This is a genomic window from Achromobacter pulmonis, from assembly GCF_002885955.2.
GTDB lineage: Bacteria > Pseudomonadota > Gammaproteobacteria > Burkholderiales > Burkholderiaceae_B > Achromobacter > Achromobacter pulmonis_A.
In genome coordinates this window covers 333,644-389,281 of the sequence record NZ_POQS01000006.1, presented here as the reverse complement: position 1 = coordinate 389,281, position 55,638 = coordinate 333,644, and the positions used below count along the sequence as shown (strand labels likewise).

Annotated in this window: 55 protein-coding genes (1 of these 55 running past the window's edge); 35 read left to right on the top strand and 20 right to left on the bottom strand. The window is 66.7% G+C overall.

What is annotated here, in order from left to right; genetic code table 11:
• Nucleotides 1-3,262 carry the final stretch of a two-partner secretion domain-containing protein gene (locus C1I89_RS23565; protein WP_102774866.1) on the top strand. 4,868 nt of this gene lie to the left of the window's left edge, so only the last 3,262 of its 8,130 coding nucleotides appear in the window; the start codon falls outside the window, past its left edge; it ends in the stop codon at nt 3,260-3,262.
• 191 nt (nt 3,263-3,453) lie between these two features.
• Here C1I89_RS23565 and C1I89_RS23560 read toward each other — a convergent pair whose 3' ends face one another.
• Nucleotides 3,454-4,419 (bottom strand): IS5 family transposase, encoded by a 966-nt coding sequence (locus tag C1I89_RS23560; RefSeq protein WP_102770808.1) that lies wholly within the window; start codon nt 4,417-4,419, stop codon nt 3,454-3,456.
• 201 nt (nt 4,420-4,620) lie between these two features.
• On the opposite strand from C1I89_RS23560, the gene C1I89_RS23555 reads away from it, so the two are divergent.
• The 13 genes from C1I89_RS23555 to C1I89_RS34615 all read left to right on the top strand — a co-directional run bounded on the left by C1I89_RS23555 (nt 4,621) and on the right by C1I89_RS34615 (nt 16,489).
• Nucleotides 4,621-5,238, top strand: a complete 618-nt coding sequence (locus C1I89_RS23555) for a hypothetical protein (RefSeq protein ID WP_219929602.1) — start codon at nt 4,621-4,623, stop codon at nt 5,236-5,238.
• Between the two features lie 226 nt (nt 5,239-5,464).
• The gene (locus C1I89_RS35960; protein WP_440130662.1) at nt 5,465-5,644 is read left to right on the top strand and encodes a DUF6990 domain-containing protein; all 180 of its coding nucleotides are present in this window, start codon (nt 5,465-5,467) and stop codon (nt 5,642-5,644) included.
• 595 nt (nt 5,645-6,239) lie between these two features.
• On the top strand, nt 6,240-6,566 hold the full coding sequence (locus tag C1I89_RS23545; protein ID WP_440130661.1) for a DUF6990 domain-containing protein: 327 nt from the start codon (nt 6,240-6,242) through the stop codon (nt 6,564-6,566).
• A 283-nt stretch (nt 6,567-6,849) separates the two neighbouring features.
• Complete coding sequence (locus tag C1I89_RS23540) at nt 6,850-7,356, top strand: contact-dependent growth inhibition system immunity protein (RefSeq protein ID WP_102774864.1); 507 nt, start codon at nt 6,850-6,852, stop codon at nt 7,354-7,356.
• A 148-nt stretch (nt 7,357-7,504) separates the two neighbouring features.
• Nucleotides 7,505-8,533 carry a sulfate ABC transporter substrate-binding protein gene (locus C1I89_RS23535; protein ID WP_102774863.1) on the top strand — a complete coding sequence of 343 codons (1,029 nt, stop codon included), beginning with the start codon at nt 7,505-7,507 and terminating at the stop codon, nt 8,531-8,533.
• 22 nt (nt 8,534-8,555) lie between these two features.
• Nucleotides 8,556-9,446, top strand: coding sequence for a sulfate ABC transporter permease subunit CysT (cysT, locus tag C1I89_RS23530; RefSeq protein ID WP_102774956.1), 891 nt, complete (start codon nt 8,556-8,558; stop codon nt 9,444-9,446).
• Nucleotides 9,443-10,342, top strand: coding sequence for a sulfate ABC transporter permease subunit CysW (cysW, locus tag C1I89_RS23525; protein ID WP_102774862.1), 900 nt, complete (start codon nt 9,443-9,445; stop codon nt 10,340-10,342). The genes cysT and cysW overlap by 4 nt, the downstream gene beginning before the upstream one ends.
• 26 nt (nt 10,343-10,368) lie before the next feature.
• Complete coding sequence (locus tag C1I89_RS23520) at nt 10,369-11,433, top strand: sulfate/molybdate ABC transporter ATP-binding protein (protein WP_102774861.1); 1,065 nt, start codon at nt 10,369-10,371, stop codon at nt 11,431-11,433.
• Nucleotides 11,430-12,170 carry a phosphoadenylyl-sulfate reductase gene (locus tag C1I89_RS23515; protein ID WP_102774860.1) on the top strand — a complete coding sequence of 247 codons (741 nt, stop codon included), beginning with the start codon at nt 11,430-11,432 and terminating at the stop codon, nt 12,168-12,170. The genes C1I89_RS23520 and C1I89_RS23515 overlap by 4 nt, the downstream gene beginning before the upstream one ends.
• Nucleotides 12,171-12,210: 40 nt before the next feature.
• Nucleotides 12,211-13,119, top strand: coding sequence for a sulfate adenylyltransferase subunit CysD (gene cysD / locus C1I89_RS23510; protein WP_102774859.1), 909 nt, complete (start codon nt 12,211-12,213; stop codon nt 13,117-13,119).
• Nucleotides 13,120-13,134: 15 nt separating this feature from the next.
• Nucleotides 13,135-14,433 carry a sulfate adenylyltransferase subunit 1 gene (locus tag C1I89_RS23505; RefSeq protein WP_102774858.1) on the top strand — a complete coding sequence of 433 codons (1,299 nt, stop codon included), beginning with the start codon at nt 13,135-13,137 and terminating at the stop codon, nt 14,431-14,433.
• Between the two features lie 214 nt (nt 14,434-14,647).
• Nucleotides 14,648-15,979 carry a PA0069 family radical SAM protein gene (locus C1I89_RS23500; protein WP_258231512.1) on the top strand — a complete coding sequence of 444 codons (1,332 nt, stop codon included), beginning with the start codon at nt 14,648-14,650 and terminating at the stop codon, nt 15,977-15,979.
• 72 nt (nt 15,980-16,051) lie between these two features.
• A complete protein-coding gene (locus C1I89_RS34615; RefSeq protein ID WP_168202336.1) occupies nt 16,052-16,489 on the top strand; it encodes a hypothetical protein in 438 nt (145 codons plus the stop codon).
• Between the two features lie 13 nt (nt 16,490-16,502).
• Here the strand turns inward: C1I89_RS34615 and C1I89_RS23490 are convergent, their stop codons facing one another.
• Nucleotides 16,503-17,375, bottom strand: coding sequence for a DMT family transporter (locus C1I89_RS23490; protein WP_102774855.1), 873 nt, complete (start codon nt 17,373-17,375; stop codon nt 16,503-16,505).
• A gap of 287 nt (nt 17,376-17,662) precedes the next feature.
• Between C1I89_RS23490 and rplS the strand changes: the two genes are divergently transcribed.
• Both rplS and C1I89_RS23480 read left to right on the top strand, forming a co-directional pair.
• On the top strand, nt 17,663-18,043 hold the full coding sequence (gene rplS, locus C1I89_RS23485; RefSeq protein ID WP_043543023.1) for a 50S ribosomal protein L19: 381 nt from the start codon (nt 17,663-17,665) through the stop codon (nt 18,041-18,043).
• A 123-nt stretch (nt 18,044-18,166) separates the two neighbouring features.
• Nucleotides 18,167-18,898, top strand: a complete 732-nt coding sequence (locus C1I89_RS23480) for a CoA pyrophosphatase (RefSeq protein ID WP_102774854.1) — start codon at nt 18,167-18,169, stop codon at nt 18,896-18,898.
• Between the two features lie 24 nt (nt 18,899-18,922).
• Here C1I89_RS23480 and rsgA read toward each other — a convergent pair whose 3' ends face one another.
• A complete protein-coding gene (gene rsgA, locus C1I89_RS23475; protein ID WP_102774853.1) occupies nt 18,923-19,870 on the bottom strand; it encodes a ribosome small subunit-dependent GTPase A in 948 nt (315 codons plus the stop codon).
• The gene (locus tag C1I89_RS23470) at nt 19,867-21,117 is read right to left on the bottom strand and encodes a M48 family metallopeptidase (RefSeq protein WP_102774852.1); all 1,251 of its coding nucleotides are present in this window, start codon (nt 21,115-21,117) and stop codon (nt 19,867-19,869) included. The genes rsgA and C1I89_RS23470 overlap by 4 nt, the downstream gene beginning before the upstream one ends.
• Nucleotides 21,118-21,247: 130 nt before the next feature.
• Between C1I89_RS23470 and orn the strand changes: the two genes are divergently transcribed.
• Nucleotides 21,248-21,793: an oligoribonuclease gene (gene orn / locus C1I89_RS23465; protein WP_049072382.1), complete on the top strand. Its 546-nt coding sequence runs from the start codon at nt 21,248-21,250 to the stop codon at nt 21,791-21,793.
• A gap of 13 nt (nt 21,794-21,806) precedes the next feature.
• The gene (locus C1I89_RS23460) at nt 21,807-22,781 is read left to right on the top strand and encodes a sigma-54 interaction domain-containing protein (protein ID WP_102774851.1); all 975 of its coding nucleotides are present in this window, start codon (nt 21,807-21,809) and stop codon (nt 22,779-22,781) included.
• Between the two features lie 18 nt (nt 22,782-22,799).
• On the opposite strand, the gene C1I89_RS23455 is transcribed toward C1I89_RS23460, so the two are convergent.
• From C1I89_RS23455 to C1I89_RS23445, 3 genes are all read right to left on the bottom strand, one after another.
• The gene (locus tag C1I89_RS23455; protein WP_102774850.1) at nt 22,800-23,750 is read right to left on the bottom strand and encodes a tripartite tricarboxylate transporter substrate-binding protein; all 951 of its coding nucleotides are present in this window, start codon (nt 23,748-23,750) and stop codon (nt 22,800-22,802) included.
• A gap of 71 nt (nt 23,751-23,821) precedes the next feature.
• Complete coding sequence (locus tag C1I89_RS23450; protein ID WP_102774849.1) at nt 23,822-24,148, bottom strand: DUF4387 domain-containing protein; 327 nt, start codon at nt 24,146-24,148, stop codon at nt 23,822-23,824.
• Nucleotides 24,149-24,160: 12 nt separating this feature from the next.
• Nucleotides 24,161-25,522, bottom strand: coding sequence for an acyclic terpene utilization AtuA family protein (locus C1I89_RS23445; RefSeq protein WP_102774848.1), 1,362 nt, complete (start codon nt 25,520-25,522; stop codon nt 24,161-24,163).
• Nucleotides 25,523-25,709: 187 nt separating this feature from the next.
• Here C1I89_RS23445 and C1I89_RS23440 point away from each other — a divergent pair, with 187 nt between their 5' ends.
• Nucleotides 25,710-26,339 (top strand): NAD(P)H-hydrate epimerase, encoded by a 630-nt coding sequence (locus tag C1I89_RS23440; protein ID WP_102774847.1) that lies wholly within the window; start codon nt 25,710-25,712, stop codon nt 26,337-26,339.
• Between the two features lie 10 nt (nt 26,340-26,349).
• Here the strand turns inward: C1I89_RS23440 and paaX are convergent, their stop codons facing one another.
• Nucleotides 26,350-27,279 (bottom strand): phenylacetic acid degradation operon negative regulatory protein PaaX, encoded by a 930-nt coding sequence (paaX, locus tag C1I89_RS23435; RefSeq protein WP_102774846.1) that lies wholly within the window; start codon nt 27,277-27,279, stop codon nt 26,350-26,352.
• Between the two features lie 173 nt (nt 27,280-27,452).
• Between paaX and paaA the strand changes: the two genes are divergently transcribed.
• The 9 genes from paaA (at nt 27,453) to paaK (ending at nt 35,660) form a co-directional block, all read left to right on the top strand.
• On the top strand, nt 27,453-28,442 hold the full coding sequence (gene paaA, locus C1I89_RS23430; protein WP_102774845.1) for a 1,2-phenylacetyl-CoA epoxidase subunit PaaA: 990 nt from the start codon (nt 27,453-27,455) through the stop codon (nt 28,440-28,442).
• Nucleotides 28,443-28,523: 81 nt separating this feature from the next.
• Nucleotides 28,524-28,808, top strand: a complete 285-nt coding sequence (paaB, locus tag C1I89_RS23425) for a 1,2-phenylacetyl-CoA epoxidase subunit PaaB (protein ID WP_006388300.1) — start codon at nt 28,524-28,526, stop codon at nt 28,806-28,808.
• A gap of 15 nt (nt 28,809-28,823) precedes the next feature.
• A complete protein-coding gene (gene paaC / locus C1I89_RS23420) occupies nt 28,824-29,588 on the top strand; it encodes a 1,2-phenylacetyl-CoA epoxidase subunit PaaC (RefSeq protein ID WP_102774844.1) in 765 nt (254 codons plus the stop codon).
• A complete protein-coding gene (paaD, locus tag C1I89_RS23415; RefSeq protein ID WP_102774955.1) occupies nt 29,585-30,091 on the top strand; it encodes a 1,2-phenylacetyl-CoA epoxidase subunit PaaD in 507 nt (168 codons plus the stop codon). Before paaC ends, paaD begins: the two co-directional genes overlap by 4 nt.
• A 13-nt stretch (nt 30,092-30,104) precedes the next feature.
• Nucleotides 30,105-31,193: a 1,2-phenylacetyl-CoA epoxidase subunit PaaE gene (gene paaE, locus C1I89_RS23410; RefSeq protein WP_102774843.1), complete on the top strand. Its 1,089-nt coding sequence runs from the start codon at nt 30,105-30,107 to the stop codon at nt 31,191-31,193.
• 46 nt (nt 31,194-31,239) lie between these two features.
• Nucleotides 31,240-32,904, top strand: coding sequence for a phenylacetic acid degradation protein PaaN (gene paaN / locus C1I89_RS23405; RefSeq protein WP_102774842.1), 1,665 nt, complete (start codon nt 31,240-31,242; stop codon nt 32,902-32,904).
• A gap of 73 nt (nt 32,905-32,977) precedes the next feature.
• The gene (gene paaG / locus C1I89_RS23400; RefSeq protein ID WP_102774954.1) at nt 32,978-33,766 is read left to right on the top strand and encodes a 2-(1,2-epoxy-1,2-dihydrophenyl)acetyl-CoA isomerase PaaG; all 789 of its coding nucleotides are present in this window, start codon (nt 32,978-32,980) and stop codon (nt 33,764-33,766) included.
• Nucleotides 33,766-34,236, top strand: coding sequence for a hydroxyphenylacetyl-CoA thioesterase PaaI (gene paaI / locus C1I89_RS23395; RefSeq protein ID WP_102774841.1), 471 nt, complete (start codon nt 33,766-33,768; stop codon nt 34,234-34,236). Before paaG ends, paaI begins: the two co-directional genes overlap by 1 nt.
• Nucleotides 34,237-34,346: 110 nt before the next feature.
• Complete coding sequence (gene paaK / locus C1I89_RS23390) at nt 34,347-35,660, top strand: phenylacetate--CoA ligase PaaK (RefSeq protein WP_102774840.1); 1,314 nt, start codon at nt 34,347-34,349, stop codon at nt 35,658-35,660.
• 179 nt (nt 35,661-35,839) lie between these two features.
• On the opposite strand, the gene C1I89_RS23385 is transcribed toward paaK, so the two are convergent.
• The 6 genes from C1I89_RS23385 to radC form a co-directional block, all read right to left on the bottom strand.
• Nucleotides 35,840-37,240, bottom strand: coding sequence for an MATE family efflux transporter (locus C1I89_RS23385; protein ID WP_102774839.1), 1,401 nt, complete (start codon nt 37,238-37,240; stop codon nt 35,840-35,842).
• Complete coding sequence (locus tag C1I89_RS23380; protein ID WP_102774838.1) at nt 37,237-38,967, bottom strand: ArnT family glycosyltransferase; 1,731 nt, start codon at nt 38,965-38,967, stop codon at nt 37,237-37,239. Before C1I89_RS23380 ends, C1I89_RS23385 begins: the two co-directional genes overlap by 4 nt.
• Nucleotides 38,968-39,092: 125 nt before the next feature.
• A complete protein-coding gene (locus C1I89_RS23375) occupies nt 39,093-39,359 on the bottom strand; it encodes a type B 50S ribosomal protein L31 (RefSeq protein WP_006388310.1) in 267 nt (88 codons plus the stop codon).
• Nucleotides 39,360-39,535: 176 nt separating this feature from the next.
• Nucleotides 39,536-40,384, bottom strand: coding sequence for a tryptophan 2,3-dioxygenase (gene kynA, locus C1I89_RS23370; protein ID WP_102774837.1), 849 nt, complete (start codon nt 40,382-40,384; stop codon nt 39,536-39,538).
• A gap of 80 nt (nt 40,385-40,464) precedes the next feature.
• Nucleotides 40,465-41,091: an arylformamidase gene (kynB, locus tag C1I89_RS23365; RefSeq protein ID WP_102774836.1), complete on the bottom strand. Its 627-nt coding sequence runs from the start codon at nt 41,089-41,091 to the stop codon at nt 40,465-40,467.
• Between the two features lie 83 nt (nt 41,092-41,174).
• On the bottom strand, nt 41,175-41,852 hold the full coding sequence (gene radC / locus C1I89_RS23360; protein ID WP_102774835.1) for a RadC family protein: 678 nt from the start codon (nt 41,850-41,852) through the stop codon (nt 41,175-41,177).
• A 50-nt stretch (nt 41,853-41,902) separates the two neighbouring features.
• Between radC and C1I89_RS23355 the strand changes: the two genes are divergently transcribed.
• From C1I89_RS23355 to maiA, 3 genes are read left to right on the top strand one after another with little or no spacing between them, the layout of a single operon-like run.
• Nucleotides 41,903-42,379 carry an FKBP-type peptidyl-prolyl cis-trans isomerase gene (locus C1I89_RS23355; protein WP_102774834.1) on the top strand — a complete coding sequence of 159 codons (477 nt, stop codon included), beginning with the start codon at nt 41,903-41,905 and terminating at the stop codon, nt 42,377-42,379.
• The gene (gene ispH, locus C1I89_RS23350) at nt 42,379-43,356 is read left to right on the top strand and encodes a 4-hydroxy-3-methylbut-2-enyl diphosphate reductase (protein WP_102774833.1); all 978 of its coding nucleotides are present in this window, start codon (nt 42,379-42,381) and stop codon (nt 43,354-43,356) included. Before C1I89_RS23355 ends, ispH begins: the two co-directional genes overlap by 1 nt.
• A gap of 28 nt (nt 43,357-43,384) precedes the next feature.
• Complete coding sequence (gene maiA, locus C1I89_RS23345; protein ID WP_102774832.1) at nt 43,385-44,029, top strand: maleylacetoacetate isomerase; 645 nt, start codon at nt 43,385-43,387, stop codon at nt 44,027-44,029.
• Nucleotides 44,030-44,051: 22 nt separating this feature from the next.
• On the opposite strand, the gene C1I89_RS23340 is transcribed toward maiA, so the two are convergent.
• The 3 genes from C1I89_RS23340 to C1I89_RS23330 form a co-directional block, all read right to left on the bottom strand.
• A complete protein-coding gene (locus tag C1I89_RS23340; protein ID WP_102774953.1) occupies nt 44,052-45,494 on the bottom strand; it encodes a DegQ family serine endoprotease in 1,443 nt (480 codons plus the stop codon).
• Nucleotides 45,495-45,582: 88 nt separating this feature from the next.
• Nucleotides 45,583-46,911, bottom strand: a complete 1,329-nt coding sequence (locus C1I89_RS23335) for an ATP-binding protein (protein WP_102774831.1) — start codon at nt 46,909-46,911, stop codon at nt 45,583-45,585.
• Complete coding sequence (locus tag C1I89_RS23330; protein WP_102774830.1) at nt 46,908-47,567, bottom strand: response regulator; 660 nt, start codon at nt 47,565-47,567, stop codon at nt 46,908-46,910. Before C1I89_RS23330 ends, C1I89_RS23335 begins: the two co-directional genes overlap by 4 nt.
• 280 nt (nt 47,568-47,847) lie before the next feature.
• On the opposite strand from C1I89_RS23330, the gene C1I89_RS23325 reads away from it, so the two are divergent.
• Together C1I89_RS23325 and C1I89_RS23320 are read left to right on the top strand one after the other, a co-directional pair.
• Complete coding sequence (locus C1I89_RS23325) at nt 47,848-48,819, top strand: Bug family tripartite tricarboxylate transporter substrate binding protein (protein WP_102774829.1); 972 nt, start codon at nt 47,848-47,850, stop codon at nt 48,817-48,819.
• Nucleotides 48,816-50,015 (top strand): MFS transporter, encoded by a 1,200-nt coding sequence (locus C1I89_RS23320; RefSeq protein ID WP_102774828.1) that lies wholly within the window; start codon nt 48,816-48,818, stop codon nt 50,013-50,015. Before C1I89_RS23325 ends, C1I89_RS23320 begins: the two co-directional genes overlap by 4 nt.
• Here the strand turns inward: C1I89_RS23320 and C1I89_RS23315 are convergent.
• The 3 genes from C1I89_RS23315 to C1I89_RS23305 form a co-directional block, all read right to left on the bottom strand.
• Nucleotides 50,012-50,797, bottom strand: a complete 786-nt coding sequence (locus C1I89_RS23315; protein ID WP_102774952.1) for a GntR family transcriptional regulator — start codon at nt 50,795-50,797, stop codon at nt 50,012-50,014. The genes C1I89_RS23320 and C1I89_RS23315 overlap by 4 nt on opposite strands.
• 65 nt (nt 50,798-50,862) lie before the next feature.
• The gene (locus C1I89_RS23310; protein ID WP_102774827.1) at nt 50,863-51,858 is read right to left on the bottom strand and encodes an HpcH/HpaI aldolase/citrate lyase family protein; all 996 of its coding nucleotides are present in this window, start codon (nt 51,856-51,858) and stop codon (nt 50,863-50,865) included.
• A 39-nt stretch (nt 51,859-51,897) separates the two neighbouring features.
• Nucleotides 51,898-52,965: a MaoC family dehydratase gene (locus tag C1I89_RS23305; protein WP_102774826.1), complete on the bottom strand. Its 1,068-nt coding sequence runs from the start codon at nt 52,963-52,965 to the stop codon at nt 51,898-51,900.
• A gap of 181 nt (nt 52,966-53,146) precedes the next feature.
• Here C1I89_RS23305 and C1I89_RS23300 point away from each other — a divergent pair, with 181 nt between their 5' ends.
• Both C1I89_RS23300 and C1I89_RS23295 read left to right on the top strand, forming a co-directional pair.
• Entirely contained in the window at nt 53,147-54,313 is a 1,167-nt protein-coding gene (locus tag C1I89_RS23300; protein ID WP_102774825.1) for an acyl-CoA dehydrogenase family protein, read from the top strand.
• Nucleotides 54,310-55,569: a CaiB/BaiF CoA transferase family protein gene (locus C1I89_RS23295; protein ID WP_258231511.1), complete on the top strand. Its 1,260-nt coding sequence runs from the start codon at nt 54,310-54,312 to the stop codon at nt 55,567-55,569. Before C1I89_RS23300 ends, C1I89_RS23295 begins: the two co-directional genes overlap by 4 nt.
• Nucleotides 55,570-55,638 lie beyond the last annotated feature (69 nt).

Below are 55,638 nucleotides of genomic sequence, written 5' to 3'. Positions count from 1 at the left end.
GGGCGAACAGGCGGGCTCCGCGCGCGACGAAAGCTACTACAAGACCAGCGGCTTCTTCTCGTCCAAGACCACGCACACCATCCAGTCGACCGACTGGACCCGCGCCCAGGGCACGACCTTCACGGGCGAAACCGCCTCGCTGCTGGCCGGCCGCGACCTGAAGCTCGCCGGCGCCAACGCCGGCGCGCAGCAGGACCTGCTCCTGTTCGGCGGGCGCGACGTCGACATCGCCGCGGCCCGCAACACCCAGGACGACTACGACTACAGGATGGTCAAGAAGTCCGGCTTCGGCGCGCTGGGCGGCCTGAGCATCGGCACGCGCAGGCAGACCGACGCCATCGACAGCAAGACGGCCTTGTCGGCCGCCAGCACCGTGGGCAGCGTCGAAGGCGACACCCGGATCGCCGCCGGCGACCGGCTCGACATCGTCGCCAGCAAGGTGCTGGCGCCCCAGGGCAGCGTCAGCCTGAGCGGCAAACAGGTAAATATCGGCGCCGCGCTGGACACGTCCCGCGAACGCGAGGTCCATGAGATCAAGCAGTCGGGCCTGTCCATCACGGCCAGCAACCCCGTGATCGGCGCGGTGCAGACCGGCCGGCGCATGACGGAGGCCGCCGGCAAGGTCGACAACCCGGTGATGCAGGGCCTGGCCGGCGCCACCACGGGCCTGGCCGCCGTCAATGCCTACGACGCCCTGCAACAGGCGCGCGGCGCGCCCGACGCCAGCGCGCTGCAGCAGGCCGGCGGCGTGAGCATCCAGCTGAGCCTGGGCACGAGCCAAAGCCGCAGCACCACCGACCGCACCACGACCCGCGCGGCCGGCTCGCGCATCGAGGCCGACCGGGACGTGCGCGTCATCGCGCAAGGCGCGGGCCGTGACGCCGACATCACGGTCACCGGCTCGACCCTGTCGGCCGGCGGCAACGCCATGCTCCAGGCCGAAGGCGACGTCCTGCTGCAGGCCGCGAGCAACACCGTCGAACAGAAGACCGACAGCCGCAGCAGCAGCGCCAGCATCGGTCTGGGGCTGGGCCTGGGCGCCGTCAACAGCGGCGTCACGCTGGAGCTGGGCGCTTCCGCGAGCCGGGGCCGCGCCGATGGACGCGGCCAGCGCGCCACCCCCAGCCGCGTCACCGCCGGCGACACGCTGGCGCTGCAATCCGGCGGCGACACCACGCTGCACGGCGCATCCGGCGCCGCGCAACGCATCGTCGTCTCGGCCGGCGACGAGCTGCTGCTGCAAAGCCCGCAGGACAGCAGCCAGTACCAGGCGCAGAACCGGAGCGCGGGCATCGGCGCCTCGATCTGCCTGACCGGAACCTGCGTCAGCAGCATCAGCGCCAACGCCGGCGCGGGCCGGATGCAAAGCGACTTCCAGGCCGTCTCCGAGCAGACGGGGCTGCGGGCCGGCGACGGCGGCTTCCAGATCGTGGTCAAGCGCGGCGCCACGCTGATCGGCAGCGTCATCGCCAGCGGCGACCAGGCCGTGGCCGACGCGCTGAACCAGCTGAACACCGGCACGCTGGTCGCGCAGGACCTGGAGAACCGCGCCGACTACAACGCCAGCCAGGTCGCGCTAGGAGGAGGCGTCGCCCTGGGCGACGGCAAGGCCGGCATCAATGCGCCGGTGGCGCTGGGTGCCCAAGGCAGCGCCAGCTCGACCACGCAAAGCGCGATCGGCGCCGGCCGCATCGTCATCCGCGACGCGGCCGCGCAGCAGGACCTGACCGGCATGACGCCGTCGCAGACGATCGCGTCGCTGAACCGCGACACGGCCGGCGCGCACAACGCGCTGCAGCCGATCTTCGACAAGGAAAAGATCGAGGCGGGCTTCGAGATCGCCTCGGAAGCCAGCCGGCAGGTGGGGCAGTTGCTGGCGAATCGGGCGGCCGAGATAGACGCGCTGGAGCGGCGTTCGCAAGATACGTCGCTATCACCGGCCGAACGCATCCAGGCGGCCAAAGCCTATGCCGACTTGGAGACGCAGTGGGGCGTCAACGGTACGTATCGTCAGCTGAGCACCGCGATTCTGGGCGCCGCCAGCGGCAACGTAACAGGCGGCGCAAGCGAGTTCGTTCGGGCAGCGGCCGTCAATTACCTGCAAAGCCTGAGCGCGGCCAAGATCAAGGAACTCAGTCGCCACCTTGGCGGCGAGGGATCGGCCGGCCATGCCGCCTTGCATGCCGTACTGGGCTGCGCGGGTGCGGCCGCGCAACAGGGCTCATGCGCGGGAGGCGGTGCGGGCGCGCTCTCCGGTGTGGTGCTGAACCAGCTGCTCGAAGGCACCACCGACGCCGAAACCAAGAAGCTGAGCGCGGGGGAAAAGGATGCGCGCCTCAATCTGGCGAACAGCATCATTGCCGGCATCGCCGCACAGATCGATCCTCGGGCGGCAAGCTCGGCTTCCGTGGCTTCGCGCATAGAAAGCGAAAACAACGCGCTTTACCAAAATCGCGACAAGGTCGCGCGCATGAAGGCGCAGTTGTATCAGCAGTTGGAGCAGCGCTGCGGCAGCGACAACGCCTGCTACGAGTCAGGCTTTCAGCGAGCCGACCGAATGGCGGCGGCATATGACGTCACGCTGACGTTGCGCCATTACCCGCCGATGACCCGAGAGATGGCCGACATGCTGGCGCAAGGCGTGTTGGACCTTGCTCCAGGGGTTTCCAACATCAGTGCGCTGTATGAACTGGTGACGGGCGAGACCGCCACGGGTGACGAAGCCAATCGGTACTTCGCGGCAATGGGAATCGTGCCGGTCGTCGGCGGTGTGCTGAAAAAGGGCGCGAAAGCGCCGCAGCTCTTCGCAGCGGCGGATCAGGCAATCGATGTTGGTAAGGTTGGCAAAGCGGGCAGTTCCAGCGCAAAGGCAGCGCGTGATTTACCGCAAGTCACTCTCAATCGTCTGAATGGTCTTGCTTTTGAGCGTCAAGTTGTCGAGGCGTTGGCTCATGTCGGTGCGACGAAGAATACCCAGGCGATAACGGTTCCGCTTGCGAATGGTGCAATCGTGACAACCATTCCCGATTTGTGGGGGAAAGCGGTTGGAGGGGTATTGGAGGTTAAGAATGTCGTAGATCTTTCAATTTCCAATCAACTGCGGGCTCAGATTAAGTTGGCCCTTGATAACGGTCAGCCTTTAAATCTTGTTGTGAGTCCCAGGACGAATAGTGTCTCGCGAAATCTGATTGAAAAAATAAGAGAGACGGGTGGCGATGTTTTTAGGTACGATCCCGCTTTAGGGGAAATAACGAAATTCTAAAAGCTATGAAACCTTACATAAAAATTTCTATTAGGGAAGGTCTGAAGAACTCGATTTCAAACATCCAAAAATCGACCTCATGACCAAAGTATTCAAAAATGGTTAAAAACTGCTCAAATCATCGCCACTTTCGGGTTGTTTGCACCCCGATCAGGCCCGTTTTCGGGCCTGTTGGCGCTTTTTGGGCGCACTTACCCTGCCACCGCCGTCAACGGGCGGCGTGCCATCCAGATATTGGACAGCGTAAACAACATTTTCAAATGCGCAGTGTTCTTGGCCAGTCCACGGAATCTGACTTTACGAAACCCGAATTGGCATTTGATGACACGAAACGGATGCTCAACCTTGGCTCGAAGACTGGATTTGGCCCGCTCAATGTTTTGCGTCAAACGATCAATTGCGCTGTTACCCAAGGCGCGCCGTTTGCCGGGGCGCATGGCAATGTGCCAGGTTACGTCACGCCCTTGGTGCTCGGGTCGTTTGTCTACGCCTTGATAACCGGCATCGCCAAAAGCCAACGTTTCTTCACCATGCAGCAACGCAGCCGCCTGAGTAACATCATGCTCATTGGCAGCGGTGCCCACCACCGTGTGGACCAGCCCGCTGTGAAGATCAACCCCAATGTGGGCCTTCATCCCAAAGTGCCACTGGTTTCCCTTTTTGGTCTGATGCATCTCGGGGTCCCGCGTGCCGCTGGCGTTCTTGGTCGAGCTGGGTGCATCGATAATTGTGGCGTCCACAATGGTGCCTTTGCGCACCTGAATGCCTTGATCCTGCAACAGCAGGTTGACCGCCTCAAGCGCTTGGTCGGCAATGTTGTGCTGCTCGAGCAGATGACGGAAGTTCAAAATGGTGGTCTCGTCCGGCACACGACCTCCAGGCAGTTTGGCAAACTGGCGCATCGAAAAGCTGTCGTACAGCGTCTCTTCCATGGCCGGGTCCGACAGCGAAAACCACAGTTGCATGAAGTAGATGCGCAGCATCGTTTCCAGCGGATACGGTGGACGACCGATGCCCGGTTTGGGGTAATGCGGATCGACCAGATCGGCAAAGAGCTTCCACGGCACCGCACGCTCCATCTTGGCCAGAAACTTCTCACGGCGCGTTTTCTTGCGTTTGCCAACGTACTCGGCTTCGGAAAAACTCAACTGGCTCATCGGGTTCACTCGGATCGGACTGTTTTCAATAACTTATATTCTGACAGGTTCGTTGGACTTGTTCAGAGGTTCCTTAGAACGAAAATAGAAACAATCGACTGGGCTGTCGGCGAAAAGTTCATTGATTCATTGGGTTTGGAGGACGGTCTGCTGATTCCGGAATTGATTTCGCATAACGTAGACAGGTTTAGAGATCCGTTCGTGGGGAAAGCGCTTTGCAAAGAAGTTTGGGCTTCGAAAATTCTACTGCGCACTGATGATGGATTTTCGTCAGACTTTTTCCAGGATTTTGCATGGAAAAGAAGGCGATCAATTGTGTCAAAAGGCGATGTGAGCCATACGTTCAAAAACATCCGAGATCAAGTGGTACCAGGGTCCATTTCTTTCTATGCTGCGTTTAGTGACAAAGTGAATTGGCATAGAATTTTCAAAACCTGGTGCGAAATTTTTCCGCCTCAACTGGGAATGCTTCATGCTTTCGCAGGACCTGAGCTGGCTCCGTCGGCAAAATACGATAGTTTCCAGATTGGCTCGTTTAACGCGCTCTTGAAACCTGAGGTGCCGAATATCGGCTGGGCAATGGTTTATGGTGATGAATTCGCTCAGGAGGTGAATGTCCGACGCATTGTTGAGGCGGGATTTGCTATTGAAAATGTCGGCAACGGATACCTAGTCAGAGTTACGGATAGTATTAATGACGTAGTTGCCGATTTTTGGCAATTTTCAAGGCGACGTGCCGAACTTAAGAAGTTGTTCCGAGCCGGATTTTTCCTGACCGAAGATGAACCGCTACGAGAAAAGATTGTTTCTGATGCATGAGCGATACTGATAATGAATTGGGGATGAGCCGGCAGGAGGCCCTAGCTGCAAGTCGAATGATCGGTCCGGCGACCGCGCCAGCGTTCCTTAATGTCAAAGGCCGTGCCGAGGAAAAATATAATGAGTACGCAACCTAAAAAAGTAAGTCGGAGCTCATTGAGAGAATGAAATCTGCTTTATGGATGTCGTGGGTGGCGTTATGGTCATATAACCCAGCCATCGTGGCATAAGGGATTCGTGGATCAGCAAAGGGATAACAAAAGTAGGGACGATCGCCGCTGACGTCGAACGCCTGAACAGCTACAAGAACAGTTTTGAAAAGGGCGGCAGACTCGGATTCGTGCCCTACATCACTGTAGACATCATCGATCGAGCGATCCTGATCGCTCAAAAATACGCAAAGTAGTCGAAAAACTACTTCATCCCGCCTTGAGTTTCGAGCTGCGAGTTGTGAAATGATACTTCCAATTCCAAAAGATGAATGCCGTCAGCTTGTGGATTTTATAGAATTGCTGGGTCCAACTGAATGGCGAAAATCGACGGCGAGTGAGTATGTTATTCGGTCAGCCGTGGGGTGGGAGATTGGAAGTCAAATTGAATGCCCTCCGGAAATATTGTTTCGGTTCGAACAGGATAAGCCAGAAGTCATATCCCTGCTCCGGCGGGCTATTTTAAGTTATAGAGGGATAGTGAGTTGGGTTCTGCAGGACTTCGATCGTGGGTCCGGGAGGCGTTCGAACTGGGTAATAATGCCCCGTCGCCTTTTGGAGGTTGAGCAGAAGGCGCAGGATCTAGAGATTTCTCCAAGAAAGTACATGACGAGGTATGAACCAGAGTTTGGAGCTATTGCATATCGGGATATGGCTGGATTGACTGAACATGTGCTCAATTTTTTCGAGCACCTAGACTCCAAGAAACCAGAAAGTTGAACAGGCCGGAGAAGAAAACTTTATGGTCAATGAGAAATTTCGAGCATAGCCGCCGATAAATCAAATTAACGGGTGGTTGTTGCCGAAGGTTTTTGGCTTACGAGAATTTCTGCAGAGGACGTGCAGCGACTTTCCGACGGAGCCATATCCTGGGCTCAATCCCAGGGCCTAGGTGCTGGATTGTCGGCCTATAGAAATTTGCCGACTGACGCTAAAGGTGAGATGCCCCTTCGTCATCTCGCGGCCTTGGCGATCGCCGGTGATGTCGAACGCCTGAACAGCTACAAGAACAGTTTTGAAAAGGGCGACAGACTCGGATCCGTGCCCTACATCACTGTAGACATGATCGATCGAGCGATCCTGATCGTTCAAAAAAAACGTGAAGTCATCGAAAAATAGCCAGAATTCAATCTAACTCCTGCGTGAGACTGTGGCAGTCAAGCGGATAAGCCAAAAAGGCGGTGCGAGACGGATGGCTTAGCGGATGCAAAGGCGGGTTGCCAACGCTCATGATCGGTCCGCACATCACTCAGAAATTCCCGCAAGCAAACGACGGTAATTCGATCCCAAGCAGAGATCTCGTTCAGAAATTCGGTCTTATTCCCGACGATTCGCCAAGAGGGTAGGGCTATTCTGAAGGCATTCATATCGATGCCTAACCCTTCTTGAATCAATTCTTGAAATGAACGGGACCATTCAAAAGCTGTGGGCGGAGGTCAAGGCGAATAGGGATTTCATTTTCGTGCAGACCCTATCGGGACATGTCATTGCGCTTCCCGATCCCAAGGGAAGGAGTTTCTTTCTGTCGCGCGTATCCCCCGATAATGAATTGGGAGCGAGCCTGCTGCAGGCCCTGGCTGCAAGCCGAATGATCGACCCGGAGGACGAGCCAGGGTTTTTCGATGTCAAAGGCCGTGCCACGGAAAAATACAACGAGTGGGTGGCCGCGACGATGGCAAGGTTTTCCTATAAAAGAAAGTCGGATCTCTTTGATCGGATGAAATTCTGCTTCGTGGACGTCGTGGAGGGCGTCCTGACCATATATCCCAGCCACCGCGACAAAAGGGGAGCGTGGACCAGCAAGGGGATAACGAAGGAACACCACGTCACGCTTGCCTATAACAGTTATCCCGATGCGGTCGGCGCAGCGCTTCGTCTGGCCCTGGAACGTTGCAAGGGAAAGGTGTAGCCGGCGTGGCGGGTGCGTCGCCGGCCAGTCCGTCTCGCCGGCCCATCCTATATGCCTCAAAGCGATGAGCAACCAAATAATGATTCGTTCCGTTCAGATCGGCTAGCCCGCAAACTTGCTTCCACGTTGCTAGACACAGGGAGCAGGGATGTCTTTCAGGAAAGCCGGTTGGCTGGCCGCCGTGGCCGCCGTTACGTTGTCGTTCGCCGCCATCGCGCCCGTCCAGGCGCAGCAGAAGCAGACGCTGCTCAATGTCTCGTATGACCCGACCCGCGAGCTGTATCGCGCCATCGATACCGCGTTCGCCGATCGGTACAAGGAACAGGCCGGCGTCGAGCTGACCATACGCCAGTCGCACGGCGGCTCGGGCCGCCAGGCGCGCTCGGTCATCGACGGGCTGGAGGCCGACGTGGTGACGCTGGCCCTGGCCTATGACATCGACGCCATCGCGGACCGCGGGCTGCTGCCCGCCGACTGGCAGGCGCGCCTGCCGCAGAACAGTTCCCCCTATACCTCGACCATCGTGTTCCTGGTGCGCAAGGGCAATCCCAAGCAGATCAAGGACTGGGACGACCTGGTCAAGGACGGGGTGCAGGTGATTACGCCCAATCCCAAGACCTCGGGCGGGGCGCGCTGGAATTATCTGGCGGCCTGGGCCTATGCGCTGGAAAAGAACGGCGGCAGCGAGGAGCGCGCCCGGGCTTTCGTCGGCGATCTGCTGCGGCACGTGCCGGTGCTCGATACCGGCGCGCGCGGCGCCACCACCACCTTCGTGGAGCGCGGCGTGGGCGACGTGCTGCTGGCGTGGGAGAACGAGGCTTTTCTGGCGCTCGAGGAGCTGGGGCCGGACAAGTTCGACATCGTGGTGCCGTCCCTGTCGATCCTGGCCGAGCCGCCGGTCGCCGTGGTCGACAAGGTGGTGGACAGGAAGGGCACGCGCAAGGCGGCCCAGGCCTATCTGGAGTTCCTCTATACGCCGGCGGCCCAGGAAATCATCGCGAAGAATTACTACCGGCCCATCGATCCGGCCGTGGCGGCGAAATACGCGGACAAGTTTCCCAAGGTCAAGCTCGTGAACATCGACGACAAGATCTTCGGCGGCTGGCGCAAGGCGCAGAAGGACCACTTCAGCGACGGCGGCACGTTCGACCAGATTTACCTGCCGCAGAAGAAATAGGCGCATCGACCGGACCATGGCCATGACTTCTGCCGCCACTCATACGGCCAGCGCTGCGCCGGCCTTGTTCGCCGCGCGCCGGCGCAGCCCGGGCGTGCTGCCCGGCTTCGGCATCTCGATGGGCTATGCCGTGCTGTACCTCAGCGTGCTGGTGCTCATCCCGCTGGCGGCGCTGCCCATCCGCAGCGCGGCGCTGGGCTGGCAGGGGTTCTGGGACACGGTGGCCGCGCCGCGGGTGGTGGCCTCGTACCAGCTGACGTTCGGGGCTTCGCTGGTCGCGGCGCTGGTGAACCTGGTGTTCGGCACCATCGTGGCCTGGGTGCTGGTGCGCTACCGTTTTCCGGGCAAGAAGATCCTGGACGCGCTGGTGGACCTGCCGTTCGCGCTGCCCACGGCGGTGGCCGGCATCGCGCTGACCGCGCTGTATTCCGAGAAGGGCTGGCTGGGCGCGCCGCTGGCCGAATGGTTCGGCTGGAAAGTGGCGTTCACGCCGCTGGGCATCGTGGTGGCGCTGATTTTCATCGGCGTGCCGTTCGTGGTGCGCACGGTGCAGCCGGTGCTGGAGGACGTGGAGCGCGAGATCGAGGAAGCCGCCGCCAGCCTGGGCGCGAGCCGCTGGCAGACCATCCGCCGGGTGTTGTTTCCGATCCTGCTGCCCGCCCTGATGACGGGTTTCGCGCTGGCCTTCGCGCGCGCCATCGGGGAGTACGGATCGGTGGTGTTCATCGCCGGCAACATGCCCATGGTGTCGGAGATCACGCCGCTGCTCATCATCGCCAAGCTGGAGGAGTTCGACTACGCAGGCGCGGCCGCCATCGCGACCGTGATGCTGCTGCTGTCGTTCGCGCTGCTGCTGGTGATCAACCTGCTGCAAGGCTGGCAGTCGCGCCGCAATCTGGGGAGGCTGGCATGAGCGCATCGGACCGTCCCGCCCACCTGACCGAGCCGCGCTGGGCGCGCGGCCTGCTGCTGACCGTCGCGCTGGCGTTCCTGGCGCTGTTCCTGATCGTGCCCTTGGCGGCGGTGTTCGCCGAGGCCTTCAAGAAGGGCTGGGAGCTGTACCTGGCCGCCATCGTCGAGCCGGACGCGCTGGCCGCGATCCGCCTGACGCTGCTGGTGGCGGCGATCGCGCTGCCGCTGAACCTGGTGTTCGGGGTCGCGGCGGCGTGGGCGGTCACCAAGTTCCAGTTCCGGGGCAAGCAGTTCCTGATCACCCTGATCGATCTGCCGTTTTCGGTGTCGCCGGTGGTGGCCGGCCTGGTGTTCGTGCTGCTGTTCGGCTCGCAGGGCTGGTTCGGCGGCTGGCTGCAGGCGCATGACATCAAGATCGTCTACGCCGTGCCCGGCATCGTCCTGGCCTCGCTGTTCGTGACCTTTCCGTTCGTCGCGCGCGAGCTGATACCGCTGATGCAGGCGCAGGGCAGCGAGGAGGAACAGGCCGCGCTGACGCTGGGCGCCAGCGGCTGGCAGATCTTCTGGCGCGTGACGCTGCCGAACATCAAATGGGGCCTGCTGTATGGCGCCATCCTGTGCAACGCGCGCGCCATGGGCGAGTTCGGCGCGGTCTCGGTGGTGTCCGGGCAGATCCGGGGGCTGACCAACACCATGACCCTGCACGTCGAGATTCTGTACAACGAATACCAGTACGCGGCGGCGTTCGCGGTGGCCTCGCTGCTGGCCTTGCTGGCGCTGGTGACGCTGGTGGCCAAGAACCTGGTCGAGTGGCGCAATGCGCGCCTGCTGCAGCCCGCCGGCCAGCCGGCCGAGCATCCCGGCCAGACGGCCCCCATCCAGCCGGCCGCCGCCTGAGACTGGCGGCCCACACGGAGACCAGAATGAGTATCGAAGTCCGCAACCTGTCCAAGCGCTTCGGCGAATTCCGCGCCTTGAACGACGTATCGCTGCACATCGAGACGGGCGAGCTGGTGGCGCTGCTGGGGCCTTCGGGCTGCGGCAAGACGACGCTGCTGCGCATCATCGCGGGGCTGGAGTCGGCCGACGCCGGCAGCGTGCTGTTCGCGGGCGAGGATGCCACGGCGGTGGACGTGCGCCGCCGCCAGGTCGGTTTCGTGTTCCAGCACTACGCGCTCTTCAAGCACATGACGGTGTTCGAGAACGTGGCTTTCGGGCTGCGCGTCAAGCACCGGTCGCAGCGTCCGCCCGAGGACCAGATCCGGCGCAAGGTGCACGACCTGCTGGGCCTGGTGCAGCTGGACTGGCTGGCCGACCGCTATCCGGCGCAGCTGTCCGGCGGCCAGCGCCAGCGCATCGCGCTGGCCCGCGCGCTGGCCGTGGAGCCCAGGGTGCTGCTGCTGGACGAACCTTTCGGCGCGCTGGACGCCAAGGTGCGCAAGGAACTGCGGCGCTGGCTGCGGCGGCTGCACGACGAGCTGCACGTGGCCAGCGTGTTCGTGACCCATGACCAGGAAGAAGCGCTGGAGGTGTCCGACCGCGTGGTGCTGATGAACGCCGGCCGCATCGAACAGGTGGGCACGCCGCGCGAGGTCTGGGAAGCGCCGGCCACGCCGTTCGTGTATGGCTTTCTGGGAGACGTGAATTCGCTGCAGGGCGTGGCCACGCGCGGGGTCTGGAGCGGCGCTGGCCTGTCGCTGCCCGCGCCCGAACTGGCCCAGGCCGAGAGCCAGCGCGCCACCGCCTACGTGCGGCCGCACGAATTCGACATCGAACGCTACCGCGCCGGCGCCGAGGGCATCGCGGTGCGCCTGTCGCACGCCTATCTGGCCGGGCCCAGCGCCTACCTGGAACTGGCGCGCGAGGACTCGGCGGCGCTGATCGAGGCCGAGGTGCCCGAGTCGCGATACCGCGAGCTGGGCCTGCGCGACGGCGAAATCCTTCTGGCGCGTCCGCGGCGGGCGCGCATTTTTGCGGTGCCGGCATGACGACTGAATTTTTTCCCCAACTGGAAGACGGGCTGGCCGCGCGCTGGCGCGAACTGAACCTGACCCTGGCCGACATCCGGCGCCGCTACCCCGATGCGGCGCTGGCCTCGTCGCTGGCCGCCGAGGACATGGTGCTGACGCACGCGCTGTACGCCGCCGGCTCGGACCTGGAAGTCTTTACGCTGGACACGGGCCGGCTGCATGCCGAAACGCTGGGCGTGCTGGACGCGGTGCGCGAGCGCTACGGACGCGAGGTGACCGTGTACCGTCCCGACGCCGAGGCCGTGGCGCGGCACGTGGCCGAGCACGGCGCCTATGCGTTCTACGAGAGCGTGGAACTGCGCAAAGCCTGTTGCGGCATCCGCAAGGTCGAACCGCTCAAGCGCGCGCTGGCCGGGCGCGGCGCCTGGATCACGGGGCAGCGGCGCGCGCAGTCCACCACCCGCGGCGAACTGCCGCTGGAAGAGCGCGACGAGACCTTCGGCCTCTACAAGTTCAACCCGCTGGCCGAGTGGAGCGAGGAGGAGGTCTGGTCCCTCATCCGCGCTTTCGGCATTCCCTATAACCCGCTGCACGACCAGGGCTACCCGTCCATCGGCTGCGAGCCCTGTACGCGCGCCGTGCGGCCGGGCGAGGACCTGCGCGCCGGACGCTGGTGGTGGGAGTCATCGGACTCCAAGGAATGCGGCCTGCATGCGGGCAACCGGGTCATCTCCGTCGTGGCGCGCGCCGAATGACGCCGCCCCTGAATTCGAAATCTGTTTTAGTGGAGTAGTCATGTCTGCCGTCATCCAACGCAGCCACCTGGATTGGCTGGAATCGGAAGCGATATTCATCCTGCGCGAGGTCGCCGCGGAAAGCGAAAAGCCGGTGCTGCTGTTTTCGGGCGGCAAGGATTCCGTGGTGCTGCTGCGCCTGGCGGAAAAGGCCTTCCGGCCCGGCCGCTTTCCGTTTCCCCTGATGCATATCGACACCGGACACAACTTCGACGAGGTGATCGCTTTCCGCGACGCGCGCGCGGCCGAGCTGGGCGAGACCCTGATCGTGCGCAGCGTGGAGGACTCGATCGCGCGCGGCAGCGTGGTCCTGCGCCGCGAGACCGATTCGCGCAACGCGGCGCAGGCCGTGACGCTGCTGGAGGCGATCGAGGAATTCGGCTTCGACGCCTGCATCGGCGGGGCGCGGCGCGACGAGGAGAAGGCGCGCGCCAAGGAACGCATTTTTTCGTTCCGCGACGAATTCGGCCAATGGGACCCCAAGGCCCAGCGTCCCGAGCTGTGGAACCTGTTCAACACCCGCGTGCACCGCGGCGAGAACATGCGCGTGTTCCCGATCTCGAACTGGACCGAGCTGGACGTCTGGCAGTACATCCAGCGCGAACGGCTGGCGCTGCCTTCCATCTACTACAGCCACGAGCGCGAAGTGGTGCGCCGCAAGGGCCTCTTGGTGCCGGTCACGCGGCTGACGCCGCCGCAGGAAGGCGAGCAGGTCGAGCGCCTGCCGGTGCGCTTTCGCACCGTGGGCGATATCTCCTGCACCTGCCCGGTGGCTTCCGAGGCCGCCGACCCGCTGGCCATCATCGCCGAGACCGCGGTGACCGACATCACCGAGCGCGGCGCCACCCGCATGGACGACCAGACTTCCGAGGCCTCGATGGAGCGCCGCAAGAAGGAAGGCTATTTCTGATCGCAAAGGACGCACATGAACGCACTGAACGAATCCTTTCTTTTTGGCGCCGACGCGGGCGTGCTGCGCCTGATCACCGCCGGGTCGGTGGACGACGGCAAGTCCACCCTGATCGGCCGCCTGCTGTACGACAGCAAGGGCGTGTTCGCCGACCAGCTCGACGCGATCTCGCGCGCCAAGCACAAGCGCGTGGCGGGCGACGGCATCGACTTCTCGCTGCTGACCGACGGCCTGGAGGCCGAGCGCGAGCAGGGCATCACCATCGACGTGGCCTACCGCTATTTCTCCACGCCGACCCGCAAATTCATCATCGCCGACGCGCCGGGCCACGAGCAGTACACGCGCAACATGGTGACCGGGGCGTCGACGGCGGACGTGGCCGTGATCCTGATCGACGCCACCCGCGCGGCCGACGGCTACCTGCTGCCGCAGACCAAGCGCCACAGCACCATCGCGCGCCTGCTGGGCATCCGTCACATCGTGGTGGCGGTCAACAAGATGGACCTGGTGGACTGGGATCGCGCCGTGTTCGAACGCATCCGCGATGCCTATGCGGCGCTGGCCGCCAAGCTGGGCATCGCGCATTTCGACGCGCTGCCGCTGTCGGCGCTCAACGGCGACAACGTGGTCACGCTGTCTGCCAACACGCCATGGTACGAAGGGCAGCCCCTGCTGGCGCTGCTGGAATCGCTGGACCTGGCGGCCGACGGGCGCGCCGCGCCGCTGCGCCTGCCGGTGCAATGGGTCGCGCGCCATGACGGCGACCGCAAGGAAGACTTCCGCGGCTACGCCGGCCGCGTGGCCAGCGGCGTGCTGCGCCCGGGAGACGAGATCGCGGTGCAGCCTTCGGGCGTGACCGCCAGGGTGCGCGAGCTGCGCGCCTTCGACCGCCTGCTTGACGAGGCGGTGGCCGGCGATTCGATCACGCTGGTGCTGGACCGTGACGTGGACGTGTCGCGCGGCGACGTCATCGTGCACGCCGCGGCGCCCGCCACGGTTGCGCGCGAGTTCGAGGCCGAGCTGTGCTGGCTCGACGCGCAGGCCTTGAACCCGGCGCGCAAGTATCTGCTGAAGTCGGGCACGCGGCTGACGTCGGCGAAGATCCGCGCGGTGCTGTCGCATCGCGATATCCATGAGCTGCAGGAAGTGGAGAACACCGAAGGCACGCTGCGCATGAACGATATCGGCAGGGTCAGCTTCACCACGCGCGACGCGCTGGCGGTCGACCGTTATGCCGACGTGCCGGCGACCGGGGCGTTCATCCTGATCGACGAAGCCACGCACCAGACCGCCGCCGCCGGCATGCTGCGTTAAGCGGCGGGCGCGGCCGCCCGGCGGCGGCCCCACGGTCCCGATCCGCGCTGTTGTTTTTGCGCTAAACCTAGCATTGGCACGGGTTTGCGGGCGATATCGCCTGATGAAATCGATTTGTCCTCCCGGCGCGGGCGTCTTGCGGTAAAGTGGGGTTGTCTTACGAAAAGGCTTTTGGTGCTTGTCAAAACCACTGTGTTTTTGTACAGTAGTTTTCATGGCACTCACCGATCATTCTTTTCCCGCCGGTTCTGGGTCCCCGGCTGCCGCCCCCGCCGCCTTGCGCGGTCGGGGTGCGGTTACTAATGTTCGGCATCGCTTTCAGCGCGATGACCGCGTGCAGGTCGACGACGGCTGGTCCGCCTCCGGATTGCCGGCCGATTTCGTAGACACTGTCCCCGATAATTATTCCGACGCAGCCTCCACGGAAGCACCTTCCCGGTTCATTCCCATCCTGCCCGACACGCGCCATGCGCCGGCCGCGCCCAAGACCACGGTCACGGCGGAACAGGCCCGCAAGATGCTGTCGTGCAACGATTCGCCCGACATTCCCTTCGACGCCGCGATCAACCCCTACCGCGGCTGCGAGCACGGCTGCGTGTATTGCTACGCCCGGCCCACGCATTCCTACCTGGGCTATTCGCCCGGGCTGGATTTCGAAACCCGGCTGGTGGCCAAGGCCAATGCGGTCCAGGCCCTGCGCGCCGAACTCAGCCGCCCCGGTTACAAGCCGTCGCCCATCAATATCGGGTCGGCCACCGATCCGTACCAGCCCATCGAGCGCGAGTGGCGCCTGACGCGCGGCCTGCTCGAACTCATGCTGGAAACCCGGCATCCACTCACCATCGTCACCAAGAACGGCCTGGTCGCCCGCGACCTGGACCTGCTGGCGGCCCTGGCCGAACAAAAACTGGTGGTGGTCTACATGAGCATCACCACGCTGGACGCCGCCATGGCCCGCACGCTGGAGCCCCGCGCCGCCGCGCCCTGGCGCCGCCTGGAGGCCGTGCGCAGCCTGACCGACGCCGGCGTGCCCGTGGGGGTGCTGGTGGCGCCGGTCATCCCGTTCATCAACGACGAATCCATGGAGCACATCCTCCAGGAGTCCAAGGCGGCCGGCGCCCATTACGCCAGCTACACCGTCCTGCGCCTGCCGTGGGAGGTCAAGACCCTGTTCGAGGACTGGCTCAACGTCCATTTTCCCGACCGCGCCCAGCGTGTGCTGCACCGCGTCGAAGACCTGCGCAACGGCCGCCGCAACGATCCCAATTTCGGTTCGCGCATGCGCGGAACCGGCGTCTGGGCCGACCTGCTGCGCCAGCGTTTCGCCGTCGCCACGCGCAAGCTGGGCCTGAACCGGCACCGGCTGGCCCTGGATTGCAGTCGCTTCCTGCGCCCGGCCGGCGCGCAGGCGGGCGCGGATTTCCCTCTATCCCCGGCTGGCGCGCAAGCGTCTTCAGGGGTCCCCGTTTCCCACGTATCGCCCCGTCGCGGTTCGCCCCGTCACGTATCGCCCGCGGCCGCAGGCCAGTTGTCATTGTTCGATTGACCGCGGGCTGTCGCCGCGGAGGGTTGCCCGGGCGCCTGCCCAGGCGCTGGATCGTCTTTTCAAGGAGTTCACATGAACACCGCCGATATTTCCGTCCTGCCGGACGAGCTTGCCGTCTCGCTGAATCCGCTGCGCCGTGGCGCGCAGCGCGCCCGCATGGTCTGCGCCCGGCTGGCGGGCCTGGCCTCGCCCTGGGACGCGTCCCTGTCGGAAGGCGGCGCGCGCCGGCGTGCGCGCCCCGGTTCCATGCCGGCCCGCTGGCCGTTCCCGCCGGCGCCGGCCGAAGCGGGCGTGCAGACGCCGCCGGCCGCGCCTGCCGCGGCCCCCACGCCCGTCGGCCGTCCCGCCGCAGCCCCGGCCGCGCGCGATCACAGCCTGGGCAACGCCACGGTCGAGCCCGTCACGGCGCGGGTCACCCGCAAGCAGATGGTGGTGGACGTGATCATGGTGCTGGCCTGGGGCGCCATCATTCCCGGGCTGATGTGGCTGGGCGCGGCCGCCGGCTTCTGACCGGCCCGGCGGCTCAGGTGGAACCCAGCAGCACCACGCCCACCAGTATGGACAAACAGCCGGCCAGGCGGCCCGGCCCGACTTTTTCGCGCAGCAGGAACATGCCCGCCAGGGTGCCCAGCATCATGGACATTTCCCGCGCAGGCGCCACCAGGCTCAGCGGCGCGCCGTTGCGCAAGGCGTACAGCACCAGGATGTAGCCCAGCGGCGACAGCAGGCCCACCGCCAGCGCCAGGTGCCAATGGCCGCGCATGGAATCCCAGGCCTGGGCCCGGCGGCTCAGCATGTGGGGCGTCATCATGGCCGTGCGGGTCACGCAGGTGAACCAGTCGAACAGCACCGGGCTGATCAGCAGCACCTTTACGCCGTAGGCGTCCACCACGGTATAGGCCGCGATGAAAAGGCCGATCACCATGCCCCAGCGCACGCCGATCCAGGCCTGGGCCTGCTTGAAGATGGCCAGCCGGCCCTGGGTGGCGATCAGCAGCACGCCGATCACCACGCACAGCATGCCGGCGATGCCGGTGCCGGTGGCGGGTTCGCCCAGCAGCAGGAAGGCGCCGGTGGTCGACAGCAGCGGGCCGGTGCCCCGGGCGATCGGATACACCACCGACAGGTCCGCCACCTGATAGCCGCGCTGCAGGCACAGGCTGTAGCCCAGGTGCAACAGGCTCGAAGTCAGGATGGCGCCCACCACGGGCCAGGTCCAGGTCATGCCGTCGTGCATCAGCACCCAGGCCACCCACGGCGCGTACAGCACCGAAGCGCACAGCCCGTAGGCGAAAACGAAGGGCGCGCCCACCATGGCCGCGCGCTTGGCGAGCAGATTCCACGTTGCGTGGGCCATCGCCGCCAGGACGACCAAAAGCAGGGACGAGTACGACATGTAGGGAGCCGCGCCGTGTGACGTGTTTGTTACAGAGAGTGGAAGCGTACAGCAAAGCTGCGGCGCACGCATATTCTACCCAGCGTGTTTTGGGATTTTTGGTGTAGAATCATTGGTTTGCCAAATCTCATCCTCTGCTTGCGGCAAGAGTGGGGCGGGGCCACAGGCCCGGGCTCACAGGCACGCGGCTTCTTTCGAGCGTCTTTTTTGCATCGTCAGGAGCCCGCGCGCAAACAATATCGGACGGCAAATTCAGTCCGCAATGACACGATGATCTAGGAGTTCTCATGAACCTTATCGCTATCCTGGAACAGGAAGAAATCGCCCGCCTGACCGGCGGTGTGGCCAAGCCTGAATTTGCTCCCGGTGACACCGTCATCGTGAGCGTGAACGTCGTTGAAGGCACCCGCAAGCGCGTGCAGGCCTTCGAAGGCGTCGTCATCGCCAAGCGCAACCGCGGCCTGAACTCCGCGTTCACCGTGCGCAAGATTTCGTCGGGTGAAGCCGTGGAACGTACGTTCCAGCTGTACTCGCCGCAAATCGCCGGCATCGAAGTCAAGCGCCGCGGCGACGTGCGCCGCGCCAAGCTGTACTACCTGCGCAACCGCTCGGGCAAGTCGGCGCGTATCAAGGAAAAGCTGGTCAGCAAGCAAGCCTCGGCGGCTTGATCGCTTATCGGCACACGGCCCTACCAGTGTCGGACGCTCACGCCCTCCCGCGTTTTCGTCCGGCACGGGTTTCCGGGTTAAAAAGGCACCTGCGAGGGTGCCTTTTTCTTTTCAAAAAGCCGTATGTCTGATTCCTCGTCTTCTCCGCGGCCACGCCGGCCGTTGGCGCGTCCCGGCTTCGATCCGGCGACGCAACCGTGGGTGACGGCCAACGAGGCCCTGCCCGCCGTGCCCGCCAGTCTGCTGACGCCCGACCGCTTGCGCGGCACGCTCAGCCAGCCGTCGACCTGGACGCTGGAACTGTCGCGCGATACCGACCTGCGCTATCCGGGCCGCGAAGGCGTGCCGGTGCCGGCCGCGGTGCTGATTCCGCTGGTGGCCCGCGACAACGGCGTGTCCATCATGCTCACGCAGCGCGCCGCCCACCTGCACGACCATGCCGGCCAGATCAGTTTTCCGGGCGGGCGCATCGAACTCAGTGACGCCACGCCGCAGGCCGCCGCGCTGCGCGAGGCCGAAGAAGAAACCGGCCTGCCGGCCAGCCACGTGGAAGTGCTGGGCAGCATGCCGCCTTATCTGACGGCCACCGGTTTTTCCATCATTCCCGTGGTGTCGCTGGTGCGCCCGGGCTTCGATCTGGCGCCCGACGCCTTCGAGGTGGCCGAGGTGTTCGAAGTGCCGCTGCCGTTCCTGATGGACCCGGCCAACCACCGCCTGTACCAGGCCCGGCTGGACGACGGCCGGGTGCGCCAGTACTACGGCATGCCCTACGGCAAGCATTTCATCTGGGGCGCCACCGCCGGCATGCTGCGCAACCTGTATCACCTGGTGCGCCACGGCTTCGAGCCGCGCTGACGGGACGCCGGGGCGCCGGCAAGGCTAATAGCGCTGCTGGCCCGCCAGGTTTTCTTCGAGGATGCGCTGGTACAGGGCGTAGCGCGAGGGATCGATGGCGCCGGCCTGCAAGGCGGCGACCACGCCGCAGCCCGGCTCGTGCCGGTGGGTGCAGTTGTAGAAGCGGCACTGCTCGATGGGACCGGTGAATTCCGGGAACCCGCGGATGATGTCCTCGCGGCTCAGGTGCTGCAGGCCGAAGGCCTGGAATCCCGGCGAATCTATCAGGTCGCCGCCCGGCGCGGGCAGGTGGTAGAGCCGCGTGCTGGTGGTGGTGTGCTTGCCCATGTCCAGCGCGGTGGAGTGTTCGCGGGTGGGCGCGGCCGCGTCCGGCACCAGCGCGTTCAGCAGCGTCGATTTGCCCATGCCGCTTTGCCCCAGCAGCAGGCTGGTGTGCCCGGCCAGGCGCGGCGCGAGCAGGGTGTGCACCTTGTCGGGTTCCAGCGCGCTCAGTTCGATGATGTCCACCCCCAGCGCCGCGATCGGCGCCAGGCGCGCGCGCGCCGCCGGCAGTTCGTCGGCCAGATCGGTCTTGTTCAGCACGATGATGGGGGCGATGCCGGCGCTCCAGGCCCCGGCCAGGGCGCGGCCGGTCAGGTCGTCCGAGAACGTGGGCTGCACCGCGACCACGATCAGCAGCTGGTCCACGTTGGAGGCGAACTGCTTGGAGCGCATCTCGTCGGACCGGTAGAGCAGATTGCGCCGCGGCAGGATGGCGTCGATCGCGCCTTCGTCCTTGCCCTGGGGCGTGATGCGCACGCGGTCGCCGACGGCGGCGCCGGCCTTCTTGCCGCGCGGAAAGCATTTGCGCAGCGTGCCGTCGGCCAGCTCGACCGTGTAGTGGCGGCCGTGGGCCGCGATGATGCGGCCTTCGTTCGGCCCGGGGGCCGGCTCTGCGTGGTTTACGCCCTTGGGGCGGCCCGGGCCGCTCATGCAGCGGCCGCCGTCAGGTGGCGGATGCGCACGGCGGCGGGGGGATGGCTGTCGTAGAAGGCGGAATGCACGGGATCGGGCGTCAGGGTGGCGGCGTTGTCGTCGTAGAGTTTGACCAGCGCGGAGACCAGGCGTTCGGCCGAACTCTGTTCAGCCGCGTAGCGGTCCGCCTCGAATTCGTCGCGCCGCGAGTACCAGCTGGCCAGCGGGGTAAGCATGAAGGTGAACACGGGGATCACCAGGAAAAACAGCAGCAGCGCCATCGCGTCGTTGCGTCCGCCCAGCTGCGGCAGCACGCCCAGCCCGACGTAGAACCAGGGCTGCTGGGAGACCCTGCCCAGGATGGCGAAGAACACCAGCGCCGCGGCGAAACTGAACAGCACGCGCTTGATGATGTGGCGCTTGGCGAAATGGCCCAGCTCGTGGGCCAGCACGGCCTCGATTTCGTCGCCGTTCAGGCGCGCCAGCAGGGTGTCGAAGAACACGATGCGGCGCGAGCGCCCGAAGCCCGTGAAATAGGCGTTGCCATGGGCCGAGCGGCGCGAGCCGTCCATCACGAACAGCCCGTTGAGGGCGAAGCCGCAGCGCTGCGCCAGGCGCTGGATGCGCCCGGCCAGCTCCGGATCGGACAGCGGGGTGAATTTGTTGAAGAGCGGAGCGATGAACATCGGGTAGATGACCAGCAGCGCCAGGTTGAACGCCGTCCAGAGCGCCCAGGCCCAGATCCACCAGTACGCGCCCGCGCTGCCCATCAGCCACAGCACCGCGGCCGCCAGCGGCAGGCCCAGCACCGCGGCCACGGCCAGCCCCTTGATGGCGTCGGCCGCGAACAGCCGCGGCGTCATGCGATTGAAGCCGAAGCGGGCCTCCAGCCGGAACTGCCGCCACAGGGTGAAGGGCAGCCCCAGCAGGCCCAGCAGCAGGGCAACCGCAACCAACAGCAGCATCTGCCTGACGAAGTCGTTGCTGGTAAGCTGGGCCATCGCCAGGTCGATGAACTGCAGCCCGCCCATCAGGGTCAGGCACACCAGCAGGATGGCGTCGTAAGTGCGTTCCAGCATGCCCAGCTTGACCCGCGCCACGGTGTAGTCGGCCGCGCGCTGGTGGCTAGCCAGCCCGATCCGGTGGGAGAACTCGGACGGCACCTGGTCGCGGTTGCGCGCGACGTGACGGATCTGCCGCGACGCCAGCCACAGGCGCACGGCGATATCGGTCAGCAGGAAGGCAACGAACAGCAGAGTGAACATGGATATTGCGGTGGACTCAGAAATGTATGTGAGAAAATCGCGTGTTTTTACCGGCGGGCCGTCCCGAGGTAAAAAACCGCCCCGTTTGCCGAAGGCGCTGCGCGGGGGCATTCTCTTATAGGCAAATTATATGGCTGTGAACGAAAACCGCCTGGTCTGGCTGGACATGGAAATGACCGGCCTGGACCCTGAAAAAGAACGCATCATCGAGGTGGCCGTGGTGGTGACCGAGGCCGACCTGACGGTCGTGGCCGAAGGCCCCGTGCTGGTGGTGCATCAGCCCGACAGCCTGCTCGACGCCATGGACAACTGGAACAAGTCCACGCACGGCAAGAGCGGCCTGATCGACAAGGTCCGCGCGTCCACCATTTCCGAGGCCCAGGCAGAGGATACGCTGTTGGCATTTCTTGCGCAGCACGTGCCGGCCGGCAAGTCGCCGCTGTGCGGCAACACCATCAGCCAGGACCGCCGCTTCATGTTCGCCTACATGCCGCGCCTGGAGCAGTTCTTCCACTACCGCAACCTGGACGTCAGCACCTTGAAGGAGCTGGCGCGCCGCTGGGCGCCGGCGGTCTACAAGGGCTTCGAGAAGAAAAGCCGCCACGAGGCGCTGGCGGACATCTACGAGTCGATCGACGAGCTCAAGTATTACCGCGAGCATTTCCTGAAAGTGTAAGGGGTAAGTCCCCATGCCCGCCGCCCCGTCCGCCTGCGAGCCGCTCATCGGGGACCACCCATCGATGGCGGCCTTGCGCGACCTGGTCGGCCGGGTCGCGCGCAGCAAGGCCAGCATCGTCCTCATCTACGGGGAAACCGGCACCGGCAAGGGGCTGGTCGCGCGCAACTTGCACGCGCAATCGGCGCGCGCGGCCAAGGGCTATACCGAGATCAACTGCGCCGCCATCCCGGGCAATCTGCTCGAATCCGAGCTGTTCGGCCACGAACGCGGCGCCTTCACCGGCGCCGTGGCGCGCAAGGCCGGACTGCTGGAAGCCGCCAACGGCGGCAGCGTGTTCCTGGACGAGATCCGCGAACTGGACCCGGTCATGCAGGCCAAGATCCTGACCTTGCTGGACAGCCGCCGCTTCAGGCGCATCGGCTCGGTGCAGGAGGTCTCGGTCGACGCCCGCTTCATCGCCGCCACCAACAAGATCCTGCTGGGCGAAGTGCAGGCCGGGCGGTTCCGCGACGATCTCTATTACCGGCTGCAGGTCGTATCCATCAACCTGCCGCCTTTGCGCGAGCGGGGCGACGACGTCATCGTGCTGGCGCAGCGCTTCCTGGAACGCTATAACGCCACCCACGGCAGCCGCTTCACCGCCATCGATCCGGAAGTGCGGCGCATCTTCAAGGCCTACGCCTGGCCGGGCAACGTGCGCGAACTGGGCAATCTGCTGGAGCGGATCTGCATCCTGGAGGATGGCGACACCGTGCTGGCGCGCCATCTGCCGCAGCGCATCCTGCGCGAAGCGGGCAAGCCCGCGCCCGCGGCGCCGTCCCCGGGAGGGGGCAGCTATGCTGAACAGACCGCGCAGTTCCAGCGCGGCCTGATCCGCGCGGCGCTGCAGGCCCAGGGCGGCAACCTGGGCCGCGCCGCCGATTCCCTGGGCCTGACGCGCCACGCCCTGCGCCACCAGATGCTCAAGCTGGGGCTGGACGGCTGACGCGGCCCCGGGCGCGCACTATTGCGCGCTGATGTTGTGCTTGCGCGCGATTCCCTGCCATAGCGCCAGGTCCTCGCGCACGCGCGCGCCGAACGCGGCGCTGTCCATGCGGGCCGGCACGGTGCCGTCCAGGTCCAGCAGAGCGCGCATCTCGGAAGAGGCGGAGATTTCATTGAGCGCGGCGTTGACCTTGTCTATATAAGGCTGCGGCGTGCCCGCCGGCGCGAACACGCCCACCCAGATCTGCACCGAGTAGCCGGGCAGCGACTGCGCCGCCGGCGACAGGCCGGGGAAGGCCGGCGAGGCCGCCTGCGCGGTGGTGGCCAGCAGCTTGACCTTCTTGCCCTGCACCACGGGCGCCAGCGTGCTGTAGTTGGACAGCATGACGTCGATCAGGCCGCCCGCCAGGTCGGAGGCGGCGTTGGCCGCGCCCTTGTAGGGCACGTGCGTCATCCGGGTGCCCGCGGCGTCGTCCAGCATGACCGTGGCCAGGTGGGCCAGCGAGCCGATGCCGGCGCTGCCGTAGTTCAGGGCGCCCGGCCTGGCGCGCGCGGCGTCCAGCAGCTCTTTGAGCGAGCCGTACGGCGTTTGCGCCGAGGCGGCGATGACCAGCGGGCCCTGGCCGATCATTGCCACCGGCGCGAACTGCTTGAGGGCGTCGTAGGGCAGGTGGGGCTGGGTGGCGGCGGTGGTGAGGAAGGTCGACGAGGTCAGCAGCAGCACCGAACCGTCCTTGGCCGAACGCGCGACGTACTCGGAACCGATCGCGCCGGCCGCGCCGCCGCGGTTTTCGACGATCACCGTATTGCCGAAGCGGGCGGCCAGCTGCGGCGCGATCACGCGGGCGATCGCGTCGTTGCTGGCCCCGGCGGTGAACGGCACCACGATCTTGATCTGCTTGGGCACTTCCGGCTGGGCGGCGGCCGCGCCGGCCAGCAGGGACGCCGCCAGGAACAACGTTGTTTGCATTAGCGCATTCATGCTCGATTCTCCAGGAGGGCGGAGGGGATGGCGGGCGCCGGACCCGGCGCCCGCGGCGTTCAGTCCGGCATGGGGACGGCGACGTCCAGCAGCGGCGCGTACTGCTGCGCGCCGAAGATGTCGCCGTCGCCCGCCGACCCGCTGGGAACCAGCCGGTAGATCGTGAACTTGATGGCCAGGCCGGGATCGTAATGCACGAAGTCGGAGATGCGGGCGTCGTCGATCCGGTACAGGGCCGCCACGCTGGCGCGCGTCAACGCGCCGGAGCGCTTGACCGCCTCGTAGGTCGCCGGCTCGCGGAAGATGATGTCGAAGGTGATCTTGTTCACGCCCGCGTTCTTGCTGCGGATGGTCTTGGCCAGGCTGCTGAGTTTCTGGGTGCTCATGGTCTTGCCGGCTCAGGCGCCGGCCTCGGTGAGGTGGATCGGGAAGAGTTCGCCGGCGTCCTGCACCGGCAGCGTGTGGTTCAGGGTCCAGCGGTAGGCGGCGCTGGTGCGCACCACCTCGTCCAGCGGGAAAGACACCGAGCCCGCCGTGCCCTTCACGTCGGGCAGGCGGGCGTAGAACATCTGGCGCAGGCCCGTGAGCGTCAGTTCCTCGGCCATCTCGGCCGTGGGCGCGACGCCCTGGACCATTACACAGAGTTCATGGCCGGGCTGGTCGCGCAGCGGCTCCAGCTCGCCCATGACGCCGTCGCGCCCGTACACCTTGTAGTGCAGCTCGTAGCCCGTGTCGCCGAAACGCTCGCGCACCTTGTCGCGCGCCCAGGCGATGACGCGGTCCACGTTTTCGATGGTGTAGGGGTCGCGTATGCCGCAAAGCCCCATGTAGCGCTCGCCGACCTTGCCCGAGCCCTCCAGCTTCACGCGCACCTGGGCGGCGGGTTCGAAGCGCGAGCCGGTGATGCGGGTGGTTTTCTCGCTGAGCTGTTCGTAGCGGCATTCGGACATGTCGAGCCGCCCGCCGGCGAAGAATTCTTCGTAGGGGTTGGAGCGCTCGTACATGGCGTGGCCGGCCACCGAGGCGATGGTGCAGCGCTGGTCCGGATGCATGGCGGTGACGCGCACGTCTTCCTTCGAGATTTCGCCCATCACCGTTTCCTTGCCGCCATAGGGTTCGGCGCAGAACGAGGCGCACTCCAGCACCTTGCCCAGGTAATAGGCCTTGTCCGCGTCATAGCCTTTGTGCAGGGCCGGGGCGGCGAATACGGCGGCGTCGGAGCTGCGCCCGCCGATGATCACGTCCGCGCCCGCTTCCAGTAGCTTGATGTAGGGGTGCACGCCGGCCACCGCGACGATGCGGTCGCTGGCGTCCAGCTCGGCTTCGGTCAGGTCGGCGTAGCCGTCCAGGCCGGCCACCTGCTGGCCGTCGCGCAGCGCGCGGCGCACGCGTTCCTTGTCGACTTCCGAATAGAAATAGCCCAGCTTGAACGGCGCCAGCTTGTGCTGTGCGGCGATTTCCTTGATGAGGCTCACGTACAGGTCCACGCGGCTGTTCGCGCCGGTGTCGCCGGCCGATCCGATGATCATGGGCACGCCCAGCTTGCGCGCGGCCAGCAGCATCTGCTCCAGGTCGTGGCGCTGCCAGGCTTGCGGGCTGGTGGAGGTGTCGGAGCCCAGCGGCACGGGACCCACGTCGTCGCTGCCCGAATCGGCGGCGATGAAGTCCGGCCTGGCGGCGACGCCGAGCTGGAAGCTCTCGGTGCGCAGGGGGGCGAATCCTAAATGCCCGTTCGGGCAGATGATGCTCATGGAACGCATTGGTGTAGTCTCTTTCAGTTGGGTCGTCCGGTCCGGCTCGTCCCGGCGATGACTACAACGCAAAATGCATGCCAATCGGCCGACGCCCCGCGCCCCGCGTGTTTGCTGGGAGTCCGGGGCGGCATCTTCCAATTTGTTGGTGGAATTTCACGCAATGCGTGAAATTCACGCATAGGAGGCTATCGCCATGCCGACTTTCCTGCCCGTAGCCCGGATCCGTGACGCCGAACGCCGGGCGCTGGCCGAGGGCCGGCGGCTGATGCCGCTGGCGGGGGCGGCCGCGGCGCGTTTCGTCGCCGCGCGCGTGCCGCCGGGCACGGCGCTGCTGGCCCTGGCCGGTCCCGGCAACAACGGCGGCGACGCCCTGGAGGCGGCGACCTTGCTGCGGGCCATGGGCCACGACGTGCGCGTGCTGCTGCCGTCGGGCGCGCGCAACCTGCCTGCCGACGCCGCCCGCGCCCATGCCGGCTGGCTGGCGGCGGGCGGTCAGACCTGGTCCGCCCTTGAATCGGGCTTCACGCCGGGACTGGTCATCGACGGCCTGTTCGGCATCGGGCTGAACCGTCCGCTGGGCGCGGACTGGCAGGCGCTGGCGGACCAGGCCAATGCCTGGGGCGTGCCGGTGCTGGCGCTGGACGTGCCCAGCGGCATAGATGCCGATACCGGCGCGGCGCTGGGCCGGCCGGTGCGGGCGCGCTGGACCCTGTGTTTCATTGCGCGTGCGCGCGGGCTGGCGCAGGGCGCCGGCGCCGACGCCGCCGGCGAAATCCACCTGGACACGCTGGGCGTGACGCTGCCGCCTGCCGGCGGCGGCTGATCGGGCGGCCTCAGGCGGGACGGCCGCCGAAGCGCGATTCGACCTCGCCGGTCAGCGGCGTATAGCGTTCGTTGTCGCGCCCGGCCAGGGCGTCCAGGTGCGCTTCCGAGGCGTCGAACACCTGCCAGTAGATGCGTCCGCAGATCTCGCGGGCGGCGTGGCCGGGCCAGTCGTCGGGCAGCATGGGGCCCGGCAGCTGGGGGTCGTGCAGCACGATCCGGCGCCAATTGTGCAGCAGCATGACGCGGATGATGAAGGCCTCGGCGGGCGAGGGCGGGGCGTCGAGCAGCTTTTCCAGCGGCCCGAAATTGCGGGTGAACTGCCGGTACTGTTCGGCCAGGTCTTCCAGGTTCCAGCAGAGCGAGGCCAGGCTGGCTATGGGCAGGCCGCCGGCGCCGGCCAGGTCGCGCGCCGACAGCACCAGCGCGCGGTCGGGGATGCCCAGCTTTTCCAGGATGTCGTGCGCCGCGCTCGCCTCGGTGTGCGGATGGGCGAAGAGGCCCGGCGCGATCATGCCGAACCCTTCCCAGACCAGTTCGCGGCGCAGTTCCGCGCGCTCGGCCAGGCCGTTGCCGGTGCGCGGCAGCGCCACCAGCGTCCATTCCCCGTTCCATTCCTGCGGCGCGCCTTCGTAGATGCGCTGGGAGGCGTGCGCGGTGTGGCGCAGGCCCTGTTCGGAAATCAGGTACAGGCTGCGCCGGCCGTGGCGTTCGGATTGCAGCCAGTTCTGCGCGACCAGCCGGAACACGCTGGTGCGCAGCAGGCGCTCGTTGATGCCCAGGGGCGCCAGCAGTTCGATCAGGTCGCCCAGCCAGATGGCGCCGCCGTGCGGGGCCAGGGCGTCTCCCAGCAGGCTGACGCAGAGCGATTTCGCGCGCGGCGGATCGTTCTTGATCAGACGGGAAAGAAAGCGCTCCAGGGACGACTGAGGGTTTGCCATTAGAGGGGGCCGCGGGCGGCCGATATCGGTATCCGCAATATGATACATAAATCCAATGTGATACAGATTTGAGTTTGACAATGGATTTTTTGTATTAAATAATCCGCCTATGACATGACGGCATTGCGCAACGTTTGCTTTGCGTTTTCGCAAACTGCCTCAAGGAGACAAACATGTACGCACAACTCGTCGAAACCGGCGTCAAGCAGGTCAAGACCGCGGACCAGCTCGAAGGCCAGGAACAGGCGTTCCAGCGCCGCATCGACGACGGCATCCGCATCGAGGCCAAGGACTGGATGCCCGAGGCCTACCGCAAGACCCTGGTGCGCCAGATTTCCCAGCACGCGCATTCCGAAATCGTGGGCATGCTGCCCGAAGGCAACTGGATCACCCGCGCGCCTTCGCTCAAGCGCAAGGCCATCCTGCTGGCCAAGGTCCAGGACGAAGCCGGCCACGGCCTCTATCTGTACAGCGCCGCCGAAACCCTGGGCGTGTCGCGCGACGACCTGGTCGACGACCTGCACGCCGGCCGCGCCAAGTACTCCAGCATCTTCAACTACCCCACGCTCAGCTGGGCCGACATCGGCATGATCGGCTGGCTGGTCGACGGCTCGGCCATCATCAACCAGATCCCGCTGTGCCGCTGTTCCTACGGCCCGTACGCGCGCGCCATGGTGCGCGTCTGCAAGGAGGAATCCTTCCACCAGCGCCAGGGCTACGACCTGCTGATGCAGATGTGCCTGCACGGCACGCCGGAACAGAAGGCGATGGTGCAGGATTCGCTCAACCGCTGGTGGTGGCCGGCGCTGATGATGTTCGGCCCTTCTGATGCCGACTCTCCCAACAGCGCCCAGTCCATGGCCTGGAAGATCAAGCTCTTCTCCAACGACGAGCTGCGCCAGAAGATGGTGGACCAGACCGTGCCGCAGGCCGAGTACCTGGGCCTGACCATCCCCGATCCCGAGCTGAAGTGGAACGCCGAGCGCGGCCACTACGACTTCGGCGAAATCGACTGGGCCGAGTTCTACGCGGTGCTCAAGGGCAACGGCCCGTGCAACCGCGAACGCCTGGCCGCGCGCGTCAAGGCGCACGAGGACGGCGCCTGGGTGCGCGAAGCCCTGGTTGCCTACGCCGACAAGCAGGCCGAGCGCAAGGCCGCCTAGGCCGTCTCGCGGCCGCGACTCTCTCACCATCATTGCAGACCGGTGCGCGCGGGGCGCGCCCGGCATTCGAGGATATCCATCATGAGCAAAGACTGGCCTTTGTGGGAAGTGTTCATCCGCAGCCAGCACGGCCTGGCGCACAAGCACGTCGGCAGCCTGCACGCGCCCGACGCCGAAATGGCGATCAACCACGCCCGCGACGTTTACACCCGCCGCAACGAAGGGCTGAGCATCTGGGTGGTGCGCGCCAGCGACATCTCGGCCAGCAGCCCGGGCGACAAGGACCCCTTGTTCGAACCGGCCAACAGCAAGGTCTACCGGCATCCCACGTTCTTCCCGATGCCCGAAGAAATCAAGCACATGTAAGGCGGCGGGGCAGACATGGACAAGACGCTGTTTGAATACCTGCTGCGGCTGGGCGATTCCTCGCTCATCCTGTCGCAGCGCCTGGGCGCCTGGACCGGCCACGGCCCGATCCTGGAAGAAGACCTGGCGCTGACCAATACCGCGCTGGACCTGCTGGGCCAGGCCCGCATGTGGCTGACGCTGGCCGGCGAGGTCGAAGGCGCCGGGCGCGACGAAGACGCGCTGGCCTACCTGCGCGACGCCCACCAGTTCCACAACGTGCTGCTGGTGGAGCGCCCCAACGGCAATTACGCCGACACCATGGCGCGCCAGTTCCTGTTCGACGTCTGGCACTACTTCCTGCTGCAGCGCCTGGAGCAGTCGAGCGACGAGCGCGTCGCCGGCATCGCGGCCAAGTCCATCAAGGAAGTTACCTACCACGTGCGCCGCTCGTCGGACATGGTGGTGCGCCTGGGCGACGGCACGGCGGAAAGCCATGCCAAGATGCAGGCGGCCATCGACGACGCCTGGCGTTTCACCGGCGAGCTGTTCACCGACGACGCCGTCGACCAGGACGTGGCGGCCCGCGGCATCGGCTGTGAGCTGGCCTCGCTGCGCCAGCCCTGGCTGGCGCACGTGCGCGAAGTGCTGGAAGAAGCCACCCTGACCGTGCCCGACGAAGCCGCCGCCGGCCATCCGGCGCACCGCGGCGGACGCCAGGGCAAGCACACCGAGGAACTGGGCTACGTGCTGGCCGAAATGCAGTTCCTGCCGCGCGCCTATCCGGGAGCCAAGTGGTGAACGCGCTGGCGCCCGTTTCCGCCGACCAGGTCTACGCCTGGCTGCAGGAGGTCCCCGATCCGGAGATCCCCGTGCTGTCCGTGGTGGATCTGGGCGTGGTGCGCGAGGTGTCCTGGGACGGCGACGCCTGTGTCGTGGTCATCACGCCCACGTATTCCGGCTGTCCGGCCATGCGCGAGATCACCCAGGACATCGAACGGACGCTGGCGCGCCACGGCATCGCCGAGGTGCGGGTGCAGACCCGCCTGGCGCCGGCCTGGACCACCGACTGGATGAGCGAGAAGGGGCGCCAGGCGCTCAAGGGCTACGGCATCGCCGCGCCGGCCGAACGCGCCGTCGACATCTCCGGCATCAGCCGCCGCGCGGCCGGCCCGGCGATCGCCTGCCCGCGCTGCGGGTCGCGCGATACGCGCCTGGTGAGCAATTTCGGCTCCACGTCGTGCAAGGCGCTGTATCGCTGCGTCTCCTGCCGCGAGCCCTTCGATTATTTCAAGACTCACTAAGAGCGGTTTCGAAATGAGCCAGAATCAATTCCATTCCCTGAAGGTGGCGTCGGTGGCGCGCAACACGCGCGACGCGGTCGTCGTGACCTTCGACCTGCCCGAGGCGCTGGCGGACGAATTCGCCTTCCTGCCGGGCCAGTACCTGACCCTGCGCACGCAGCTCAACGGCGAGGAACAGCGCCGCTCCTATTCCATCTGTTCGGCCCCGCACGACAAGCTGCTGCGCGTGGCGATCAAAAAGGTGGACGAGGGCGTATTTTCCAGTTGGGCCAACCACGAACTGCAGCCCGGCCAGACCCTGGACGTGATGGCCCCGGCCGGCAACTTCACCGTCGACTTCGCGCCCGAAAACCGCCGCCACTATGTGGCCTTCGCCGTGGGCAGCGGCATCACGCCGGTGTTTTCGCTGGTCAAGACCGCGCTGTCGACCGAGCCCCACAGCAAGTTCACGCTGTTCTTCGGCAACCGCGCCTCGTCGGCGGTGCTGTTTCGCGAAGAGATCGAAGACCTGAAGAACCTCTATATGGAGCGCTTCTCGCTGGTCTACATCATGAGCCGCGAAACCCAGGACATCGAGCTCTTCAACGGCCGCCTGGACGGCGACAAGGTCGACCAGCTGATGTCGGCCTGGATGAGCCCCGAGGATATCGATTACGCTTTTGTGTGCGGTCCGCAGACCATGACCGAAAGCGTGGTCGAGCGGCTGCAGGCCCGCGGCATTCCGAAGTCGAACATCAAGTTCGAACTGTTCGGCGCGCCCAAGGGGCCGCGCGCGCTGCGCACCGGCCACGACGCCCGCCAGGCGCCGGGCAAGGGGCAGTGCGAGGTGACGGTGGTGCAGGACGGCCACAGCCGCATGTTCGTCATCGACAAGAACAAAGACAGCGTGCTGGATTCGGCGCTGGCGCAGGGCATCGAGCTGCCGTATTCGTGCAAGGGCGGGGTGTGTTCCACCTGCCGCTGCAAGGTGATCGAAGGCGAGGTCGACATGGACGCCAACTTCGCCCTGGAAGACTACGAAGTGGCGCGCGGCTTCATCCTGAGCTGCCAGAGCTTTCCGGTCAGCGACCGCCTGGTGATCGACTTCGACCAGGAAACCTGACCCGGCCCGCGCCAGGCAGAAAAACCTACTTATCTGGAGAGACGCAGTGTCCCAACAATTCTTCGAACGCCATCAGCCCCTGCTGGAACAGGCACTGGCCGCGGCCGCGCTGCGCGGCTACTGGAGCCCGTTTGCCGAGTCGCCCAGCCCCCGCAACTATGGCGAGACCGCCAACGACGAGGGCCGCGCCGCCTTCGAAGCGTTGCAGGGCAAGCCTTTCCCGCTGAACCTGCATGACGCCGACGGCGTCGTGGGCGGCGAAAAATCGCCTTACGGCTTCGACCTGGGCATCACCTATCCGCGCGTGCCCGCCGACAAGCTCATCGCCGCCTCCAAGCGCGCGCTCGAGGACTGGCGCCGCGCCGGCCCGCGCGCCTGGGTCGGCGTGTCGCTGGAAATTCTGGCTCGCCTGAACAAGCTCAGCTTCCAGATCGCCTACGCGGTCCAGCACACCACCGGCCAGGGCTTCATGATGGCCTTCCAGGCCGGCGGCCCGCACGCGCAGGACCGCGGCTTCGAAGCCGTGACCTACGCCTGGCAGGAAATGTCGCGCATCCCCGGCGTGGCCGTCTGGGAAAAGCCGCAGGGCAAGAACGAACCGATCCGCATGGAAAAGCAGTTCACCGTGGTGCCGCGCGGTGTCGCGCTGGTGATCGGCTGCTCCACCTTCCCGACCTGGAACGGCTACCCCGGCATGTTCGCCAGCCTGGCCACCGGCAACACTGTGATCGTCAAGCCGCACCCCGGCGCGATCCTGCCGCTGGCCATCACCGTCAAGGTGGCGCGCGAAGTGCTGCAGGAAGCGGGCTTCGATCCCGACGTGGTGCAACTGGCCGCGCATGAAGCCGGCGACGACACCGCGCAGAAGCTGGCGCTGGACCCGGCCGTCAAGATCGTGGACTTCACCGGCAGCACCGCCAACGGCGACTGGCTCGAGAACAACGCCCGCCAGGCGCTGGTCTACACCGAGAAGGCCGGCGTCAACCAGGTCATCATCGACTCCACCGACGACCTCAAGGGCGTGGCCCGCAACCTGGCGTTCTCGCTGGCCCTGTATTCGGGCCAGATGTGCACCGCGCCGCAGAACATCTACGTGCCGCGCGACGGCATCCAGACGCCGGAAGGCCGCGTCAGCTTCGACGACGTCGCGGCCGCCCTGGGCGCCGCGGTCGAGAAGCTGGGCGCCGACCCGGCCAAGGCCGTCGAGCTGACCGGCGCGATCCAGAACGAAGGCATCGTCGAACGCATCGAAAAGGCGCGCGCGCTGGGCCTGCCCGTGGTGGCCGACAGCAAGGCGCTGACGCACCCGCAGTTCGAGAACGCCCGCGTGCGCACGCCGCTGCTGCTGCGCACGGAAGCCGGCAACGCCGCCATCAGTCAGGAATGGTTCGGCCCGATCGCCTTCGTGGTGGCCACCGATTCCACCGCCCACAGCATCCAGCTGGCGCGTGACAGCGTCATCCAGCACGGCGCGCTGTCGCTGTCGGCCTACACCACCAGCGACGCCGTCGCCGAGCAGGTGCAGGACGCGGCCGAGGTCTCGGGCGTGTCGCTGTCGCTGAACCTGACGGGCGCGGTGTTCGTGAACCAGACGGCCGCGTTCAGCGACTTCCATGGCACCGGCGCCAACCCGGCGGCCAATGCGGCGCTGTCCGATACGGCTTTCGTGTCGAATCGCTTCCGGGTCGTGCAGACGAGAAAACACATCTAACTCTGCCCAGCGCTGCGCCCCCCACGGGGCGCAGCGTTATTCGTTTATTGGCGTGCGCGCCATGGATACCGACATGAGCTACCAAGATATCCAGTTCGACCTGTCAGGCGGCATCGCGCGCCTGACGCTGAACCGTCCCGACAAACTCAACAGCTTCACCGCCAACATGCACGGCGAAGTGGCCGACGCGCTGGCGCGCGTGGAAGCGGAAGGCGCGCGCGTGCTGGTGCTGACCGGCGCCGGCCGCGGCTTTTGCGCCGGGCAGGACCTGAGCGAACGCCGGCCCGCCGCCGACGGCACGCCGCCCGACCTGGGCGAGACCGTCGACAAGTACTACGCGCCGCTGGTGCGCCGCATCAATGCCCTGCCCATGCCGGTGGTGGTGGGCGTGAACGGCGTGGCGGCGGGGGCGGGCGCGAACCTGGCTTTCGCCGGCGACATCGTCATCGCCAAGGCCTCGGCCAGTTTCATCCAGTCGTTCTGCCGCCTGGGCCTGATCCCGGACACCGGCGGCACCTTCGTGCTGCCGCGCCTGGTCGGCCGCGCCCGCGCCATGGGGCTGGCCATGCTGGGCGACAAGCTCAGCGCGCAGCAGGCGCAGGACTGGGGCCTGATCTGGCAATGCGTGCCGGACGAGGAATTCGACGCCGCGCTGGAACGCCTGGCGCAGCACTTTTCCAAGGCCCCGACCAAGGGGCTGGCATACACCAAGCGGGCCATCCAGGCCAGCCTGGCCAACGATCTTTCGACCCAGCTGGACCTGGAGCGCGACCTGATGCGCGAACTCGGGCGCAGCGCCGATTACGCGGAGGGCGTGGACGCCTTCCTGAACAAGCGCGAACCGCAATTCAAGGGGCAATGATGAACGCACACGTACCCGCCGTCGAGGCGCCCACCGATCCGCAGGAGCTTGCGCAGGCCGTCGGCGCCGTGATGTACGCCGGCGACGCCGCCTCGCAGGGCCTGGACATGAAGGTCGAAGAAATGGCGCCGGGTTACGCGCGGCTGAGCATGCGGGTGCGCGCCGACATGCTCAACGGGCACAAGACCTGCCACGGCGGCTTCATCTTCGCCCTGGCCGACAGCGCCTTCGCGTTCTCCTGCAATTCGCGCAACGTCAGCACCGTAGCCTCGGGCTGCACCATCGACTACCTGGCCCCGGGTTTCGAAGGCGACCTGCTGACCGCGGTGGCGCAGGAGCGCTCGCTGGCAGGGCGCACCGGCGTCTATGACGTGACCGTCACCAACCAGGAGGGACGCAACGTGGCCTTGTTCCGCGGCCGCTCTTATCGAATCAAAGGCCAGATCGTCGGCGCTCCCGCGGACGCCTGAGGCCGTCATCCAACCAAAGACGAGGCCGCCGGCCCGGCCGCACGCGCGCTTGCGTATCCGCGCGCATGCGGCCGGGCCGGCGTAGTGAGAATTTCAGGAGAGAGATAACCATGTCCAACACCATGAGCAAGCCGGGACTGGACCCCATCGAACATGCCAGCGAGGACGAGCTGCGCGCCTTGCAGCTGCAGCGGCTGAAGTGGTCGCTCAAGCACGCCTACGAGAACGTGCCGCACTACAAGAAGGCCTTCGACGAGGCCGGCGTGCATCCGGACGACCTCAAGCAGCTGTCCGATATTTCCAAGTTCCCCTTCACCACCAAGAAGGAACTGCGCGAGAACTATCCCTTCGGCATGTTCGCCGTGCCGCGCGAGCGCGTCTCGCGCATCCACGCTTCCAGCGGCACCACCGGCAAGCCGACGGTGGTGGGCTACACCAAGGGCGACCTGGACAACTGGGCCAACCTGGTGGCGCGCTCGATCCGCGCCGCCGGCGGCAAGCCCGGCGACACCGTGCACGTGGCCTACGGCTATGGCCTGTTCACCGGCGGCCTGGGCGCGCACTATGGCGCCGAACGCCTGGGCTGCACCGTCATCCCGATGTCCGGCGGCCAGACCGAAAAGCAGGTGCAGCTGATCAATGATTTCCGTCCGGACATCATCATGGTCACGCCCTCGTACTTCTGCAATATCCTCGAAGAGCAGCGCCGCCAGGGCATCGACCCGCGCCAGAGCTCGCTGCGCATCGGCATCTTCGGCGCCGAGCCCTGGACCGGCCAGATGCGCGCCGACATCGAAACCGAGGCCGGCATCGACGCGGTGGACATCTACGGCCTGTCCGAAGTGATGGGCCCCGGCGTGGCGAGCGAATGCGTCGAGACCAAGGATGGCCCCGTGGTCTGGGAAGACCATTTCTACGCCGAGATCATCAATCCGGATACGGGCGAGCCCGTGGCCGACGGCGAGCCGGGCGAACTGGTGTTCACCTCGCTCACCAAGGAAGCGATGCCCATCATCCGCTACCGCACGCGCGATCTCACCCGCCTGCTGCCGCCGACGGCGCGCAGCATGCGCCGCATCGGCAAGATCACCGGCCGCAGCGACGACATGCTGATCGTGCGCGGCGTGAACATGTTCCCCACGCAGGTCGAGGAACTGGTGCTCAAGATCGCCCAGCTGGCGCCGCACTACCAGCTGGTGCTGTCGCGCACCGGCAACCTGGACGAGCTCGAGATCCTGACCGAACTGCGGGCCGAGTTCTCGACCCTGTCCGACGCCGAGCGCGCCAACCTGGGCAAGCAGCTGCAGCACGCCGTCAAGACCCACATCGGGGTCAGCGCGCGCATCCAGGTGTCGGACGCCGGCCACGTGGAACGCACCCTGACCGGCAAGGCCCGCCGCGTCATCGACAAACGCCCGAAGTAGGATGGGTGGAGCGCGAGAGTCTTTAAGCAAGAACACGAATACCCAACGCGCGAAACCCATCAGGCGGCGCCAGCCGCCGCCTTTCGTGGCACGAGACAAACGCCGGCTGTCGCCGGCCGATGGGTTACGCGCGCTCGATGGTTGAGTTCTTGCCCAAGAACTCTCGCGCTGCACCCATCCTACCCCCGCACCTGCCGCACGATCCGCCGATACCAGAAGTGCAGCAGCGCCGCCGACAGCCCCAGGCCGGCCATGGCCATGAGCCACATGCTGCCGGCGCCCTGGGGCGAACCGGGCACCAGCACGGCGCGGATGCCGTCCAGGCCGCCGCGGCCCGGACCGAAACCGAACCACCAGCCGCCGGCCAGGCCCACGCCGGCCAGCGCGACCGTCTGCAGAATCAGCGGCACCACCGCCACCTTGTAGGCGCGCAGCAGGTAGGAGTTGATGCATTGCATCGAGTCGAACAGGTGGAATAGCGGCAGCACGGCAAGCAGGGTGGTGGCGACGGCGGCCACGCCGGCATTGTCGGTGTAGGCCGCCAGGATCAGCGGACGACCGGCCAGCAGCACGGCGGCGGTCAGCAGCGCGCCCAGCAGGCCCAGCGCCAGGCCGGCCATGCCGGTGCGGTGCGCGTGCTCCAGATTGCCGGCGCCGATGGCCTGGGCCGTCAGCGCGGCGGTGGCCACGCCCAGCGCCATGGGCATCATGTAGCACAGCGCGGCCAGGTTCGACATGATCTGGTGGCCGCCGGTCACGAAAGTGCCTTCGCGCGCCACCAGCAGGGCCATGAAGGTGAAGGCCGAGACCTCGACCAGATACGACCCGCCCATCGGCAGGCCCAGGCGCAGCAGCTCCTTGAGCGTCTTCCAGTCGGGCCTGCCCACGCGCAGCTGGAAGCGCCGGTAATAGCGGTCGTGGGTGATGACCCACAGCCCCAGGCCCAGGCTGATCCAGGAAACCAGCGCCGTCGCCAGCCCGGCCCCGGCCGCGCCCATGGCCGGCAGCCCCAGGTTGCCGTAGATCAGCAGCCAGTTGAAAAAGGCCTTGAAGCCGATGGCGGTCAGGTTGATCGCCATGACCAGCTTGGGGCGCGAGACCGCCGTGCCCAGCGCGTAGATCGTGCGGAACACCAGCGCGGCGGGCAGGGCCAATACCAGCGCCCGGAGATAGGCGGCGATGCGCTCGCGCACCGCCGGATCGACGTCGCCCGACAGGGATAGCCACATGTCCGGGAACAGCATCAGCGCGGCGCCGGCCACGGACAGGCCCAGCGCCAGCCACACGCCCTGGCCCCAGCTGCGGCCGACTTCGGCGTTCTGGCCGGCGCCGAAATGCTGCGCCAGGATGGGGATGAGCGCATGCACGACGCCCATCAGCCCGACGAAGATGGTGATGTAGATGGACGCGGACAAGGCCATGGCCGCCAGGTCGCTGGCGCTGGAATGGCCCGTCATGGCCGTGTCCAGCACCCCGAAGGAGATGCCGGCCCATTGGCTGACCAGCACCGGCCAGGCCTGCCTGGCGATGCCGCGCAGGGTGGCGCCGAAAGTCATCGGCGCGGCGGTCGGCGGCGTCATCGGTTCGAACCGATGCGCAGCAGGCGGAACACCTCCTGGCGGTCCGCGCGCCGGCCGCCCTGCCACAGCACGTCGGCGCCCTCGCTATAGGCGGCGGTGTTGTCCCGCAGGCTCTGGTTGTTGGTCTGCTGCAGGATCACCGTGCACTTGGCGTCGAAAGTGAAGGTGAGGTTGTTGAAGATCAGGAACGAGGCGCGCTGGCCGCTGCCCAGGCTCAGCCCGCGCACGCATTCGCCGGGGCGCAGGTTCTGCTCCAGCGCCTGGGCCAGCTGGCCGGAGACGGTGCGGTAGCTGCGCGCGTAGTCCACCGCCGGCTGCCACAGCAGCACCAGCAGGATCCAGGTCACGGTGAGCCCGCCGGCCGACAGCACGGTGCCGCGCCACAGCGCCTGCGGCTTGACGCGCAGGCGCCACACCACCAGCGCGATCCAGGCCAGCGTGAACGCCACGCCCAGCGCGAAGGCGATCCAGGAGATGACCGGCTCGTAGCCGGTGGTCTGGCGGGCGATGTTGCGCGAGATCTGCGCGGGCCAGTGGAAGTGCAGGGCGACCCAGCCCAGCCAGACGGTGGCCGCGGTCAGCGAAAAGCACATCACGGCGAACCAGTCCAGCGTGTTGACCACGCCGCGGCGCAGCGTCGGCAGCGAAAACGCGCCCAGCACCGCGCAGGGGACGGCGAGCAGCACGTATTCGGAGTCGGTGGCCTCTTCCAGGCCGAACAGCACCAGCGTCGCGCAGGCCAGCAGCGTCAGCGGCAGCCAGATGTGCGGCGCGTAGATCCACGAACGCCAGCGCCAGATCGCCACCAGGGCCAGCGGCCAGGTCGGCCACAGATACCAGGGCAGGTCGCGCAGCGTGCGGCCGATGTCGTGCCAGGACGGCGGCGCGAAGGACGCCAGGTTCCAGGTCTTCCAGTTGCGGATCCAGTACTCGCTGCCCTGGCTGGCCGGAATCCACCAGGCCAGGATCAGCACGGCGGTCACCAGCGCCGCCCAGGGCAGCCAGCGCCGGCTTTGCCACAACAGGCTGCGCGGGTAGAAGGCCAGCAGCGCGCCGATCATGATGGGGACCGCGCCCACCCAGCCGCGGGTCAGGAAGCTGGCGGCCAGCGCGAAGCCCAGCGTGGTGCAGCCGGTGAAAGGGCGGTCCACGCTGCGCGCCAGCGAATAGAAGGCCAGCGCCTGCCAGGCCATGATGGCCGGCACCACGGTGGTTTCGTGGGTGCGCTGCAGAATGCCCACCGTGGCCAGCAACAGCAGCAGGGCGGCGTCGGCCAGCATGCGGCCGTAGTCGCGCGGCTCGGGTTCGCCGCCGAAGGGCAGCGCCAGCGGCTGGGCTTCGGCGCGCCGGCCCAGCAGATAGGTGCCGTACCACACGCTGGTGGTGGTGATGGCGAACCACAGCAGGTTGGGCAGGCGGCCGGCCGTGATGTCGCCGATGAACGGGCCGAACAGCCAGATGCAGATCGCGCCCACCCAGGTGATCAGCGGACCTTCCTCGGCGTGGGCCAGCAGCCCCACCTGCGGCAGCAGCCAGGTCAGCCCGCCCTCGCGGATCGCCGTGATCATGGTCGCCAGTCCGACCGCATCGTCCGTTTTCCAGGGGTCGCGCATGAACAGGCCGGCCACGATATAGGCCAGCAGCAGCCCCAGCAGGATCAGGCGGGGCAGTTTCGCGGTGGCCACGGACGTCAGCCGGGCCGGGGTGGAAAGGGAGATTGGGGACACGGGCGTTAATGTAACCGAGTGGTCGGGTTGCGCTAGCCCCCCAGCAGAAGAATAGGTCGCTAGGGAGGAAAAAAAAGCAGCCCGAAGGCTGCCTTTTTGCTGTGGCTCCTGCGGGAGCGACAGGATCAGGAAGCGGACTTGACCGTGCCGGCCGTACGGGCGAAGCGGGCGCGGAACTTTTCCACGCGGCCGGTTTCGACGATGCGGGTCTGGGCGCCCGTGTAGAACGGGTGCGATTCGGAGGTCACGTCGCACTTGAAGAGCGGGTACGTCTTGCCGTCGAGCTCGATGGTTTCGCGCGTTTGCACGGTCGAACGGGTGATGAACTTGCTGCCCGTTTGCAGGTCGGCGAAGACGACTTCGCGGTATTCGGGGTGAATGCCTTCTTTCATGGTGCTTTCCTAGGGCTCGTTCGAGCCTCTCTCGGTTGTTAGGGTCGCCAGCCGGGGGCCATAGAGGCATGTATCCTCTTCCTTACCCAGCAACGTATCCAAAAAGTAACCCTGAATTCTAGCATGGAGATTCCGGCCCGGCCAAGGGGCGAAGGCAAGGCGGGGCCGGATCGCCGTCAGAGATCGGTGCGCAGCTTCCAGATTTCCGGGAACAGCACCACTTCCAGCATGCGCCGCAGATAGGCCACGCCCGAGGTGCCGCCGGTTCCGCGCTTGAAGCCGATGACGCGCTCGACCGTGGTGACGTGGCGGAATCGCCACAGCCGGAAGGCGTCTTCCAGGTCGGTGAGCTTTTCGCCCAGCTGATACAGGTCCCAGTAGCGCTCGGGCTGGCGGTAGACCTCCAGCCAGGCCGCCTCGACTCCGGCCGAGGCCTGGTAGGGCTGGGTCCAGTCGCGTTCGAGATGGTCGGCCGGCACGTCCAGGCCCTGGCGCGCCAGCAGCCGCAGGGCTTCGTCGTACAGCGAGGGGGCCTCGTAGGCGCTCTGCACCTGGGCCAGCAGGTCGGCGCGGTGTTCGTGCGGCTTGAGCATGGCGGCGTTCTTGTTGCCCAGCAGGAATTCGATCTGCCGGTACTGGTAGCTCTGGAATCCGCTGGAGCGGGCCAGGTAGGGGCGCAGGGCGGAATACTCGGGCGGGGTCATGGTCGCCAGCACGTCCCAGGCGTGGACCAGCTGTTCCATGATCTTGCTGACCCGGGCCAGCATCTTGAAGGCCGGCGGCAGGCGGTCGGCCGCCACGTTGGCGATGGCGCCGCGCAGCTCGTGCAGCATCAGCTTCATCCACAGCTCGCTGGTCTGGTGCTGGATGATGAAAAGCATCTCATTGTGCTCGGGCGACAGCGGGTGCTGCGCGCCCAGCAGGGCGTCCAGGTGCAGGTAGTCGCCGTAGGTCATGTCGCGCGCGAAGTCCAGCTGCGCTTTTTCCTCGCGGACGATGTCTTCGGGGCGTTGGGTGTCGGTCATGGGGGCTTCCTGAATCGCGGCGGCGGGATGGCGTCCCGCCGCCCTGAAGTTCGGACCGGCCCGGGCCCTGGCGGCAGGGCCTACAGTTCGCGCAGGACCGCGCGGACCGGGCTGGCGTCAGCCTGGACCAGCGCCAACGGCAGCGCGATCAGCTCGTAATCGCCTTCCGGCACGGCATCGAGCACCAGGTTTTCCAATACCCGCATGTCGTGCCGCAAGATCGCGTGGTGGCTGTCCAGGGTCTTGCTGGAGGCGGGGTCGATGCTGGCCGTGTCCAGCCCGATCAGCATGACGCCGCGCTCGGCCAGCCATTCGATGGTCTGGGGCGCGTAGGCGGAGAAATCGTCGGTCCACCAGTCTTGCGCGGCATGCTTGGCGGTGCGCACCAGCACGCGCGGCGGCAGGTTCAGCGCGGCGTGGGCGATGTGCTCGACCGTGATCAGCGGCCCGCAGTCGATGGCGTGGATGACGCGGCACGGGCCCAGGAAGGGTTCCAGCGGGACGGCGCCGATGGCGGCGGCGTCATTCTGGTAATGCAGCGGCGCGTCGGCATGGGCGCCGATGTGCGGCGACAGCGTGATCTCGCTGACATTGACCGGACAGCCGGGCGCAAGCGACCACTTCCATTGCTGGCGGTAGGGCGTGTCGCCGGGAAAGACCGGCGAAGCGGCGGAGACGGGCGGGGAAATATCCCACAGGCGCTTCATGTCGGGCGTAGAGACTGGAATTACGTTAAGCCTAAAGCAATCGCGGGCGGTAGTCTAACGAATTCCGGCGCGCCGCGCAGCGCTCAGAGGCAGCCCCGTTCCGCCAGGGAAACCACCGTGTCGCCGGCCACGATCAGGTGGTCGACCAGCTTGATGTCGACCAGCGCCAGCGCCTGCTTCAGGTGGCGGGTGAAGCCCTGGTCGGCGGCGCTGGGCTCGGCCATGCCGGAAGGGTGGTTGTGGGCGACGATGAGGGCGGCCGCATGGTGGCGCAGGGCCTCGCGCACGACTTCGCGCGGGTAGACGGAAGCCTGCGACAGCGTGCCGCGCGCCAGCTCGCCGGTGGCGATCAGGCGCAGCTGGTTGTCCAGGTAGAGCGCGATGCAGTGCTCCACCCGGCGATGGCTCAGCGCCAGCTTGCAATATTGTTTCACTTGCAGGGGACGGTTCAGGTTGTCGGCCTGGGGCAGGCCTTCTTCGACGGCGCGGCGCGCCAGCTCCAGCAGGGCGGCCAGCATGCAGGCCTTGGCCGAGCCCAGGCCGGGGACCGCCATCAGCTCCTCGGGCGCGGCGCCCAGCAGGCCCCGCAGGCCGCCGAATTGCTGCAACAGGCGGTTGCCCAGGGTCGTGACGTGCACCCCGGGCAGGCCCGTGCGCAGGGCGATGGCGAGCAGTTCCGCGTCCTGCAGCGCGCAGGCGCCGTGGCGCAGCAGGCGCTCGCGGGGGCGCTCGTGTTTGGGCATCTGGACGGACAATTTCATAAGAGGCTCTAAAATCAAGGTTGATTCAATTGCCTATACGGTGGCAGATCGTGAGTACCGCCTCTAATGAAGTGAACGTTTTGGTCCGTCCGGATTCCTACCTGACGCTGCACTACCGGATTACGCTGGCGTCCGGCCCGGGCAAGGATTCGGTGTTCGCCGATACCTTCGACGGCCGCCCCGGCACCCTGCAGATGGGCAGCGGCCAATGGGCGCCCGGCCTGGAGGCGGCGCTGGTCGGCCACGCCGAAGGCGAGCGCTTCAGCGTCACGGTCGCGCCGGCCGACGCCTACGGCGAACGCAACCCCGAACTGATCCAGCGCGTCACGCGCGCGATGCTGGCCGAGCACGCCGGCGCCGACGCCACGTTCGAGCCGGGCGACCTGGTCGAGTTCTCCGCGCCCAACGGCGCGCGCTACTCGGGCATCCTCAAGGAAATCAACGACGAAACCGCGCTGTTCGATTTCAACCACCCGCTCGCCGGCGTCAGCCTGCGGGTCGACGTGGCGCTGCTGGGGATACTCTGATGAGCCAGGCCGTCACCGCTCCCGGCGCCGAGGTCCTGCTGGCGCAGCCGCGCGGCTTCTGTGCCGGCGTGGACCGCGCCATCGACATCGTCGAACGCGCGCTCGAACTGCATGGCGCGCCCATTTACGTGCGCCACGAAATCGTCCACAACCGCTACGTGGTGGAAGACCTGCGCGCCAAGGGCGCGGTCTTCATCGACGAACTGGAGGACGCGCCCGCCGGCTCCATCGTGGTGTTTTCCGCCCACGGCGTGTCCAAGGCGGTCCGCGCGGAGGCGCAGGAACGCGGTCTGCAGGTCTTCGACGCTACCTGCCCGCTGGTCACCAAGGTCCACATCGAAGTGGCGCGCATGCGCGCGGCCGGCCGCGAGATCATCATGATCGGCCACAAGGGCCACCCGGAGGTCGAGGGCACGCTGGGCCAGGCCCAGGGCGGCATGTACCTGGTCGAGACCGTGGAAGACGTCGCCGGCCTGCAGGTGCAGGACCCCGAGAACCTGGCCTACGTCACCCAGACCACGCTGTCGGTCGACGACGCCGCGGCGGTGTCGCAGGCCCTGAAGGCGCGCTTTCCCAACATCGCCGAACCCAAGAAAAGCGATATCTGCTACGCCACCCAGAACCGCCAGGACGCGGTCAAGGTGATGGCGCCGGAATGCGACCTGGTGCTGGTGGTGGGCAGCCCCAACAGCTCCAACTCGAACCGCCTGCGCGAGGTGGCCGAACGCAAGGGCGTGGCCTCCTACCTGATCGACGGAGCGCAGTCCATCGACCCGGCCTGGCTGGCCGGGCGCACCCGGGTGGGCGTGACCGCCGGCGCCTCGGCGCCCGAGATCCTGGTGCAGCAAGTGATCGAGCGCGTCAAGGAACTGGGCGCGGTGTCGGTGCGCACCATGGCGGGGCTGGAAGAAAACGTGGCGTTCCCGCTGCCCAAGGGCCTGTCGCGCAAGTCGGCGCAGACGGAATCGCTGGAATAGGCCCGGACAAGAAAACCAAGGAGACTTCATGCAGTTGTACAGCTACTTTCGCAGTTCGGCCGCCTACCGCGTACGCATCGCCCTGAATCTGAAGGGCCTGTCCTACGAGTACCTGCCGGTGCACATGCTCAAGGACGGCGGCCAGCAGCTGACGCCCGAATACCGCAAGGTGAATCCCACGGCGCTGGTGCCCACGCTGGTCGACGGCGACGCCGTCATCGGCCAGTCCCTGGCCATCATCGAGTACCTCGACGAAACGCATCCCGAGCCGCCGCTGCTGCCGGCCGACGCGCTGGGCCGCGCGCGCGTGCGGGACCTGGCGTTGGGCATCGCCTGCGACACCCATCCGCTGAACAACCTGCGCGTGCTGAAGTATCTGAAGCACACGCTGGGCGTGGACGAGGACGCCAAGAACGCCTGGTACCGCCACTGGGTGCAGCAGGGCCTGGGCGCCCTGGAGGCGCAGCTGGCGGCGTCCAGCGCCACCGGCCGCTTCTGCCACGGCGACACGCCGACCATCGCCGACCTGTGCCTGGTGCCCCAGGTCTTCAATGCGCAGCGCTTCGGCTGCGACCTGTCGGCCATGCCGAACGTGCTGCGCATCGACGCCGCCTGCCGCGAACTGCCGGCCTTCGACGCGGCCGCGCCGGGCAAGCAGCCCGACGCGGAGTAATCCGGCCGCGGGCACGCGCCCGTCAGCCGACCTGCACCGGCACGAAGATCTTGTCCTCGCCGCGCTGCACCAGCAGCGCGACCGTCTTGCCGGCCTTGGACAAGGCTTCCCGCACCTGCCCGACGCTGTGCACGGGCACGCCGTTCAAGGACAGCAGCACATCGCCGGGCTCGATGCCGGCGCGCGCGGCCGGCCCCACCGAACGCTCGATCAGCAGGCCCTCGGCGCCCGCCGCCTGCTGTTCCTGCGGGCTCAGCGGCCGCAGCGCCAGGCCGAGCTGGCCGCGCTGTACGTCCTGGTCGCCCGCCGACGCCTGGGTCTTGTCGGTCGGAACGCTGCCCAGCGTGGCGGTCAGCTGCTTGTGCGCGCCGTTGCGCCAGATGTCCAGCTTGATTTTCTCTCCCGGCGAGGCCAGCGTGATGGTCGAGGCCAGGTCGCCCGACGACAGGATGGTCTTGCCGTCGATCTCGCGCACCACGTCGCCGGGCTGCAGACCCGCCTTGGCCGCGGCGCTGCCTTTCTCCACGCTGGACACCAGCGCGCCCGAGGGCGTATCCAGCTTGAAGGAATCGGCCAGGTCCTGATTCACTTCCTGCACCGTCACGCCGAGCCTGGCGTGCTGCACCTTGCCGTGCTCCAGGATCTGATCCTTGATCTTGTAGGCCACGTCGATCGGGATCGAGAACGACAGGCCCTGGAAGCCGCCGGTGCGGCTGTAGATCTGGGAGTTGATGCCCACCACTTCGCCGCGGTCGTTGAACAGCGGGCCGCCGGAGTTGCCCGGGTTGACGGCCACGTCGGTCTGGATGAACGGCACCGAGGTGTCGTCGGGCAGCGAGCGGCCCTTGGCGCTGACGATGCCCGCGGTGGCGGTGTTCTCCAGGCCGTAGGGCGAGCCGATGGCCAGCACCCATTCGCCGACCTGCAGCTGATTGACGTCGCCCACCTTGACGGTAGGCAGGTGCCTGGCGTCGATCTTCAGCACCGCCACGTCGGTCTGCGGGTCCGAGCCCAGCACCTTGGCCTTGTATTCGCGCCGGTCGGTCAGCTTCACCGTGACTTCCTTGGCGTCCTGAACCACGTGCGCATTGGTCAGGATGATGCCGTCGGCGCTGACGATGAAACCGGAACCCTCGCCGCGCATGGGCACCTCGCGCGACGGCATCTGGCCGCGCGCGCCGGGGAACTGGCCGAAGAACTGGGCGAACGGGTCGCCGTCGCCCAGGGACACCTTGCGGGTGCCGCTGACGCTGATGTTGACCACGGCCGGCCCGTAGTCGCGCGTGATCTGCGCGAAGTTGGGCGGGGTGGACGGATTGATCGCCTGCAAGGGGGCGGATACGGCCGGCGCGCCGGCCGCCATCGAAACGCCGCCGATGACGGCGGTGGCGCCGGCGCCGCCGATGGCGCCTGCGGCCAGCAGCGCCATCACCAGGCGCGAGGGCTTCATTTGGGAGGTCTTCATGTCGGCTCCTGCGTTCATGTTGAAGGACATGGCGCTATCTTCGGGCCCGACACTTAGGGGAATCTTAAATCCGGCTATCCGCGGCGCATCAGGCCGGGAACACCACCTTCACGCGCAGGCCCTGGCCGGAAGGCGCGTCCTGCAGCGCGATCGTGGCGCCGTGGCGGGCGGCGATGGCGCGCGCGATGGCCAGTCCCAGGCCGCTGCCGGGTTCGGCGTTGCCTTCCACGCGGTAGAAGCGGTCGAACACGCGCTCGCATTCGGCCGGCGCGATGCCCGGCCCCTCGTCGTCGATCAGCAGTATGGCCTGGCCGGGCGCCTGCTCCAGCCGCAGGCGCACGCGCTTGCCGGCCGGCGTGTACTTGACCGCGTTGTCCAGCAGGTTGCGCGCCAGCAGCGCCAGCGCATCCCGGTGGCCCTGCACCCAGAGCTGCGGCGCGCCGTCCAGCTCCACGTCGATCGACTTCGCATTGGCCAGCGGCAAGGTTTCGGACAAGGCTTGGCGCAGCACGTCGGCCAGGTCCACGGCCTCGGCCGGCGCCTGCTCGGCCGCGCCCTCGTGCCGCGCCATCGACAGCAGCTGTTCCACCAGGCGCGTGGCGCGGTCGATGCCGGCGGCCAGGCGCTGCTCGGCCAGCCGGCGGGCGTCCGCGTCGCCGGCGCGCTGCAAGGCCTGCAGCTGCAGGCGCAGCGCCGCCAGCGGCGAGCGCAGCTCGTGCGCGGCGTCGCCCACGAACTGCTTCTGCTGCGCGAAGGCGCCGCGCATGCGTTCCAGCAGCAGGTTCAGCTCCTGCACCAGCGGCCGGATCTCGTCGGGCAGGCCCTGCACGCTGACCGCCGAGAGATCCTCCGGCTGGCGCGCCGCCACCTGGGCCCGCGCGCGCTTGACCGGCCGCAGCGACCAGCTCACCACGCACCATACGATCAGCATCAGCAGCGGCGCGGCCGCCGCGATCGGCGCCACCGTGCGCAGCGCCAGCGCCCGCGCCATGTCCCGGCGCACTTCCATGTCCTGCGCGACCTGGATGACCTGGAACGGCGTGGCCAGCGAATACACGCGATAGGTGCTGCCTTCCATGCGGGCGTCGGAAAAGCCCAGCACGATCTGGTCGGGCAGCGGACGGCGCGAGCGCGAATTGAAGACCCGCACGCCGTCGGGCGTCCAGATCTGGATGATGAGATCGTCGGCCATGGGCGACGCCGCGCCGCGCGCCTGGTGCGGGCCGGTGCTGAGCAGTCCGTCGCCGGTGCCCAGCGACAGGGCGGTGCGCTGCAACAGCGAATCGAAGATGTCGTCGGCCTGCGCCAGCGTGCTGCGATAGGCGATCGCGCCCTGCACCAGCGCGCCGATCACGATCGCGGCCAGCAGGAAAAACAGCAGACGGGCCCGCAGCGAATAGCTAAGCGGAATGCTCATGTTTTGGGGATGACATAGCCGACGCCTCGGACGTTCTGGATCAGGTTGGAGCCCAGTTTCTTGCGCAGGCCATGAATATAAACCTCAACCGCGTTGCTGCTGATGCTGTCTTTCCAGCTGTAGAGTTTTTCTTCGAGCTGGGCGCGCGAGAAGATCATGCCGGGACGCGCGATCAGCGGCTCGAGCACCGCCCATTCGCGCGCCGTCAGCGCCACCGGCGCGCCGTCGACCATGGCGGCATGGGATTGCGGATCGATGGTCACGCCTTCGTGCTCGAAAACCGGCTCGGCCCGGCCCGCGCTGCGCCGGATCAGCGCGCGCATGCGGGCCAGCAGTTCGTCCACGTCATAGGGCTTGACGATGTAGTCGTCGGCGCCGGCGTCCAGCCCGGCGATGCGGTCGCTGACCGCGTCGCGGGCGGTGGCGATCAGCACCGGCGTGCGGTCCTTGCGCGCGCGCAGCTCGCGCAGCAGCGCCAGCCCGTCGCGCTTGGGCAGGCCCAGGTCCAGCAGGATCAGGTCGTAGCTGTCGGTGTGCAGCGCCAGGTCGGCGGCATTGCCGTCCTTGACCCAGTCGACGGCATAGCGCTCGGCGCGCAGGAAGTCCAGCACGCTCTCGCCGATCATGAGGTCGTCTTCGACTAGCAGGATGCGCATGGCGGTGTCCGCGGTTATGGTCCGAAAAGTTGGACGCGGCGGGGAGGGCGGGAGTTCCCTTCGTGGCGTGGCTTGGTGGTGTCGTTCGGTTTAATGTTCGTACATAATGAGCCGCCTGATTCTTGTTGTTGCTCCGAAATATCAACAGAATTGGCCATGATTGCCGAATGATTTGGTTTTTCTGGCAGGTTTTCGCGTACTATGTACGTACCTAGTTTCAAATAAAGCTGGGATGCACGAAAAAACCAGGCGCCAGATGCGCCGATACGGAGGTGACAACATGGACTTTGCTGGACTGGCGTCGCGCCTGCTGCTGGCGGCATGCGCGCTGTGGGCGGGCGCGGCGGGCGCCCAATACCCGGAGAAAGCGGTGCGCATGCTGGTGGGGTTTCCCGCCGGACAGACCACCGACGTGATCGCGCGCATGCTGGCGCAGGAATTGACGAGCGACCTGGGGCAGACTTTTTTCGTCGAGAACAAACCCGGGGTGGGCGCGGGCCTGGCGGCCGAGGAAGTGGCGCGGTCGCGGCCCGACGGCTATACGCTGCTGGCCACTTCGAGCGGCCCGCTGGCGGTCAACGGCTGGATCTACAAGAACCTGCGCTACGACAGCCGGTCGGACTTCCAGCCGCTGGCGATGATAGGCATCTTTCCGCTGGTGCTGGTCGTCAACCCGGCCTCCCGCTTCAATAGCGTGGCCGACCTGGTCGAGTACGCCAGGCAGCATCCGGGGGCGGTCAACTATGCCTCTGGCGGCAATGGCGTGACCAATCACCTGGTGATGGAAATGTTCCAGCAGCGCGCCGGCGTGAAGCTCAACCATATTCCGTACAAGGGCGGCGTGGCGGCCATGACCGACGTGGTGGGCGGGCAGGTGGACGTGATGTTCGAAGTCGCCTCGATCGCCGAGCCGCTGGTGCGCAGCGGCAAGCTCAGGGCGCTGGCCGTGGCCAGCGAGCATCGCGTGGCGACGCTGGCGAACGTGCCGACCATCGCCGAGTCGGGGTACGCCGGATTCCGCGGCGACCCCTGGATAGGCGTGGTGGGCCCGAAGGATCTGCCGCAGCCCGTCGTCGACAAGCTGGCCGGGGAGATCGTACGCATCGCCCGCAAGCCGCAATGGACCAGGCGGATGGCGGAGCTGGGCGCGATTCCCCAGGTGATGGAGCCGGCGCAATTCGGCGCCTTCATCGGCGCCGAGGTCGAGCGCTGGGGCGAGGCGGTGAAAGCGGCCAACGCGAAAGCGGAATGAGGTCGTCCGGGCCGCGCCGCCGGCAGGCGGCGATACTGGTCTGCACGCTGGCGATCCAGGCCGTCGGCACGGCCGCCACGCTGGCGTTCGCCGTGCTGGCGCCGCTGATCCCCGGCGCGCGCACCGCCGAGGTGGGCCTGTTCCTGGCCCTGGTCTATGGCGGGGCGATGGTGGGCAGCGCGCTCAGCAGCGCCTTGATCGGACGGCTGGGCGCGGTGCGCGTGTCGCAGGCGGCGCTGCTGCTCCAGGGCGCGGGCCTGGCGCTGCTGACGGCCGACGCCGGACTCGCGCAGACCGGCGCCGCGCTGCTGTGCGGCCTGGGCTACGGCACCATCACGCCGGCCAGCTCCCATATTCTCGCGCGCACGACCGCGCCGCAGCGGATGTACACCGTGTTCTCGCTCAAGCAGACCGGCGTGCCGCTGGGCGGCATGCTGGGCGGGGCCATGCTGCCGGTGCTGGCGGCGTGGTCGTCGTGGCGCACGGCCCTGCTTCTGCTGGCCGGGCTGGCGCTGGCGGTCGCGCTGGCCAGCGGCTGGCTGCGCGCGCAGCTGGACGAGCCCGCGGCGCCGCGCACGGCCGGGATGGGGCAATGGCGGCAGCCCGTCGTCGAGGTATGGCGCAACGCGCAGCTGCGCGCCATGGCGGCCGTCTCCCTGCTGTTCTCGGCTTGCCAGCTTTCGGTCAGCGGCTACCTGATGGTGTTCCTGTTGCGCGAACTCCAGATGGGCGCGGCGCGCGCCGCGCTGATCTACGCCGTGTCCCAGGCGGCGGGCGTGCTGGGACGCATCGTCTGGGGGCGGATCGCCGACCGCACGCGCGCTCCGCGCGGCGTGATGATGCTGATCGGCGTGCTGATGGCGCTTGCAGCCCTGGGGCTGGCCTTGCTGCCGGCGCATCCCGATCCGGTCGTGCTGGCAGTGCTGGCGGCTGTGCTGGGCGCGACCGCGATAGGCTGGAACGGCGTTTTTCTGGGCGAGCTGGCGCGGCTGGCGCCCGCCGGCAAGGTGGCGTCGGTGACCGGCGGCGCGATGTTCTTTACTTATATCGGCGTGGTGCTCGGCCCGCCTGCGTTCGGCTATCTGGCCGAGCACGCCAGCCTGGGCGCGGCCTATGGCGCGCTGGCCGCGCTGCCGCTGATCGCGCTGCTGCTGCTCGGCCTGCGCGGGCGCGGGCCGGTCGCCCGAGCCGGCTAGGAGGACAGGCCGGGTTTGAGGCCGCGCTTGAGCTGGAAGGCCACGGTCACCCGGTCGGCCGGATAGGTCGTGTCGGTGATTTCCAGGATTCTGCCGGTGGCGTCCTTGTAGTGCCGGATGAGCCGCAGGCCGGCGCTGCCCGCCTGCACGCCCAGGCGTTCGGCCAGCGGCGCATCGATCAGGGTAGCCGTGACCATCTGGCGGATTTCGTCGATGGCGACGGCATATTCGCGTTCGATCAGCGAGCTGATCAGGGTCTGCGGCTGGCGGCGGATGGTGTCGACCAGTCCGGCAAGCGAGGCGTCGATATAGATGTCGGCCTGCGCCACGGGCGTGCCGGCCTTCCTGGCGTCCTCGCGCGTGCCGCTCAGCAGGACCCACGCGCTGCCCACCGGCGCCTCCAGCCGCCGCGCCTTGTTCCGGTCCAGCGTGACGTGGCGCACGGCTTCGATGGCGCGCACCTCGGTGGCCGCGACGCGGACCAGGTCTTCGGGCGTGCCGAAGGACTGCACGAACGCGGTATCCGGATTGGCGCTTTCGACCAGCGTGCCCACCGCCTTCTTGCGCGAGATATAGCCCAGGTCTTCCAGCTTCTTCAGGGAGGCGCGCACCGTATGCCGGCTGACGCCGTACTGCTCGGCCAGTTCATGCTCGGTGGGCAGCAGGCTGCCCACCACGTGACGGCCTTCCTGGATGTCCCGCACCAGCGTGTTGGCCAGCTCCACGTATCGCGGTTGCGCGCCGGCGGATTCCTGCGGGGACTTCTTGCGGATGGCTGTCATGGACATGTCGGACGGGGGGCATGGACTTGCGGCGTATTGTAAGGCGGCCCGTCCGGCCGCGCGGTTCAGTCGGCGAAGAATCGGCGCCGCGCCTCGTCCGGCAGCGGCATGCCGGTGATCTTCGCTTTTTGCAGGACTTCCCAGAAGTAGCGGTAGGTTGCGCGGTCGTGGAGTTCGCCGCGGTATTGGATGGGCCCCCAGTCTTTGTCCTGCGCGGCCAGCAGGATATTGGCGGCGTCCTCGACTTCGTCGAAATCGGGCTGCATGGCCTGCACGATGGGCTGGATCTGCGCCGGATAGATGCTCCACATGCGCAGAAAGCCGAACTCCCGGCGCGCGCGGCCGGCGTCGTCGGCGATGATGGCGGCGTCCTTCAGATTGAGGCAGACGTTGTGGGACGGAACGACGCCATGGGCCAGCGCCGCGGCCGCCACCTCGGCCTTGGCCCGCACCAGCAGCGCGTGTTCGAACTGGCCCGGGCTGCGCATGGCGCTGGCCGCGATGGCGCCGTGGTGGCCGCTGACGAAATCCATGAGGCCGAAATCCAGCACCTCGACGCCGGGCAGGGCGGCGATCGCGAACGCGTCGCGCAGCGCGCCGTGGGTCTCCACCAGCACGTGCGCCGGTATCTGCCTGTCCAGTCCGGCCTTGTCCGCGGCCTCGCCGATATAGGCGATGACTTCGGCGGCCTGCTGCCAACTGGTGGCCTTGGGAATGGTGATGTACGCCAGGCGGCGGCCGGCCTGGCCCACGATGATGTCCACGTCCTGGCGCCAGGCCGGATGGGATGGATCGTGGATGCGCGCGCCGGCGCGGTCGTGGCGGTTGCGCGCCGAGTCGATCATGCGCGCCACCATTTCGGCGTGGCCGCGTTCCTGGCCCGCCGCCGCGCCGTCCTCGCAGTCGCAGGTGATGTCGAAGATGGGGCCGTAGTCGGCCTGCAGGTCCATGGCCTTGCCGATCAGCTTCTCGCTGCCGGCGAAATGTTCGCAGGCCGGCAGGATGGGGAAGGGCTTTTCGCCGCTGAAAAGCGCGTCGCGGGGATGGGAGGCGGTGGTCATGTGGGGGCTCGTGGAATGAAGTGAAGAAACGGGGCGGCGTCAGGCCTGGCGCCGCGGCATGGCGATGGTGTAGTCCAGGTCCAGCACGACCTGCGCGGGATGTGCTGCGCGGCCTGCGCCGGTATCGGGAAAGACGATGGACGTCGCGTCGGCGTTCTTGACTCCTATGGTGCGCAGGCGCAGCGCGCCGACTTGCGACGGTCCCAGGTCGATGCGTTGCAGCACTTGCGTGGCGCAGGCGATGGTGTCGCCGGCATGGGTGGGATTGACGTGGCTGCCGCCGTTGATGGCCAGGATCGAAAGGCTGTTCTCCAGGCCGTCGTAGGCCAGGGCGCGGCACAGCGAGATGACGTGCCCGCCATAGACCAGCCGCTGGCTGCCTTGCGCCGCCATGGCGCGGCCATCGAAATGCGCGCGGGCGGTGTTCTGGTACAGGCGTGTCGCGATGCTGTGGTCGCTGTCGTTGACGGTCATGGCGCCGGGGTGATCGATGCGCTGGCCCTCGGCGTAGTCTTCCCATAGCTCGTCGGCGCCCGTCACTTCGGTGATGCGCCGTACCGAGGGCTTGTATCCGTGGCGGGCCAGTTGCGCGGCCTCGATGGCCGGCAGCGTCGACGGCGCCAGGCTTTCGGCGCAGACCGCCTGCGGGTCGCGCTTATGCACCATGACCCAGCGCACCCATTGCAGGATCTCTTCCTGGCGCTGGTTGCGGGCGGTGGAGCGCACGTAGACGACGCCGGTCCTGCGGCTGGAGTTCTCTTTCAGGCCGATTACTTCGGACTCGACCGCAAGCGTGTCGCCGGGGTACATGGGCGCGATGAAGCGCAGCTCGGCATAGCCCAGGTTGGCGACCGCGTTCAGCGAGATGTCCGGCACCGTCTTGCCGAAGGCGGTGTTGAACACCAGCAGGTCCTCCAGAGGCCAGCCGTCGCAGCCCAGCAGCTCCGCATTGCTGCGGGCCGTGAACAACGCGCTGCGGCTGCCGGTCAGGCCGATGTAGAGGCTGCGGTCGGCGTCGGTGAGGGTGCGCGGCGTGGCATGCCGCAGCTTCATGCCCAGCCGGAAGTCCTCGAAATAGTTGCCCTTGCGGTCTCTGCTCAATCCCATTTTGGCTCTCCTGTGCGCCTTAATGTTCGTACATAGTGCATATCAAATTCGCCTATGTCAAATAGTCGGTCGAAAAAAAAATCGGCCGTTTCAAGCGTAAATTTTCCGATATCCACTTGTGCTTTCGGAATTTTCAGTTCTATTATGTACGTACATTGAAAGTTCTAGATGCGAGGAAAGCATGCAGGGACAAAGCGAAGAGCGACGCATGATCCAGGAGGCGGCGCGGCAGTTCACGATGGAGCGCGTGCTGCCCGTGGCCAACCGGCTGGACCCCGACAAAGGCAAGATTCCCCGCGAACTGATCGAGGAAATGGCCGAGCTCGGTTTCTTCGGCATCCTGATCCCCGAGGAGTACGGCGGATTGGGGCTGGGCGCCTACGAGTACTGCCTGGTGGCCGAGCAGCTTTCGCGCGGATGGATGAGCGTGGGCAGTCTGATTGCGCGCGGCAACGGCCTGATCGGCGCGCTCAAGGGCCTGACGCCGCAGCAGAAGGCGCATTACCTGCCGCGCATGGCGCGCGGCGAATTCCTGGGCGCGTTCTCCCTTTCCGAACCCAATGCCGGATCGGACGTGGCCAATATTTCCTGCCGTGCCGTGCGCGATGGCGACGGCTGGCTCATCACCGGCAGCAAGTACTGGTGCACCTTCGCCGACGATGCGGACTTCATCCTCGTGATCTGCCGCAGCGACCCGGTCGTGGACCCGAAGGCGCGTCACAAGGGGCTTTCCGCCTTCATGATCGAGAAGCCGCGCGGCGAGCTGCCGCCGGGCGTCAAGGGCAGCGTCATTCCCAAGATCGGCTATCACGGCTGGACCACCTGGGAGCTTGCGTTCGACGGCTGCCGCGTGCCGCATTCGTCCCTGGTCGGCGAAGAGGGCAAGGCTTTCTACCTGGCCTGCGCCGGCCTGGAGACGGCGCGCGCGCATACCGCGGCGCGCTCCATCGGCCTGGCGCAGGGGAGCCTGGAGGATTCCATCCAATATGCCAGGGAGCGCGCGCAGTTCGGCGCGCCGATCGCGAATTTCCAGGCCATCCGGTTCAAGATCGCGGACATGGCGACGCAGATCGAGGCCGCGCGAGCCTTGCTTTATTCCGTGTGCGAAAAGATCGACAGCGGCGTGCGCGCCGACACCGAGGCCTCGATGGTGAAGCTGCTGGCCAGCGAAATGAGCGAACGCGTGACGAGCGAAGGCCTGCAGATCCATGGCGGCGCCGGCTACACCACGCATTTCGCCGCCGAACGCTACTGGCGCGATGCGCGCCTGACGAAAATCTTCGAAGGCACGTCCGAGATCCAGATGCGCATCATCTCCGACGCGCTATTGGGAAAGGTGCCGACGTGAGCGATTCGATCCGGCAAGACAATGGCGGCGCAGCGGCCGCGGACCGGGCGGGCTCGCTCGCCGGATTGCGGGTCATCGACCTCACCCAGATGCTGGCGGGCCCGTTCTGCACCCAGATCCTGGCCGATCATGGCGCGGACGTCATCAAGGTCGAGACGATGGCCGGCGACGGCACCCGGGTGACCGGGCCGTTCCTGTCCGAGGACCAGGCCAGGGACTACGGCGGCTATTTTCAGAGCATCAACCGCAACAAGCGCTCCATCGTCATCGATCTGAAGCGCGAGGAGGGGCGGGGCGTCCTGCGCAGGCTGATCGACGGGGCGGATATCGTCATCGAGAATTTCCGCGCCGGCGTGATGGAGCGGCTGGGGCTTTCGTACGAGACGCTGCGGCAGACCAATCCCAGGCTCATCTATGGCGCCGTGCGCGGCTTCGGCGATCCGCGCAGCGGGGTCAGTCCGTACGCCGACTGGCCCGCCTACGATGTCGTGTCGCAGGCGATGGGCGGCATGATGGGCATCACCGGACCGGATGCGCAGACGCCCACCAAGGTGGGTCCGGGCGTGGGCGATACGGTGCCGGCGCTGATGCTGTGCGTGGGCGTGCTGGCGGCCGTGCATCACATGCACCGGACCGGACGCGGGCAATTTGTCGATGTGGCCATGACCGACGCCGTGCTGGCCTTGTGCGAGCGCATCGTCTACCAGTATTCGTATACCGGCCAGGCGCCGCAGGCGCAGGGCAACCGGCATCCCTTGCTGTGTCCGTTCGGGCTGTTCCGGGCGCGCGACGGCCACGTGTCCATCGCCTGCGCGACTGATGCGTTCTGGGAAGCGCTGGCGGGTTTCATCGGGCGTCCCGACATGGCGCGGGACCCGGCATTCGCCACCAATGCGGCGCGCGTGCAGCGCCAGCAGCAGGTCATCGACGCGGTGGAGGCGTTCACGTCGGTGCGCACCAAGGACGAGATCGCCGCGGTGCTGGGCGGCAGAGTGCCGTTCGGTCCGGTCTACACGGCCGCGGAGATTTTCCAGGATGAACACTATGCGCGACGGCAAATGCTGGTGGAGGTGGAGCAGCCCGGCGCTTGCGCCGCCGTGCAGATCGTGGGCGTTCCGATCAAGCTGAGCGAGTCGCCGGGCGCGGTGCGCCGGCGCGCGCCGCTGCTGGGCGAGCACACGGGCGAAGTCCTGCGCGCGGCGGGCTATGACGAAGACGGCGTGGCGCGCCTGCGCGCGGCAGGCGTGGTCCGCTGATGCGTGGGCATTGGCGGTGATGGGGTTATGTAATGGGAGGTGGTTCGATGAAAGTGCTGGTGCCTGTCA

Bases quoted from the DNA above. Each gene is read 5' to 3' on its own strand.
- radC (WP_102774835.1), bottom strand. From the start codon at position 41,852: ATGAAATTGTCCGTCCAGATGCCCAAACACGAGCGCCCCCGCGAGCGC.
- paaX (WP_102774846.1), bottom strand. From the start codon at position 27,279: ATGGCAAACCCTCAGTCGTCCCTGGAGCGCTTTCTTTCCCGTCTGATC.
- C1I89_RS23515 (WP_102774860.1), top strand. From the start codon at position 11,430: ATGACGACTGAATTTTTTCCCCAACTGGAAGACGGGCTGGCCGCGCGC.
- C1I89_RS23460 (WP_102774851.1), top strand. From the start codon at position 21,807: ATGCCCGCCGCCCCGTCCGCCTGCGAGCCGCTCATCGGGGACCACCCA.
- C1I89_RS23520 (WP_102774861.1), top strand. From the start codon at position 10,369: ATGAGTATCGAAGTCCGCAACCTGTCCAAGCGCTTCGGCGAATTCCGC.
- C1I89_RS23375 (WP_006388310.1), bottom strand. From the start codon at position 39,359: ATGAAAGAAGGCATTCACCCCGAATACCGCGAAGTCGTCTTCGCCGAC.
- kynA (WP_102774837.1), bottom strand. From the start codon at position 40,384: ATGACCGACACCCAACGCCCCGAAGACATCGTCCGCGAGGAAAAAGCG.
- C1I89_RS34615 (WP_168202336.1), top strand. From the start codon at position 16,052: ATGAACACCGCCGATATTTCCGTCCTGCCGGACGAGCTTGCCGTCTCG.
- C1I89_RS23540 (WP_102774864.1), top strand. From the start codon at position 6,850: ATGAACGGGACCATTCAAAAGCTGTGGGCGGAGGTCAAGGCGAATAGG.
- paaC (WP_102774844.1), top strand. From the start codon at position 28,824: ATGGACAAGACGCTGTTTGAATACCTGCTGCGGCTGGGCGATTCCTCG.
- C1I89_RS23310 (WP_102774827.1), bottom strand. From the start codon at position 51,858: ATGACCACCGCCTCCCATCCCCGCGACGCGCTTTTCAGCGGCGAAAAG.
- maiA (WP_102774832.1), top strand. From the start codon at position 43,385: ATGCAGTTGTACAGCTACTTTCGCAGTTCGGCCGCCTACCGCGTACGC.
- C1I89_RS23445 (WP_102774848.1), bottom strand. From the start codon at position 25,522: ATGCGTTCCATGAGCATCATCTGCCCGAACGGGCATTTAGGATTCGCC.
- C1I89_RS23440 (WP_102774847.1), top strand. From the start codon at position 25,710: ATGCCGACTTTCCTGCCCGTAGCCCGGATCCGTGACGCCGAACGCCGG.
- rsgA (WP_102774853.1), bottom strand. From the start codon at position 19,870: ATGAGCGGCCCGGGCCGCCCCAAGGGCGTAAACCACGCAGAGCCGGCC.
- C1I89_RS23455 (WP_102774850.1), bottom strand. From the start codon at position 23,750: ATGCAAACAACGTTGTTCCTGGCGGCGTCCCTGCTGGCCGGCGCGGCC.
- ispH (WP_102774833.1), top strand. From the start codon at position 42,379: ATGAGCCAGGCCGTCACCGCTCCCGGCGCCGAGGTCCTGCTGGCGCAG.
- C1I89_RS23535 (WP_102774863.1), top strand. From the start codon at position 7,505: ATGTCTTTCAGGAAAGCCGGTTGGCTGGCCGCCGTGGCCGCCGTTACG.
- C1I89_RS23560 (WP_102770808.1), bottom strand. From the start codon at position 4,419: ATGAGCCAGTTGAGTTTTTCCGAAGCCGAGTACGTTGGCAAACGCAAG.
- paaK (WP_102774840.1), top strand. From the start codon at position 34,347: ATGTCCAACACCATGAGCAAGCCGGGACTGGACCCCATCGAACATGCC.
- C1I89_RS23300 (WP_102774825.1), top strand. From the start codon at position 53,147: ATGCAGGGACAAAGCGAAGAGCGACGCATGATCCAGGAGGCGGCGCGG.
- cysD (WP_102774859.1), top strand. From the start codon at position 12,211: ATGTCTGCCGTCATCCAACGCAGCCACCTGGATTGGCTGGAATCGGAA.
- cysW (WP_102774862.1), top strand. From the start codon at position 9,443: ATGAGCGCATCGGACCGTCCCGCCCACCTGACCGAGCCGCGCTGGGCG.
- C1I89_RS23480 (WP_102774854.1), top strand. From the start codon at position 18,167: ATGTCTGATTCCTCGTCTTCTCCGCGGCCACGCCGGCCGTTGGCGCGT.
- paaB (WP_006388300.1), top strand. From the start codon at position 28,524: ATGAGCAAAGACTGGCCTTTGTGGGAAGTGTTCATCCGCAGCCAGCAC.
- C1I89_RS23335 (WP_102774831.1), bottom strand. From the start codon at position 46,911: ATGAGCATTCCGCTTAGCTATTCGCTGCGGGCCCGTCTGCTGTTTTTC.
- C1I89_RS23325 (WP_102774829.1), top strand. From the start codon at position 47,848: ATGGACTTTGCTGGACTGGCGTCGCGCCTGCTGCTGGCGGCATGCGCG.
- C1I89_RS23490 (WP_102774855.1), bottom strand. From the start codon at position 17,375: ATGTCGTACTCGTCCCTGCTTTTGGTCGTCCTGGCGGCGATGGCCCAC.
- cysT (WP_102774956.1), top strand. From the start codon at position 8,556: ATGACTTCTGCCGCCACTCATACGGCCAGCGCTGCGCCGGCCTTGTTC.
- paaG (WP_102774954.1), top strand. From the start codon at position 32,978: ATGAGCTACCAAGATATCCAGTTCGACCTGTCAGGCGGCATCGCGCGC.
- C1I89_RS23470 (WP_102774852.1), bottom strand. From the start codon at position 21,117: ATGTTCACTCTGCTGTTCGTTGCCTTCCTGCTGACCGATATCGCCGTG.
- C1I89_RS23320 (WP_102774828.1), top strand. From the start codon at position 48,816: ATGAGGTCGTCCGGGCCGCGCCGCCGGCAGGCGGCGATACTGGTCTGC.
- C1I89_RS23330 (WP_102774830.1), bottom strand. From the start codon at position 47,567: ATGCGCATCCTGCTAGTCGAAGACGACCTCATGATCGGCGAGAGCGTG.
- orn (WP_049072382.1), top strand. From the start codon at position 21,248: ATGGCTGTGAACGAAAACCGCCTGGTCTGGCTGGACATGGAAATGACC.
- kynB (WP_102774836.1), bottom strand. From the start codon at position 41,091: ATGAAGCGCCTGTGGGATATTTCCCCGCCCGTCTCCGCCGCTTCGCCG.
- C1I89_RS23315 (WP_102774952.1), bottom strand. From the start codon at position 50,797: ATGACAGCCATCCGCAAGAAGTCCCCGCAGGAATCCGCCGGCGCGCAA.
- paaI (WP_102774841.1), top strand. From the start codon at position 33,766: ATGAACGCACACGTACCCGCCGTCGAGGCGCCCACCGATCCGCAGGAG.
- C1I89_RS23305 (WP_102774826.1), bottom strand. From the start codon at position 52,965: ATGGGATTGAGCAGAGACCGCAAGGGCAACTATTTCGAGGACTTCCGG.
- C1I89_RS23340 (WP_102774953.1), bottom strand. From the start codon at position 45,494: ATGAAGACCTCCCAAATGAAGCCCTCGCGCCTGGTGATGGCGCTGCTG.
- paaE (WP_102774843.1), top strand. From the start codon at position 30,105: ATGAGCCAGAATCAATTCCATTCCCTGAAGGTGGCGTCGGTGGCGCGC.
- C1I89_RS23500 (WP_258231512.1), top strand. From the start codon at position 14,648: ATGGCACTCACCGATCATTCTTTTCCCGCCGGTTCTGGGTCCCCGGCT.
- C1I89_RS23505 (WP_102774858.1), top strand. From the start codon at position 13,135: ATGAACGCACTGAACGAATCCTTTCTTTTTGGCGCCGACGCGGGCGTG.
- rplS (WP_043543023.1), top strand. From the start codon at position 17,663: ATGAACCTTATCGCTATCCTGGAACAGGAAGAAATCGCCCGCCTGACC.
- C1I89_RS23450 (WP_102774849.1), bottom strand. From the start codon at position 24,148: ATGAGCACCCAGAAACTCAGCAGCCTGGCCAAGACCATCCGCAGCAAG.
- C1I89_RS23385 (WP_102774839.1), bottom strand. From the start codon at position 37,240: ATGACGCCGCCGACCGCCGCGCCGATGACTTTCGGCGCCACCCTGCGC.
- paaA (WP_102774845.1), top strand. From the start codon at position 27,453: ATGTACGCACAACTCGTCGAAACCGGCGTCAAGCAGGTCAAGACCGCG.